The following is a 57,250-nucleotide window of genomic DNA, read 5'->3' as shown; positions in this document are numbered from 1 at the left end:
TGCTGGGGCTGTCGGACCGGGACCCGGCGCGGCACGGCGTCGACCGGCGCCCCGGTCGTGGGCTCGACCTCGACGGCGGGCTCGGCGGGCGGCTCCGGCGCGGCGGCCGGCACCACCCGCCGCTGCGGCGCGACGGCGCCGCGCGCGGCCCCGGGAGCGCCGCCGCCCGTCGGGCCAGGGCCGCGGTCGTCGTGGTCGCGGGCCGCTCGTCTGCCAGTCACGACGTCCATTGCACCCCGACGCCGGTACGCAGGACGGCAGCTCACGCCGCGTGTCGGCGACAAATCGGACCAACGGTCGACCCGATCCGGCCGGACCGCCGACCCGGGGACCCTATTGGTTCGCGGTCACCTGAGCCGGGTCACTAGGCTTGCTGGTCATGAGTCACGTTCTCGCGGCGGTTGCCTGGCCGTACGCCAACGGCCCGCGCCACATCGGCCACGTCTCCGGTTTCGGCGTTCCCTCCGACGTCTTCAGCCGGTACATGCGGATGGCCGGCCACGACGTGCTCATGGTGTCGGGCACCGACGAGCACGGCACCCCGATCCAGGTGCAGGCCGACGCCGAGGGGGTCACCCCGCGCGAGCTGGCCGACCGGTACAACCGGGTGATCGCCGAGGACCTGCGGGCGCTCGGGCTCTCCTACGACCTGTTCACCCGCACCACCACCCGCAACCACTACGCGGTGGTGCAGGAGCTGTTCCAGGGGTTGCACCGCAACGGCTACATCGTCCCGAAGACCACCACCGGCGCGATCTCCCCGTCCACCGGCCGGACCCTGCCGGACCGCTACATCGAGGGCACCTGCCCCATCTGCGGCTACGACAGCGCCCGCGGCGACCAGTGCGACAACTGCGGCAACCAGCTCGACCCGGTCGACCTGATCGACCCCAAGTCGAAGATCAACGGCGAGACGCCGAAGTTCGTCGAGACCGAGCACTTCTTCCTGGACCTGCCCGCCCTGGCCGACGTGCTGCGGCAGTGGCTGGACAACCGCGAGGGCTGGCGCCCCAACGTGCTGCGCTTCTCCCGCAACCTGCTCGACGACCTCCAGCCCCGGGCCATCACCCGCGACCTGGAGTGGGGGGTGCCGATCCCGCTCGACGGCTGGCGCGACCGCGGCGACAAGCGGATCTACGTCTGGTTCGACGCGGTCATCGGCTACCTGTCGGCCTCCATCGAGTGGGCCCGCCGCTCCGGCGACCCCGAGGCGTGGCGGAAGTACTGGAATCCGAAGGGCCGCGAGGGCAGTGTCGCGTCAGCCAGCGGAGCCGGCGGTGACGCCCGCGGCTACTACTTCATGGGCAAGGACAACATCGTCTTCCACTCGGTGATCTGGCCGGCGCTGCTCTCCGGCTACTCCGGCGCGGGCGCCCACGACGGCGAGCCGGGCGAGCTGGGCCGGCTCAACCTCCCCACCGAGGTCGTCTCCAGCGAATACCTGACCATCGAGGGCCGCAAGTTCTCCTCGTCCCGCAAGGTGGTCATCTACGTCCGGGACTTCCTGGAGCGCTACGACGCCGACGCGCTGCGCTACTTCATCGCCGCCGCCGGCCCGGAGAGCAACGACACCGACTTCACCTGGGCGGAGTTCCTCCGCCGCAACAACGACGAACTGGTCGCCGGCTGGGGCAACCTGGTCAACCGGTCCGTCTCCATGGCGGCGAAGAACTTCGGCGCGATCCCGCCGGTCGACCCGGCCGGGCTCACCGAGGCCGACGAGGCGCTGCTCGCCACCGCCCGGGCCGGCTTCGCCACCGTCGGCGACCTGATCGCCCGGCACCGGCAGAAGCAGGCCATCGGCGAGGCGATGAGGGTGGTCGCCGAGGCCAACAAATACCTCTCCGAGCAGGCCCCGTGGAAGCTCAAGGACGAGGCGGACAAGCCCCGGATGGGCACCATCCTGCACGTCGCCCTCCAGGTGGTCAGCGACGCCAACACGCTGCTCACCCCGTTCCTGCCGCACTCCGCGCAGAAGGTGCACGAGCTGCTCGGCGGCACCGGGGTGCACGCGCCGATGCCGGTCATCGAGGAGGTCGAGGACCTCGACGGCGGGCCCGCGTACCCGGTGCTGACCGGCGACTACACGGTCGGCGCGCGCTGGGAGTCCGTACCGCTGGAGGTGGGCCGCGCGCTGGCCGCGCCGAAGCCGGTCTTCCGCAAGCTCGACCCGTCGATCGTCGACGAGGAGCTGGCCCGCCTGGCCGGCTGAGGCCGACGGCACCGACGGGCGCGCCCCCTGCCCGGGGGCGCGCCCGTCGTCGTACGGGCGGCGACGACCCGCCCCGGTCGGCCGTCAGGCCCGGGCCATCGCCGGCGCCCCGATGAAGTCCAGGATGGCGCGGTTCACCTCGGCCGCGTGCGTCCACGGGATGCCGTGCGGCGCGCCCCTGAGGGTGACCAGCTGGCTGCCGGGCAGCATCGGTTGCAGCCGCTGCCCGGTCTTCGCGTACGGCAGCACCGCGTCGGAGTCGCCCTGCACGATCAGCACCGGCACGTCGATGCGCGACACGTCGCCCCGGAAGTCGGTCTGCCAGGCCTCCACGCTGTCGTGGGTGCCCTTCGCCGACGCCCGCGCGCCGATCTCCCAGTGCGCCCGGAACGCCTCCTCGCTGACCAGCCTGCCCCGGTTCTCCTGGTAGTTGAAGAACGCCTCGCAGAAGGTGGTGAGATAGGCGAAGCGGTCGTCGAGGATGGCCTGCTGGAAGCCCTGGAAGAGGCTCTTCTCGACCCCCTCCGGGTTGTCCGAGGTCTTCAGCAGGAACGGCGCGAGCGGGGCCAGCAGCACCGCCCGCTCCACCCGCTGCGAGCCGTAGACGCCCAGGTAGCGGGTCACCTCGCCGGTGCCCATCGAGTGGCCGACCAGGATCGCGTCGCGCAGGCCCAGCTCGGCCATCAACACGTCCAGGTCGCCGGCGAACGTGTCGTAGTCGTACCCGAACGCCGGCTGGGCCGAGTTGCCGAAACCCCGCCGGTCGTAGGTGATCGTCCGGTAGCCGGCCGCCAGCAGCGGCCCGACCTGCTTCTCCCACGTCGCCCCGTTGAACGGGAAGCCGTGGATCAGCACGATCGGCTGACCGGAGCCGTGATCCTCGTAGTACAGGTCGACGGGGGCGGAGTTCTCCGTCCCCACGGTGATGAAGGGCATGCGCGTCTCCTGGTCAGTGACGGTCGGACGCGTGCGCGTTCCCGTCCCGCCCCCGGTTATGCCGGCGCGGGCCGGTGAACGGCCGGTGGCGTCCCCGCGACGGCGGGCGGCGGCGGTGTGTGATGCTGGCCTGCGATGAGCGAGCCCACCGAAACCCGCAAGCAGCGCGCCGCCCGCCGGGCCGGCGAGTTCCCGCCCGCGCCCGCGCCGCTGCCCCGGCCCGTGCTGGACAGCCACACCCACCTCGACATCACGGTCAGCGAGGCCGGCGTGCCCGGCGGCGGCCCCGCCGAGGACCCGGTCGCCGTCGCCGTCGCCGTCGCCGCCTCCGTCGGCGTCGACCGGCTGGTGCAGGTCGGCGTGGACGTGGCGTCGTCCCGGTGGGGCGCGGACGTCGCCGACGCCCAGCCGGCGGTGCTGGCCACCGTGGCGCTGCACCCGAACGAGGCGCCCCGCCTGGCCGACCTCGACGAGGCGCTGCGCGAGATCGAGGCGCTCGCCGCCCGCGACCGGGTACGCGGCGTCGGCGAGACCGGCATGGACTTCTTCCGCACCGGCGAGGAGGGGCGCGCCGTCCAGGAGGAGAGCTTCCGCGCCCACGTCGCCATCGCCAAGCGGTACGGCAAGGCGCTGGTCATCCACGACCGGGACGCCCACGCCGACGTGCTGCGGATCCTCGACGACGAGGGCGCCCCCGACACCGTGGTGCTGCACTGCTTCTCCGGCGACGCCGACTTCGCCCGCGAGTGCGTCCGCCGGGGATTCCTGCTCAGCTTCGCCGGCACGGTCACCTTCGGCAGCGCCACCGCCCTGCGCGAGGCCGCCGCCGTCACCCCGGTCGACCAGATGCTGGTGGAGACCGACGCGCCCTACCTGACCCCGATGCCGCACCGGGGCCGGCCCAACGCGTCGTACCTGATCCCGCTGACCGTCCGGTCGCTGGCCGCGACGACGGGCACGGACCTCGACGAGCTCTGCGCCGCCATCTCCGCCACCGGCGACCGCGTCTTCGGCCCGTGGTGACCGGGAGGACCCCTGGCACGCGCGCCCCGGCGGCGGCCCGCATAGGCTACGGGGCGTGACCGGTCTCCTCGGCCCGGCGGAGATCCGGGAACTGGCCGCCCGGCTGGGCGTCGCCCCCACCAAGAGGCTCGGCCAGAACTTCGTACACGACCCGAACACGGTGCGGCGCATCGTCACCGCCGCCGGGCTGACCCCCGACGACGTGGCGCTGGAGGTCGGGCCCGGCCTCGGCTCGCTCACCCTGGCCCTGCTCCCCGTCGCCGCGCACGTGCACGCCGTGGAGATCGATTCGACGCTGGCCGGCGCGCTGCCGGAGACCGCCGCCCGGCACGCCGGCCCCGACGCCGCCCGGCTCACCGTGCACCACGCCGACGCGCTGCGGGTGCGGGCCGCCGACCTGGCCGACCCCGCGCCGACCGCGCTGGTGGCGAACCTGCCCTACAACGTGGCCGTGCCGGTGGTGCTGCACCTGCTCGCCGAGCTGCCCAGCCTGCGCCACGGCCTGGTGATGGTGCAGAAGGAGGTCGCCGACCGGCTCGTCGCCGGTCCCGGCTCCAAGGTGTACGGCGTCCCCTCGGTCAAGCTCGCCTGGTACGCCCGCGCCCGCGCCGCCGGGAAGGTCCCGCCGAACGTGTTCTGGCCGGTGCCGAACGTCGACTCGGGGCTGGTCGCCTTCGCCCGCCGCGAGCCGCCCCGCCACGACGTACCCCGGGAGCGGGTCTTCGCCGTGGTGGACGCGGCGTTCGCGCAGCGCCGCAAGACCCTGCGCGCCGCGCTGGCCGGCTGGGCCGGCGGCGCGGACCGGGCGGCCGCCGCGCTCGCCGCCGCCGGCGTCGACCCCGGCGCGCGCGGCGAGGCGCTCACCGTCGAGCAGTTCGCCGCCATCGCCGCGTCGGCCCCGGCCGCTCCGTCCGCCGCACAGTAGGCTGACGCCGGGCCCGCCGAGGGCCACCGCACGTGCACGCGTACGACCTGGTCGACGGCCGGCACGGGCCCGCCGCCGACGCCGCCGAGGAGCTGATCGTGACCAAGCCGTTCGACATCCGCCTCCGCTCGCGGGACATCGCCCGGTGACCGAGGCCTGGGGACCGGACGACGAGGACGAGCAGCGGCGGCGCGGCGCCAGCGGGCCGGTGCGGGTCCGGGTGCCCGCCAAGATCAACCTGCATCTCGGGGTGGGGCCGCTGCGCCACGACGGCTACCACGAGCTGAACACCGTCTACCACGCCATCTCCGTCCACGACGAGCTGACGGCCCGCCGCGGCGACACCCTGACCCTCACCATGGAGGGCGAGGGCGCCGGCGAGCTGGCCCTGGACGACTCCAACCTGGCCATCCGGGCGGCCCGCGCCCTCGCCGCGTACGCCGGGGTGGCGCCGCACGCCCGGCTGCACCTGCGCAAGCAGATCCCGCTCGCGGGCGGGCTGGCCGGCGGCAGCGCCGACGCCGCCGCCGCGCTGGTCGCCTGCGACGTGCTCTGGGGCACCGGGCTGTCCCGCGACGAGCTGGCCGGGATCGCCGCCGACCTGGGCAGCGACGTGCCGTTCCTGATCCACGGCGGCACCGCGCTCGGCACCGGCCGCGGCGAGGCGGTCAGCCCCGTGCTGGCCCGACCCACCTCCTGGCACTGGGTGGTGGCCGTCGCCGACGGCGGCCTCTCCACCCCGGCCGCCTACCGGGAGCTGGACCGGCTCCGCGACGCAGGCACCGCCGGCGAGCCGCTGGGCAGCACCGACGCGCTGCTCGCCGCGCTGCGCCAGCGGGACCCCCGGGTGCTCGCCGCGACCCTCGGCAACGACCTCCAGGACGCCGCCCTGGCCATGCGCCCGTCGCTGGCGGAGACCCTGAAGGCAGGCGAGGCAGCCGGCGCGCTCGCCGGCATCGTCTCCGGCTCGGGGCCGACCTGCGTGTTCCTCGCGACGGACGCCGCCGACGCCGGGCGGATCGCCGCCGAGCTGGAGTCCGCCGGGGTGTGCCGCGAGGCGCGCACCGCCCACGGCCCGGTCGCCGGCGCCCGGGTCGTCTGACCCGGGCCGGCTCCGGCCGGAAGGAGCCGGGGCGTCCGCGTACCCTGGAAGGCTCAGGCGTCCCAGGTGCCGACCGGCACCGGGACGCCTTGATCATGGGAGGTGGGTGAGGTCGTGGCCAACATCGTCAACCTGGACCGGGTGTCCAAGGGGTACGGCGCCGCCGGCGCGCTGCTCACCGACGTCTCGCTCGGCCTCGACGACGCCGACCGGATCGGCGTCGTCGGCCTCAACGGCGCCGGCAAGTCCACCCTGCTGCAGCTGCTCACCAAGCAGGAGGAGCCGGACGACGGGCGGGTCACCCACCGCCGCGACCTGCGGGTCGCCTGGCTGCCGCAGAGTTTGACGCTCGCCCCCGAGGCCACCGTCCGCGACGTCGTGCTCGGCACCGCCTGGCTCGGCGAGAGCATGGGCGCCGAGCACGAGTGGGCGGGCGACGCCGGCGTGCGCGCCATCCTCGACGGCCTCGGCATGCCCCATCTCGGCCTCGACCAGCCCGTCGGCCCGATGTCCGGCGGCGAGCGGCGGCGGGTGGCCCTGGCGGCGCTGCTGGTCCGCGAGTCCGACCTGCTGATCCTCGACGAGCCCACCAACCACCTCGACGTCGGCGGCGTCGACTGGCTCGCGAAGCACCTCGTCGGCCGCCGGGGCGCGCTCGTCGTGGTCACCCACGACCGGTGGTTCCTCGACGCCGTCTGCACCACCACCTGGGAGGTCGCCGACCAGACCGTCCGGGCGTACGAGGGCGGGTTCGCCGCGTGGACCCTCGCCCGCGTCGAGCGCGAGCGGGTCGCCGCGGCCACCGAGGCCCGCCGGCAGAACCTGCTCCGTAAGGAGATCGCGTGGCTGCGTCGCGGCCCGCCCGCCCGCACCTCCAAGCCGCGGTTCCGCATCGACGCGGCCAACGCGCTCATCGCCGACGTCCCGCCGCCGCGCGACACCATGTCGCTGCAACGGCTCGCCACCGCCCGGCTCGGCAAGCAGGTGTACGACCTCGAGCACGTCACCCTGCACGCCGGCCCGAAGGAGATCCTGCACGACGTCACCTGGCAGGTAGGCCCCGGCGACCGGATCGCCATCCTGGGCCGCAACGGGGCCGGCAAGACCACCCTGCTGCGGATGCTCGCCGGCGTGACCCGCCCCGACGGCGGGCGCCTCGCCACCGGCTCGACCGTCCGGCCGGCGTTCCTCTCCCAGGAGCTGGCCGAGCTCCCCGGCCACCTGCGCGTGCTCGAAGCGGTCGAGGAGGTCGCCCGCCGGGTGCAGCTCGGCGACCGCGAGGTCTCCGCCGCGCAGCTCGCCGAGGTCTTCGGCTTCGACGACCGGCGCCTCTGGACGCCGGTCAGCGACCTCTCCGGTGGCGAGCGCCGGCGGCTGCAGATGCTCCGGCTGCTCGCCGGCGAGCCGAACGTGCTGCTGTTCGACGAGCCCACCAACGACCTCGACACCGACACCCTCGCCGCCCTGGAGGACCTGCTCGACTCCTGGCCCGGCACCGTCATCGTGGCCAGCCACGACCGCTACCTCATCGAGCGGGTCACCGACGTCGCGTACGGGATGTTCGGCGACGGGCGCCTCGTGCACCTGCCCGGCGGCGTCGACGAGTACCTCGCCCGCGCCGCCGGGCGGCCCGAGCCGGCCCCGGCCGTGGCGGCCCCGACCGCCGCCGGCACGCCCGCCCCCGCCGGCATGTCGGCCGCCGAGGCGCGGCAGGCGCGCAAGGAGCTCGCCCGGCTGGAACGGCAGGTCGCCAAGCTGGAGCAGAAGGAGGCGAGCCTGCTCGACCAGCTCGCCACCCACGCCACGGACTACGCCAAGGTCGCCGAACTCGACGCGCAGCTCAAGGAGCTGCGGGCCGAGCGGGAGCGCACCGAGGAGTCGTGGCTGGCACTGGCGGACGAGATCCCGGCGATCTGAGGCGTCCCTCTGTCATGACGCCGCGCGCGGGAGGCACCCCGTGTGCGGCGTCACACCGCGACGTGCGGGACAATCGTCCGCGACCCCTCACCCGAACGGCGTTGGAGACACAGACATGGCCCACACCCCCGTCAACCACCCCGCGCGGCCGGTATACCGGGCGATCGGCGGGCTGACCGGTCTGTACCTGGTGGCCTTCGGCGTGCTCGGCATCATCGCGAGCGCCGGGAACGAGATCCTCGCCCAGGACGACACCAAGGTCCTGGCGCAGGGCACCAACCTCGGGTTCTCGCTGCTCAGCGTCCTGCTGGGGGCCGCGGTGCTGGCCGGCACCGCGATCGGTCGCAACATCGACGTCATGATCAACCAGTGGCTGGCGTACGCCATCATGGCGATCAGCCTCGCCGGCCTCGCCTTCATCCAGACCGAGGCCAACATCTTCAACTTCAGCATCATCACCGTCATCGTGCTGATGGTGGTCGGCCTGGTGCTGCTGATGGTCGGCATGTACGGCAAGGTCGGCACGGACGAGGAGAAGGAGGCCTGGCAGAAGGCCCGGCTCGTGCTCTGAGTTCTTCCGGTTGCTCTCGGTTCTCGCCGGAGCCCGACCCGCTGCGGGCGGTCAGGCTTGATCCCTGCGCGGTCGGGCTCCGGCGAAAACCTGTCGTGGTCCCGCTCCACCCCGGCCCCTGCGGCCCGGTGGGGTGGGACCTTTCTGGTTCTGCCTCCCCCTCGGCGCTGCCTTCAGGCGTTTCGCCGGACATCGGCTCCTGTCCGGGTGACAATCGGGTGATCGTCACCAATCGGGTGGAGGGGTCATGCCGCACTTTCCGGTGAACCATCCGGCCCGGCCGATCTACCGGCTCCTCGCCGGGCTGGTCGGCCTCTACATCCTGGTCTTCGGGGTCTGGGGCGTCGCCCTGACGTGGGGCGATCCGCTCTTCGACCGCGGCGACGCCTGGGTCCTCGGGCTCCGCACCAACCTGGCGTTCTCGCTGGCCTCGGTGATCTTCGGGGTCGTGCTGATCGTCGGCGCCTCACGGCGCGGCAACCTCGGTCACCACATGAACCTGACCGCCGGGGTCGTCTTCCTGGTGACCAGCATCCTCATGATGGCCGTGCTCCAGACCGAGGCCAACTTCCTCAACTTCTCGATGTCCACGGTCATCGTGTCGATGCTCTTCGGGCTGCTCCTGCTCGGCACCGGCCTGTACGACAAGGTCGGCACCGACGAGCACGCCGAGGAGGAGCGGCGGCGCCGCCACCACCCCGTCTCCGAGGCGCACCGCTGACGGGCCGCCCCGTCCGGCGACCCCGCCCCGCTCAGCGACCTCGCGCCGTGATCAGCCCCGGCTTGGCCTCCAGGTGCGACAGCCCGTTCCACGCCAGGTTGACCAGGTGCGCCCCGACGGTCTCCTTGCGCGGCTTGCGCACCTCCAGCCACCACCGGCCCGTCAGCGCCACCATGCCCACCAGCGCCTGCGAATAGAGCTCGGCCAGCTTCGGGTCGTAGCCCCGGCTGGAGAACTCGGCGCCCAGGATGTGCTCCACCTGGTGCGCCACGTCGTTCATGACGCTGCTGAAGTTGCCCGTCGCCGACAGCACCGGGGACTCGCGCACCAGCACCCGGAAGCCGTCGGTCTCCTCCTCGATGTAGGTCAGCAGGGCCATCGCCGCCTGCTCCAGCAGCTCGCGCGGATGGCCAGCGGTCAACGCCGTGGTGATCCGGTCCAGCAGGGCCCGGACCTCCCGGTCCACCACCACCGCGTAGAGCCCCTCCTTGCCGCCGAAGTGCTCGTAGACCACCGGCTTGGAGACCTTCGCGCGGGCCGCCACCTCCTCTATCGAGGTGGCGTCGAAACCCCGCTCGGCGAAGATCTGCCGGGCGATCGAGATCAGCTGCTCGCGCCGCTGGGCCGCGGACATGCGTACCCGTGAGGAGGTCTTGCCGGCGGCGACCGCCCGCCGCCGGCCGGTGCCGCCGTTGCTGCCAGGGACATCCGCCATGTCGTCACTCCGCCGGCGCTCGGTGACGCCCTGTCGTGGGATGGTGCCGTCGGTGTGCCGGCTCACGTCGTCGCCTCACCGGCGACCGGCCGGATGGCGTCGCCGCGCCGCCCGACCGTTTCGTCGCCGGCACCGGCGGCGCGGGGCAACCCGCCGTCGCCCCCGCTCTGCTCGGTCACCCGGCCATACTGCCAGGTGGCCCCGACAGGCACCGCCCGGTTTACGACCCGGTGGCCGGCTTGACGAGCTTCGCCGCGATGCGCTCGGGCTTCGGCCAGCGCACGTCCCAGGCCGCGCCGGCCTTCTCGAACAGCCAGATCACCCGGGCCGAGATGTCCACCTGGCCCCGCAACACCCCGTGCCGCGCGCAGGTCGGATCGGCGTGGTGCAGGTTGTGCCAGCTCTCGCCGAACGACAGGATCGCCAGCGGCCAGAAGTTCGACGCCCGGTCGCCCTGGCGCATCGCGAACGGCCGCTCGCCGTAGACGTGGCACACGGAGTTGATCGACCAGGTCACGTGGTGCAGCAGCGCGATGCGGACCAGCCCGCCCCAGAAGAGCGCGGTCAGCGCGCCCTGCCACGACCAGGTCAGCAGGCCGCCCATCAGCGCGGGCCCCAGCACCGAGACGGTCACCAGCAGCGGGAAGAGCCGGTCCACCCGGTTGATGTCGCGGTCGGCGAGCAGGTCCGGGGCGAACCGCTCCCGGTTGGACAGCTCCCGGCCGAAGAGCCAGCCGACGTGCGCGTGGAACAGGCCCTTGGTCAGGCCGCGCACGCTCTCCCCGAACCGCCACGGCGAGTGCGGGTCGCCCTCCAGGTCGGAGAAGGCGTGGTGCCGTCGGTGGTCGGCCACCCACTGGATGATGTCGCCCTGCACCGCCAGCGATCCCGAGACCGCCAGCGCCACCCGCAGCCAGCGCTTCGCCTTGAACGAGCCGTGGGTGAAGTAGCGGTGGTAGCCGACGGTGATCCCCAGCCCCGAGATGACGTACCAGAAGGCGGCGACGGCCACGTCGGTCCAGCCCAGCCAGCCGCCCCAGGCGACCGGTACGGCGGCGAGGAGGGCGAGGAAGGGGATCACCACGAACGCCCAGAGGGCGACGAGGATGCCTCGGGACTGGCTTCCCTGGGTAAGCGGCTTGGGGCCCGGCGCGGGCTCGAGAAGGGTGGTGGACATGGCACCTCGCAGAGGGACGATCGATCACGAAGTTACGCCTACGTCACCGTAACTTAGCTTCGTTCGGCGCGCACGGGACAGCGTCGCGAATGAATGCCTGAACTGTCGTACGCCCGTACTAACGTGCTGCTCATGACTGATCCACCAACCGCCGGATCGTCACCGGCGCAGCCTGCCCCCAGCTACCGCGGGCCACTCCCGGAGCTCTACGAGCAGGCGCTGCGTCTGCGTCGCGGCGGGTGCACCGTGCCGGAGATCGCGAAGCGGGTGGGGGTGGCTCGGTCCACCGCCTACCAGTGGGTGCGTCACCTTCCGATCGACCACGACTCGGACGAGGCGAGGGCGCGCCGAAGGGCGCACTCCAAGGTCATGACCGATGCGCAGTGGGATCGACACCGTGCCGTCCGGGACGCGGCCCGAGCCGAGACGGTGACGAAGGTCGCGGCCTGGGTCAAGCAGCTCCGTCACCGCGAACTCGTCCTGGTCGGCGCGGCGATCTACTGGTGCGAGGGCGGCAAGGCCAAGCCGTGGCGGCCCAATGACTGCCGGGTCAAGTTCATCAACAGCGACCCGGTCCTGGTGCTGCTGTTCCTCCGGTTCGTCGAGGCGTTGGGGGTCGCCCCGGCTGCGCTGCGGTTCCGGGTCAACATTCACGAGAGTGCCGACGAGGCGGCGGCGGTGCGGTGGTGGGCAGACCTGGTCGGGGTGCCGGCGGAGAAGTTCCAGCGCTCCTCGCTCAAACGACACCGGCCGGAGACGAAGCGGCAGAACGTCGGAGATGACTATCGGGGCTGCCTCACCGTCTACGTCCTGCGATCGAGCCGCCTCTACTGGAAGATCGAGGGGATCATGAAGGGAATGAGCGATGGCGTCGCCGGCCCGGGGCGCTAAGGTGTAGGGGCCGGCGGGTTGCTTTTTTGCCCGTTTTAGACCGTCCCGGGTCGTCTAATGGCAGGACGTCAGGTTTTGGTCCTGATTGTAGGGGTTCGAGTCCTCTCCCGGGAGCTTCCGCTCGTCGCGGACGCCGTCTGGTTAGCATGGCCGCGAGACTGTCCGCCGTCCCGACGGGAGCCCGCGTCGTGTCCCAGCCCCACCTCCGCACCGTTGTCGTGCTCGCCGCCGGGGAGGGCAAGCGGATGAAGTCGGCGCTGCCCAAGGTGCTGCACCCGCTGCTCGGCCGTACCCTCGTCGGCCACGTGCTCACCGCGGCCGCGCCGCTGGCCGCGGACCGCACGGTGGTCGTGGTCGGCCACGGCGCCGACCAGGTCCGCGCGCATCTGGCGGAGATCGCCCCCCAGGCCACGCCGGTGCTCCAGGCCGAGCAGCTCGGCACCGGGCACGCCGTCCGGATCGCGCTCGACGCGGTGCCCGACGCCACCGGCACCGTGGTCGTGATCAACGGCGACGTGCCGCTGCTGCGCCCGGAGACGGTGGCCGCGCTCGTCGAGGCGCACGAGGGCGAGAGCGCGGCGGCGACCGTGCTCGCCGCCGAGGTGCCCGACCCGACCGGCCTGGGCCGGATCGTGCGGGACGCCGACGGGCGGCTGGAGCAGATCGTCGAGGAGCGCGACGCGACCGCGGCGCAGCGCGCGATCCGCGAGATCAACGCCGGCATCTACGCGTTCGACGTGGCCCGGCTGCGCGACGCGCTCGGCAAGCTGTCGACCGACAACGACCAGGGCGAGGAATACCTGACCGACGTCTTCGGCCTGCTGGTCTCGGCCGGGGAGCCGGTGGCGGTGCACGTGGCGGCGGACCACGTGGAGACGCTGGGCTGCAACGACCGGGTCGAGCTGGCCGCGCTGCGCCGCCTGCTGCGTGACCGGGTCAACGAGGCGTGGATGCGCACCGGGGTCAGCCTCCTCGACCCGGACACCACCTGGATCGACGTGACGGTTGCCCTGGACCGGGACGCGGTGGTCGACCAGAACACCCAGCTGCGCGGCGGCACGGTGGTCGGCGCCGGCGCGGTCGTCGGGCCGGACGTGACGCTGATCGACACCGTGGTCGGCCCGGGCGCCACCGTGCTGCGCAGCCACGCCGTGGGCGCCGAGGTCGGCCCGGGCGCCAGCGTCGGGCCGTACGCGTACCTGCGGCCGGACGCCCGGCTGGCGGAGAAGGCCAAGGTCGGCACGTTCGTCGAGGTGAAGAACTCCGAGGTGGGCGCGGGCGCGAAGGTGCCGCACCTGTCGTACGTGGGGGACGCCACGATCGGGGCGAAGGCCAACATCGGCGCGGCGACGATCTTCGTGAACTACGACGGGGTGAACAAGCACCGCACCACGGTCGGCGAGGCGGCCTTCATCGGCTGCGACACCAGCCTGATCGCGCCGGTGGAGGTGGGCGCGGGGGCGTACGTGGCGGCGGGCAGCGCGATCACCCAGGACGTGCCGCCGGGCGCGCTCGGGGTGACCCGGGCGCCGCAGCGCAACATCGACGGGTGGGTGGCCCGCAAGCGGGCCGGCACCGCCTCCGCCGAGGCCGCCGAGCGGGCCCGCGACGGCGGCGAGGGTGTGTCGGCGCGGGCCGCCGGGGCAAGTGAAGGTGAGGCAATCCACGGGGATGCCGAGGCGGTCAGGCCGGCGTCCGGCGCGGGGGATACTGCAACCGAATAGTCCCCGGTCCACCACCACCGTGCCGGGTACCACCGACCAACGGGAGCAGACGGGCCCATGGGCAGCATCGTCGCCGAAAACCGCAAGAGCCTGATGCTTTTTTCCGGACGTGGCTTTCCGGAGTTGGCCAAGGAGATCGGCGAGGTGCTCGGCGTCGCGCCGACGCCGGCCGACGCCTACGAGTTCGCCAACGGCGAGATCTTCGTACGGTACAAGGACTCGGTGCGCGGTTCGGACGCCTTCGTGGTGCAGTCCGTGACGCACGGGGTCAACACCTGGGTCATGGAGACCCTGATCATGATCGACGCGCTGAAGCGCGGCTCGGCCAAGCGGATCACCGTGGTCCTGCCGTTCTACCCGTACGCCCGGCAGGACAAGAAGCACCGCGGCCGGGAGCCGATCTCGGCGCGCCTGGTGGCGGACCTGCTGAAGACGGCCGGGGCGAACCGCATCCTCACCGTCGACCTGCACACCGCGCAGATCCAGGGCTTCTTCGACGGCCCGGTCGACCACCTCTTCGCGATGGACATCCTCGCCGAGTACGTCGAGCACAAGTACGCGGGCCGGCCGATGACGGTGGTGGCGCCGGACTCGGGTCGGGTGCGGGTGGCGGAGCGGTGGACCGACCGGCTGGGTGGCTGCCCGCTGGCCTTCATCCACAAGACCCGGGACCCGCTGAAGCCGAACCAGGTGGTGGCGAACCGGGTGGTCGGCGAGGTCGAGGGGCGGGTCTGCCTGATCGTCGACGACATGATCGACACGGGCGGCACGATCTGCAAGGCGGCGGACATCCTGCGGGAGTCCGGTGCGGCCGACGTGATCGTGGCCTCCACCCACGCGCTGCTCTCCGACCCGGCGACGGAGCGGCTGAAGAACAGCCCGATCAGCGAGGTCGTGGTGACCAACACGCTGCCGCTGCCGCCGGAGAAGCAGCTCGACAAGATCACCGTGCTGTCGATCGCGCCGCTGCTGGCGCGGGCGATCCGCGAGGTGTTCGACGACGGCTCGGTGACCACCCTCTTCGGTGGCCTGAGCTGACGGCGACGCGCCTGAGCTGACGACGACGGGCCTGAGCTGACGGCGACGGCTCGTCGGTGACCTCTCGCCGACGGGCCGAGCCGACGGCCTGACGCGTCCCGGGCCGGGCGGGCGACCGCCCCTTCGGCCCGGGGTCGGCGCCCGGCGCGGCCGGCTTCGGGTGGGGCGCGGTCGGCGCGGCGCGGCGGATCGGGGGCGGCCAGAATCGGCCTGCGGGCCGGCGGGAACGGTGATAAGGGGACTGCCGGAAAGCTCGGAATCATCTCGGGTAGACTGGTGCGGTTGCCACGGCGAGGGTGCCCGGCGGGCCGCTGACAAGCGCCGCACGGAGGCACCGTCATCGACGCGGTGCTCCGGGCAGTCGTTCTCGACGCATGAGCCCCAGCGAGCCCCTCGCCCCAGCACCGCCAGTCGACAAGCCGCCGCGCGAAGCATCAGGAGTTTCCCCGTGTCCGAGGTAAAGATCAGCGCCGAGCCCCGTACCGAGTTCGGCAAGGGTGGTGCCCGTCGTACCCGCCGGGCCGGCAAGGTGCCCGCCGTGCTGTACGGCCACGGCGAGAAGCCCAAGCACATCGCGCTGCCGTCCCGCGAGTTCGCCGCCGCGATCCGCAAGGGCGGCGCCAACCAGCTCTTCGCGATCGAGGTCAGCGACGGCACCCAGGTGCTGGCGCTGCCGAAGGCGATCCAGCGTGACCCGATCAAGGACACCTTCGAGCACGTGGACCTGCTGCTGGTCCGCCGGGGCGAGAAGGTCACCGTCGAGGTCCCGGTCCAGCTGACCGGCGAGGCCGCGAAGGACACCCTGATCGTGCACGACCACGACACCCTCTCGGTGACCGCCGACGCCACCAAGGTGCCGGACCACCTGGAGGCGTCGATCGAGGGCCTGGAGGCGGGCACCCAGGTCACCGCCGGTGACGTGGAGCTGCCGGCCGGCGTCGAGCTGGCCGCCGACGCGGAGCAGACGGTCGCCTCGGTGACCGCCGCGCCGACCGCCGAGCAGCTCGAGGCCACCCTCCCCGAGGTCGAGGAGGCCGCCGAGGAGGCCGAGGCCGAGGTCGGCGAGGAGACCGCCGAGGGCGCCGAGGCTCCGGCCGCCGAGGGCGAGGAGAACGCCGAGGCGAAGACCGAGGCCTGATCGGTTCGCATCGTTGTGACAGGCGTCCCCGCGCGGTCGGGGGCGCCTGTCGGCGTATCGGTGGGTGGGTGACGGCGAGCAGCGGGAGGGGCGGGGCGTGACGGACGAGACGGGGCCGTGGCTGGTGGTCGGCCTGGGCAACCCCGGTCGGGAGTACGCCGGCAACCGGCACAACGTCGGCTTCATGGTGGCCGACCTGCTGGCGGGCCGGCTCGGCGCGAGGTTCGGCCGGCACAAGCGGGCGGTGGCGGAGGTCGCCGAGGGGCGGCTCGGCTTCGGCGGGCCGAAGCTGGTGCTGGTCAAGCCGCTGACCTACATGAACCTCTCCGGCGGGCCGGTGGCCGGCCTGGCCCAGTTCCACAAGGTGCCGCCGGGCCGGGTGATCGCCGTGCACGACGAGCTGGACATCGGCTACGGCCAGCTCCGGGTGAAGTGTGGCGGCGGCGAGGGCGGGCACAACGGCCTGCGGTCGATGTCGAAGTCGTTGGGCACGAAGGAGTACGTCCGGGTGCGGTTCGGCATCGGCCGGCCGCCGGGCCGGCAGGACCCGGCGGACTACGTACTGTCGGATTTCGGCGCGGTCGAGCGCAAGGAGCTGGAGTTCCTGGTGGATCGCGCGGCGGACGTGGTGGAATCCGTGGTCACCAGGGGCGTGGAGCCCACGCAGAACCTCTACCACGGGGTGTGAGCCCCCGGTCGCCCGCGGTGAGCCGGTAGTCTGCGCCTTTCGGCGTGGCGCGACCGGTGGCGGGGCCCGGCGTGCCGGCGCGGAGCGTGCGAGGCGACGGGAGCAGGGGTTATGGGCAGTCCTCCGATGATCGACGGCGCGTTCGCCCGGTGGCTGGCGGCCAGGGCCGGTCAGGCGCTGCTCGGTCTGCGGGCCGAGATGGGTTTCGCCGATCCGGGCGCGCTGAGGTCGGCCGGGGACAAGGTCTCGCACGACCTGATCCGCACCGAGCTGGCGAGGTGGCGGCCGGGTGACGCGGTGCTCTCCGAGGAGGACGAGGGCTCGCGGCTGGCCTGGGCGGCGGAGGTGAACGCCGGGGCGGTGTCGCGGCTGACCGCGGACCGGGTGTGGATCGTCGACCCGCTGGACGGCACCCGTGAGTTCGCCGAGGAGGGCCGTTCCGACTGGGCGGTGCACGTGGCGCTCTGGGCACGTACGGCGCCGGCACCGCACGGCCTGGTCGCGGGGGCGGTGGCGTTGCCGGCGCAGCACCGGGTGCTGGGCACGGACTATCCGCCGGCGTACCCGCCGATGACTGTGGAGGCGGCGACGGCGCCCGGCGGGCGGACGATCCGGCTGGCGGCGAGCCGGAGCCGGCCGCCGGTGTTCCTGACGGACCTGGCGGAGGACGTCGGGGCGCACCTGGTGCCGATGGGTTCGGCCGGGGCGAAGATCGCCGCGGTGGTGACCGGCGAGGTGGACGCCTACATCCACGCGGGCGGGCAGTACGAGTGGGACTCGGCGGCGCCGGTGGCTGTGGCGACGGCCACCGGACTGCACGCTTCCCGGATCGACGGTTCTGCGCTGAAATACAACGAGGCGGATCCGCGTCTACCCGATCTGCTGGTCTGTCGCAAGGATCTCGCCAGTCGGTTGCTTGCAGCGCTGCAGCGTCATTCCGGGTAGCCTGATCGGCAATTCTTGGCATGCCCGACCGGAAAGGTCTGGAATCAGATGAGCGGATTCGACCGAAGCGAGCCCGTGTCATGACCGCCCCCGCCGCCTACCAGGTGTCGCACCTCGACGCGCTGGAGGCCGAGAGCATCTTCGTGATGCGCGAGGTGGTCGCCGAGATGGAGCGGCCGGTGCTGCTCTTCTCGGGCGGCAAGGACTCGATCGTGATGCTCCGGCTGGCCCAGAAGGCGTTCGCCCCGGCCAACATCCCGTTCCCGGTCATGCACGTGGACACCGGCCACAACTTCCCCGAGGTGCTCGAATACCGGGACCAGCGGGTCGCCGAGCTGGGGTTGCAGCTGGTGGTGGCGAGCGTCCCGGAGGCCCTGGCCAGCGGGCTGGTCCGCGAGTCGGCCGACGGGATGCGCAACCGGATCCAGACCCCGGTGCTGCTGGAGGCGGTGGAGAAGCACCGCTTCGACGCGCTCTTCGGCGGTGCCCGCCGCGACGAGGAGAAGGCCCGCGCCAAGGAGCGGGTGTTCAGCTTCCGCGACGAGTTCGGGCAGTGGGACCCGAAGAACCAGCGTCCGGAGCTGTGGGCGCTCTACAACGGCCGGCACCACCCGGGCGAGTCGATCCGGGTCTTCCCGCTGTCCAACTGGACCGAGCTGGACGTCTGGCACTACATCGCCCGCGAGCGGATCGCCCTGCCGTCGATCTACTACGCGCACGAGCGCGAGGTGGTCGAGCGGGACGGGATGCTCTACGCGGTCAACGAGTTCTTCCGCCCCCGGGCGGGCGAGGAGCGGTTCAAGGCGCGGGTGCGCTACCGGACGGTGGGCGACGCGTCCTGCACTGCGGCCGTCCGCTCCGACGCCGACACGGTGGAGAAGGTCATCGAGGAGGTGGCGGCCACCCGGATCACCGAGCGCGGCGCGACCCGCGGCGACGACCGGGTCAGCGAGGCCGCCATGGAGGACCGCAAGCGGGAGGGCTACTTCTGATGACCACCGAGACCGCCCCGCCGGCCGGCGCGGACCCGACGGACGCCCGGGCCGTGCCGGATGCCCGGCCGATGGACCTGCTGCGGTTCGCCACCGCCGGCAGCGTGGACGATGGCAAGTCGACCCTGATCGGTCGGCTGCTCTACGACACGAAGTCGCTCTTCACCGACCAGCTCGCCGCCGTCGAGGCGGTCAGCGCGGCGCGCGGCGACGAGTACACGAACCTGGCGCTGCTCACCGACGGCCTGCGGGCCGAGCGGGAGCAGGGCATCACCATCGACGTGGCCTACCGCTACTTCGCCACGCCCCGGCGGAAGTTCATCATCGCGGACACGCCGGGGCACATCCAGTACACCCGGAACATGGTCACCGGGGCGTCGACGGCCGACCTGGCGCTGATCCTGGTGGACGCCCGCAAGGGGCTGGTCGAGCAGTCCCGGCGGCACGCGTTCCTCTGCTCGCTGCTGCGGGTGCCGCACCTGGTCCTCTGCGTCAACAAGATGGACCTGGTCGACTACTCGCAGGACGTCTTCGAGCGGATCGCGGACGAGTTCACGGCGTTCGCCGCGAAGCTCGACGCGCCCGACCTGACGGTGGTGCCGATCTCCGCGCTGCGCGGCGACAACATCGTCAGCCGGTCGGAGAACATGCCCTGGTACGAGGGGCCGTCGCTGCTGCACCACCTGGAGCGGGTGCACATCGCCAGCGACCGCAACCTGGTCGACGTCCGGTTCCCCGTGCAGTACGTGATCCGGCCGCAGTCCACCACCGTCACCGACTACCGTGGCTACGCCGGTCAGGTGGCCTCGGGGGTGCTCAAGCCGGGCGACGAGGTGATGGTGCTGCCGTCCGGCTTCACCAGCCGGATCTCCGCCGTGGAGACCGCCGACGGGCCGGTCGCGGAGGCGTTCCCGCCGATGTCGGTGACCGTACGCCTGGAAGACGAGATCGACATCTCCCGGGGCGACATGATCTGCCGGCCCAACAACGCCCCGGCGGTGGCGCAGGACATCGAGGCGATGGTCTGCTGGCTGGACGAGACCCGCCCGCTCCAGGTCGGCGGCAAGTACGCCGTCAAGCACACCACCCGTTCGGCGCGGGCCATCGTGCGCGGCCTGCACTACCGGCTGGACATCAACTCGCTGCACCGGGACGAGTCGGCCGGCGAGCTGAGGCTCAACGAGATCGGCCGGGTGCGGCTGCGGACCACCGTGCCGCTGCTCGCGGACGAGTACCGCCGCAACCGCACCACCGGCGGATTCGTGATCATCGACGAGACCACCAACCGTACGGTCGGCGCGGGGATGATCGTCGAGGCGCAGTGAGCGGCGCCGACGGGCGGGCCCCGGTGCCCGCCCGTCGCCCGCCGGGTTGACCGCGCCGGCACCTAGACGCGTGGCGGTGCGCCGGTGGCGGCCGGGGCCGGCGCGTTCGCGCGGGCCACGAGGCGGGTCCAGATCCGGTAGCCGACCCAGCGGACCACCGGGACGGCCCGGCGCTTGAGCTGCCGCCAGGCGCGGAAGGCGAGGACCGCGCCGGCCGGGAGCAGCAGCAGCGCGGCCGCCCCGCCGGCGGGGGTGTCCCTGCCGGGGGCGAGGCCGCTGAGGACCAGCCCGCCGAGCGCCGCCGTGGTCAGCGCCAGGCACAGCACGACGGACGCCGAACCGAGCTGGCGGCGGAGCTGGAGCCGGACCGCGGGCGGCTGCCGGCGCCAGACCGGCAGGATCGCGCCGGCGACGACCGCCAGGAGGGCCGCGGCGACGGCGAGCCGTCCGGGCCGCCCTGCGTCGACCAGCGCGAACAACGCCCAGTGACCGACGCCGGCCAGCGCCGCCGCGTCGAACAGCCGCCAGCACAGGGCCGCGGTGACCGCCTCGTGCGCCACGGCGGAACCGCGGGCCTGGGGGTCGGCGGTCAGGGCGTCGGTGTACCCCCGGGCGGCGCGGCCGACCCGGTCCCGCGCCGCCTCCATGCGCGCGAGCAGGGCCAGGGCCGGCTCGTAGGCCGGGTCCAGGGCGAGGGCCTGCCGGCAGGCCTCCCGGGCCGCCCGGAGCCGGCCCATCCGCAGGTGGATCCGGGCGTCCAGCAGGTGTACGTCGGGGATGTCCCGGCGGATCTGCCGCGCGGTGTCGGCGTGCCGGCGGGCGACCACGACGCGGGTGGGGTTGCCCATGGTCAGCAGCGCCTCCGCGAAGAGCGCGTGGGCCTCCCACGACTGCGGCGCGAGTTCCAGGGCCCGCTGGGCGGCGGCCGCCGCGTAGCCTGCCTGCCCGGCCGCCAGCAGGATCCGGGCCTTCTCGGCGAGCAGGTGCTCCTGGGCGCGGGCGACGCCGAGGGCCTGGTCCACCAGGCGCATGGCCTCGGCCAACTGGCCCACGGACCGGTGACAGCGGGCCAGCGCCACCATCAACCCGACGTGGTGGGGCTGCTCGGCCAGCGCGCCGCGCAGCACCTGCGCCGCCTCGGCATGTCGCCCGACGCCACTGAGGGCCTGCGCCCGCTCCTGCGCGACGATTCCGGCATCGCTCACGTCGTCTCCCTCCCCGTCGGGATCCTCGGCGGGCACACACCCTACCGACCGTCGTGACGGGACGGTGCACCCCCGGGGCCGGGCGGCGGCCGCCGTGCCGGGGGCCCGGCGACGCGCGCCGGGCCGGCCGCGACGCGCTCCGCCCGGCCAGGTCGCGCGCTCAGTCCGGCCGCGACGCGCGCTCCGCCCGGTCCGAGCCGGCCGCGACGTGGGCTCCGCTCGGCCGCGCGCGCCGAGCCGGCCCGGCGACGCGCGGTCAGTCCAGCCGGGTCGCTCCGGGCCCGGGCAGGACGGTGACGTGGCCGGGTGCGGCGAAGCCGCGTTCGGCGTACGCGGCCGTGACGGCGGCGGCGACCGGATCGGCCTGGCCGGCGTCGACCAGGGCGAGGACGCAGCCGCCGAAGCCGCCGCCGGTCATCCGCGCGCCGAGGGCGCCGGCCGACAGGGCCGCCTCGACGGCCGTGTCGACCTCCGGCACCGTGATCTCGAAGTCGTCGCGCATCGAGGCGTGCGAGGCGGTGAGCAGCGGGCCGATCTCCCGTACGCTGCCGGCGCGCAGCAGGGCGACGGTGTCGAGCACGCGCTGGTTCTCGGTGACCACGTGCCGCACCCGGCGGCGGGTCTCCGCGTCGTCGAGCCGGGCCAGCGCGTCGGCCAGCCCGTCGACGGGGACGTCGCGCAGGGCGGGCACGCCGAGCAGCCGGGCGGCCGCCTCGCAGGAGGTGCGGCGGTCGGCGTACTCGCCGTCGGCGTGCCGGTGCGGGGCCCGGCTGTCGACCACGAGCACGGCCAGGCCGGCGGCGTCCAGGTCGAACGGGACCTGCTCGACCGACTCGTCGCGGCAGTCGAGGAAGAGCGCGTGCCCGGCGCCGCAGCGGATCACCGCCGACTGGTCCATGATCCCGGTCGGCGCCCCGACGTAGGCGTTCTCGGCCCGCTGGGCCAACCGGGGCTGCCGCTCGGCGGGCAGGTCCAGCCCGCCGAGGTCGACCAGGGCGGCCAGCACGGCGGCCTCCAGCGCCGCCGAGGAGGACAGGCCGGAGCCGAGCGGCACGTCGGAGGCGATCGCCAGCCGGGCGCCGGGCACCGCGTGCCCCGCCTCCCGCAGCGCCCAGACCACCCCGGCCACGTACGCGCCCCAGCCGGTGACCCGGCCCGGCCCGGCGACCTCGTCGGCGCCGAAGTCGATCGTCTCGCCGGACAGCTCGGACCAGACCGTCCAGTGCTGCCCGGGCCGGCCGGCGGCGGCGGCCACGGTGCGCAGCGGCAGGGCGAAGGGGAGGACGAAGCCGTCGTTGTAGTCGGTGTGCTCGCCGATCAGGTTGGCCCGGCCGGGAGCCGCCCAGCGGCCGGCGGGCTCCCCGCCGTACGTCGAGCGGAAGCCGGCGGCGGCGCGGGCCGCGACGTCGGTCACCGGCGTTCCAGGACGTGCGTGCGGTAGAAGGCCCAGGCGTCGCCGACCATGTCGTGCAGGGTCGGCTTGCGCGGCTCCCAGCCCAGCTCCGCGCGGGCCAGGGCCGACGAGGCGACCAGCTCGGCGGGGTCGCCCTCGCGGCGCGGGGCCACCTCGACCGGCACCGGGTGCCCGGTGACCTCGCGGACGACGTCGACCACTTGGCGGTTGGTGAAGCCGTTGCCGTTGCCCAGGTTGTAGATCCGGTGCTGGCCGGCGGTCGCCGCGTCGAGCGCGAGCAGGTGGGCGCGGGCCAGGTCGGCGACGTGGATGTAGTCGCGCACGCAGGTGCCGTCGACGGTGGGGTAGTCGTCGCCGAAGAGCTGGAGCTTCTCGCGTCGGCCGGCGGCCACCTCCAGCGCGATCGGGATCAGGTGGGTCTCCGGGTCGTGCCGCTCGCCGAGCGCGACGTCGCCGTCGAGGTGGGCCCCGGCGACGTTGAAGTAGCGCAGCGAGACGGCGGCCAGGCCGTGGGCGATCGCCTCGGAGGTGAGCGCCATGTCGACGGCGAGCTTGGTGGCCCCGTACGTGTTGGTGGGGGCCTTCACGGCGGTCTCCGGGATCGGCAGCTCGGTGGGGTTGCCGTAGACCGCGGCGGTGGAGGAGAAGACCAGCCGGGGCACGCCCGCGGCGCGGACGGCGTCGATCAGGGCGATGGTGCCGACGGTGTTGGTGTGCCAGTAGAGCTCGGGCCGGACCATCGACTCGCCGGCGGCGATGAGGGCGGCGAAGTGCAGCACCCCGTCGAAGCCGGCCTGCGGGGTGAGCACCCGGGCGGCGTCGTGGACGGCGGCGTCGACGTGCGTGGCGTCGGGCGCGAGCGCCTCCCGGTGACCGGTGCGCAGGTCGTCGAGGACCACCACCTCGTGGCCGGCGTCGAGCAGCATCCGGGTCACCACGCTGCCGATGAAGCCGGCGCCGCCGGTGACGAGCAGTTTCACGTCGGTCTCCTCCCGCCCGGCCGCCCGGTCGCGACCCGTGTCGTGATCACCCTAAGGCCGGTCGTCGTGCTCCCGCCCGCCGTCGCCGCGCACCCGGCCGCGCCCCGGTCATTCCATCATAATCTTTCATGCTCGAACAGAGGCAAACATGTCGCGCCGGGCGGCCCCGCGCTGTCTACCATCACTGTCATGCGGGAGGCGGGTGGTCCCGGGCTGCGTCGACGCGCCCGGAATCGGCCGCGCCGCGACCCCGGCCCGCTGGCCCGCGCCGTCGCCCGGATCGTGGTCCGCGCCGCCGACGGCGCCACCCGCGCGGTGACGGCCCTGCTCGGGGCCAGCCCCGCCGCCGGCCGCGAACGGATCAGCGAGGCGGAGCTGCGCGACCTGGTCGCCGCCAACACCCTGCTCGACCCGTTCGAGCGCCGGATCATCGACGAGGTGTTGGTCGCGGGCGCGAGCCTGGTCCGCGAGGTGATGATGCCCCGCACCGAGGTCGTCTTCCTCTCCGCCCGGCTGACCATCGCCGAGGCGGAGCGGCTGGTCCGGGCCGAGACGCACACCCGCTACCCGGTCGTCGACGGCACCCACGACGACGTGGTCGGCTTCGTGCACCTGCGCGACGTGCTGCTCCGCCCCGACCTCGACCCCTGCACCACGGTCGGCGAGCTGACCCGCGAGGTGAAGCGGCTACCCGGCAGCAAGCGGGTGCTCGCCGCGCTCAGCGAGATGCGCCGGGAACGCCACCACCTCGCCGTGGTGGTCGACGAGTACGGCGGCACCGCCGGCATCGTCACCCTGGAGGACCTGATCGAGGAGCTGATCGGGGAGATCCACGACGAGTACGACACCGCCCCCGACCCGGTGCACGCCGGCCTGCCCGCCGTGGTGGACGGCCGGCTCAACCTCGCCGACTTCGCCGAGCGCACCGGCGTGACGCTGCCGACCGGCCCGTACGAGACAGTGGGCGGCTTCGTGATGGCGGCGCTGGGGCGGCTCCCCGTCCCCGGCGACGAGGTGCCCGTGACCGCCGGCCCGGCCGACGGTGGCGGCCCCGAATCCGACGCCCCGCCCGGCGGCTGGCTGCTGCGGGTGCACACGCTGGAGGGGCGCCGGGTGGCCCGGCTCACCGTCTCCGCCGTGCGCGTGCCCGAGCCCCGGCGCGAGGCCACCACCCGCGCGCCGGTGGGTCGCAGCCGACCCGCCGGCCCGTCATGACGTACGCCCGGCGTTGCTGACAGAATTGCCGTCATGTCCGACGTTCCCGCCCGCCCCCGCGTCTTCTCCGGCATCCAGCCGACGGCCGACTCGTTCCACCTCGGCAACTATCTCGGCGCGGTGCGGCACTGGGTGGCCCTGCAGGACACCCACGACGCCTACTACTGCGTCGTCGACCTGCACGCGATCACCGCCGGGCACGACCCGAAGGTGCTCACCCAGCGGTCCCGGCTGGCCGCCGCGCAGTTGTTCGCCGTGGGCCTCGACCCGGAACGCAGCACGCTCTTCGTCCAGTCGCAGGTGCCGGAGCACCCGATGCTCGCCTGGGTGCTGGGCTGCCTCACCGGCTTCGGCGAGGCCAGCCGGATGACCCAGTTCAAGGACAAGTCGCAGAAGCAGGGCGGCGAGCGGGCGAGCGTCGGCCTGTTCACCTACCCGATCCTCCAGGCGGCCGACATCCTGCTCTACCAGGCGAACGCCGTGCCGGTGGGCGAGGACCAGCGCCAGCACCTGGAGCTCTCCCGCGACCTGGCCCAGCGGTTCAACTCGCTGTTCGGGCAGACCTTCACGGTGCCCGCGCCGCACATCGTCAAGGACACCGCGAAGATCACCGACCTGCAGGACCCGACGGCGAAGATGTCGAAGTCGTCGTCCTCGCCCGCCGGCATCATCGACCTGCTGGAGGATCCGGCCCGCTCGGCCAAGAAGATCCGCTCGGCGGTCACCGACACCGGGCGGGAGATCGTCTTCGACAGCGAGACCAAGGCCGGCATCTCCAACCTGCTCACGATCTACTCCGCGCTGAGCGGGCGGAGCATCGACGACCTGGTGGCCGCGTACGCCGGCAAGGGCTACGGCGACCTGAAGAAGGACCTCGCCGAGGTGGTGCGGGAGTTCGTCACGCCGATCCAGGAGCGCACCCGGACCTACCTCGACGACCCGGCGCAGCTGGACAAGCTGCTCGCCGCCGGCGCCGAGAAGGCCCGCGTGGTCGCCTCGGCGACGCTGCGCGCCGTCTACGAGCGGGTGGGCTTCTTCCCGCCGGTGCGCGGCGAGTAGCGCCGCGACGCGACGGGTGAGGGTGGACAGGTCGGTGGCCGGAGGGGTGGCGCGGAGCGTGGATCGCAGGGACGGGGCGCCGGAGGCCGGCGACACCATCCAGATCGGCATCGCGGTGGACATCCCGGAGCCGTGGGGCGGCATGCTCACCCGCCGCCGGGTCGAGGCCGGCGACCCGCAGGTCGTGCCCGCGCACGTGACCCTGCTCGGGCCGACCGAGATCCCGGTGGCGGCGCTGCCGGCGGTGGAGCGGCACCTCACCGCGGTCGCCGCCGCCCACCTGCCGTTCACCCTGCACCTGCGCGGCACCGGTACCTTCCGGCCGGTGACCCAGGTGGTCTTCGTGGCGGTGGCCGCCGGGATCAGCGAGTGCGAGCTGCTCGCCGCCGCGATCAGCGCCGCCCCGGAGCTACGCCGCGAGGCACGCTTTCCCTACCACCCGCACGTCACCGTCGCGCAGGACGTCGCGCCGGAGGCACTCGACCGGGCGTACGAGGACCTGGCCGACTTCTCCGCGATGTTCGAGGTGGCGTCGTTCACCCTCTTCTCGCACAGCGGGGAGACCCGGTGGCAGCCGCGCCGGGACTTCCGGCTGGGCGGCTGACCTCCCGGCGCCACCGGTGGCGCCGCAGCGGCCCGTGCCGGCGGGGCCACCGGAGCCGTCGGTGCCGGCGGGGCGACCGATGTCGGCGGGGCGATCGATGTCGGCGGGGCGATCGGTGCCGGCGGGGCGATCGATGTCGGCGGGGCGATCGATGTCGGCGACGCGCCGGGCCGGCGAGGGCCGGCGGCCGGTTGCCCACCCGGGCGCGGGAGATCGGCGAGGATGACGGCGTGAACGTGTGGGGCCGCGTCGAGGCGGGCATCGACCGACGGATCAGCGCCGCGCGCCGCCGGTCCGCCGCCGCCGACCACCTGTGGCGGGCCGGCGTGCTCTACAACGACGTGCTCGGCGGGCGGCTGGCCGCCGCGATCGCCTACTACGGCTTCTTCGCGGTGTTCGCGCTGGCGCTGGTCGCGTACTCGATCTTCGGGGCCATCCTGGAGGACAACGACGAGGTCAGCGCCGCCGCCGCCGACTTCCTGCGGGAGAACCTGCCGTTCCTCGACCCCGTGCAGATCGCCGAGAGCAGCGGCACGGTCGGGGTGGTCGGCCTGATCATCCTGGGCTTCACCGGCATCGGCTGGGTGGAGGCCATCCGCTCCTCGCAGCGGTTGATGTACGGGCTCAACCAGCAGCCCGGCAACCTGGTGGTCCGCCGCCTGGTCGACCTCGGCGTGCTGCTCGTCGTCTTCGTGCTGCTCGGCGTCTCGGTGGCGGCGGTGGACGCGCTGGAGTCGCTGCTGCGGTTCCTGCTGCGCAGCACCGGCTCGATCGGCCTGACCACGATCAGCGCGGTGCTCAGCGTGCTGGTCAACGCGGTGCTCGCCACCCTGCTGCTGGTGGCGGTGCCGCGGCTGCGGATGAGCCGGTCCCGGCTGCGCCCGGTGGTGCTGCTCGTCGCCGTCGGCATCACGTTGCTGAACACCGTCGGGCGCTACTACGTGGTGCGCACCGAGCGGAACCCGGCGTACACCGTGGTGGCCGGCGCGGTGGGGCTCCTGCTCTACCTCTACCTGCTCAACCAGCTGGTGCTCTTCGGCGCGGCGCTCGCCGCCACCAGCCGGCGCGGCCGCGTGGTGGACCTGGCGGAGGGCCCGGCGCCGGCCGACCTCGACGCGGACACGGATCCCGGCGCCCCGGGCGGGGCCGGATGAACGGGGGAGCGGGCGTGCGGATCTCGATCGACCAGGGTTCGGCGGTGCCGCCGTACGAGCAGCTGCGCGGGCAGCTCGCCGAGCTGATCGGGACGGGCCGGCTGGCCGTCGGCACCCGACTGCCGACGGTGCGGCAGTTCGCGGCGGACCTGGGGCTGGCGGCCAACACCGTGGCGCGGGCCTACCGGGAGCTGGAGGCGGCCGGCCTGCTGGAGACCCGGGGCCGGCACGGCACTTTCGTCGCACCCGGCCGCGATGATGCGCTGGACCGGTTGCAGCGGGTGGCGGCCGACTACGCCGCCGAGGCCGCCCGGTTGGGGGTGCCGCCGTCGGCGGCGCTCGCCCTGGTCCGCGCGGCGCTGGACGCGGCGCGACCGGGCTGACGGCGCGGCGGAGGACCCGGCCGCCGCCCACGACGGCAGGAGGAGACCGATGGCCGAAGCGCAGACGACCGTAGTCGAGACGACAGTGGCCGTGCCCGCCGAGCGGGTCTGGGCGGCGCTGACCGAGCCGGGCCAGATCCCGCAGTGGTTCGGCTGGGAGCACGAGGGCCTGGCCGACGAGATCCGGTTCATCTTCGTCGACCATGCCCGTCCCGCCCCGCCGGACCGCATCGGGATGGCCGCCGGCCAGGAGATCCGGCTGGCGGGCGAGGGCGACCGCACGCGGCTGAGCGTGGTCCTGCCCCCGCCCGGCGGCGGAGAGCCGTGGGACGCGATCACGGAGGGCTGGCGCACCTTCTTCGAGCAGCTCCGCTTCCTGCTGGAGCGACGACCGTCGGGGCGACGGCGCACGATCCACCTGACGGGGGTCGCGACCGGGGCGCAGGCCCTCGCCGCACTCGACGCGGCCGGCCCGGCCGAGCGGTGGCACGACAGCCCGCGCCAGCGCATCGTCGTCGACGCCGAGGGCACGCTGATCGGGGTGGCCGCCGGCGCGCCGCTGGGCGGCGCCGACGTGTCACCGGTCAGCCTGACGGTCAGCGCCTACGGTGTGGACGAGGCCGGGCTCGACCGGCTGCGCCGGGACTGGTCCGCCCGCTGGCAGGCCGAGGTCGGCGTCGCCGCCGGCTGACCGTCTCCGCTCCGGCGGGGCCCCGGCCGGTCGGGCTCGGCCCGTCGGCGGCCGGGTCGGTGCGGCGACGCCAAGTCGGTCCGGCGCGGCGACCGCCGGGGTCGGTCCGTGCGGGGGGCAGCGGACCGCCGGGCCGTGCCGGGGGCGGCGAACCCGCGGGGCGTGCGAGGGCGGCGGGCCATCGGGGCGTGCGAGGGCGGCGGGTCGCCGGTCCGGTGATTGGGCCGAATGCCACCCACGTTCGCGGCGGGACGGACGATGATGGGCGCGTGGGCGCACTCGTGACACTGGACCTGCCGGACGACTCGCCGATGCTCGGCCTGCCCTGGATCATCACCTTCGGTCCGCTCGGCGACGCCGACGAGTGGGAACCGGTGGTCTGCGGCCCCTACGAGCGGCCGCACGCCCTGGCGCTCGCCGAGGCCGTGGTCGCCGAGGAGCAGCTGATGGCGGTGGTCGAGCCCCTGCTGCCGGCGGTGTCGGCGGAGCAGATCCGCAACGAGATCGCCGCCGCGCAGGTCGCCGCCGAGGACGAGACGGCACGGATCGAGGAGGCCGACCTCTACGGCGACTTCGAGGACACCATCGACGACGAGCTGGAGGCGGCGGCCGCGGAGGACCACCGCACCGAGCCGCTCACCCCGCCCAGCGAGGCCGAGCTGCGGGCCGGCTTCAGCCGCATCGCCGCGAAGCTGCCCGGCGGCTCCGCCTGAGGGTGTCCTGCGTGACGCGGACCACCATGGGCCCGTCGTACCCGCGCGGGCCGGGCGCGACACCCGCCCCCGACGGACGCCGGCGCCCCGGGGAGCGGACTCCCCGAGGCGCCGACGCCACCTCACCCCCCACCACAAGGGGTCGGTAGCCCAGTCGCCCGTCGGCGCGGGGCACAACGGACGACCAGGTCGGTGACGGGTTACCCGTTCAGCGCCGTTCGAACCAGGCGGCCGCGTCGACCGCGAGCAGGTGGCCGGAGCCCTGCCCGGTGAGCGGCTCGCTGGCGGCGATCGGCTCGCCGTACCCGTCGATCAGGGCCGGGGCACCGCTGATGTTGACCACGCAGGTCAGCACGGTGTCGCCGGCGGTGCGGCTGAAGGCGAGCACGCCCGGCTCGGTCTCCAGCCAGGTGACCCCGCCCGCGTCGGCGGCCAGGGCCGGGTGCTCGTGGCGGATCCGCAGGGCGGTGCGGTAGAGCTCCAGCGTCGAGCCGGCCACGCCGGTCTGGGCGGCGACGGAGAGGTCGCGCCAGGTCGCGGGCGCCGGCAGCCAGCTCAGTTCGCTGCCGGCCGGGCCGAAGCCGTACGGGGCCAGCTCGCCGCTCCACGGGATCGGCACCCGGCAGCCGTCGCGGCTCTCGCCGGTACGCAGGAACGCCGGGTCCTGGCGCAGCTCGTCCGGCAGGTCGAGCACTTCGGGCAGGCCCAGCTCCTCGCCCTGGTAGACGTAGGCGCAGCCGGGCAGGGCGAGCATCAGCAGGGTGGCCGCCCGGGCCCGGCGCAGCCCCTCCGCGCCGTCGCCGTAGCGGGTGACGTGCCGCTGCTTGTCGTGGTTGGAGAGCACCCAGGTGGTCGGCGCGCCGACGATTGTCGACTCGGCGAGCGCGGTGTCGATGACCTTGCGGAACGAGTCGGCCGACCAGGTCGCGTCGAGGAAGTCGAAGCTGAACGCCTGGTGCAGCTCGTCCGGGCCGATGTAGCGGGCGAGGCGCTGCGGGGTCTCGGCCCACGCCTCGGCGACCGCCATCCGGCCGCCCGGGTAGCTGTCCAGGATCGGCCGCCAGGCGCGGTAGATGTCGTGCACCTCGTCCTGGTCGAAGTAGGGGAGCCGGCCCTTGCCGAGCAGCTCCACCTGGCGCTGGCCGGTGGTCATCGTGCTGAAGCCGACGTCCGGCAGCCCCTCGGCCTTGATCATGCCGTGCGCCACGTCGATCCGGAAGCCGTCCACGCCCCGGTCCAGCCAGAAGCGCAGGACGTCCTCGAACTCGGCCCGGACCTCGGGGTGGCGCCAGTTCAGGTCCGGCTGGGCCGGGTCGAACAGGTGCAGGTACCACTGGCCGTCGTCGACCCGCGTCCAGGCGGGGCCGCCGAAGATGCTCTCCCAGTCGTTGGGGGGCTGCTCGCCGTCGGCGCCCCGGCCGTCGGCGAAGAGGTAGCGCTCGCGCTCGGCGGAGCCCGGCCCGGCGGCGAGCGCGGCCTGGAACCACGGGTGCCGGTCGGAGGTGTGGTTGGGCACCAGGTCGACGATGATCCGCAGGCCGAGCGCGTGGGCGTCGGTGATCATCGCGTCGAAGTCGGCGAGGGTGCCGAACATCGGGTCGACGTCGCGGTAGTCGGCGACGTCGTATCCGCCGTCGACCATCGGCGAGGTGTAGAAGGGGGTCAGCCAGAGGGCGTCCACGCCGAGGTCACGCAGGTAGGGCAGTCGCTCGCGGATGCCCTGCAGGTCGCCGATCCCGTCGCCGTTCGAGTCGGCGAAGCTGCGGACGTAGACCTGGTAGACGACCGCGGAGCGCCACCAGTCGTCGTCGGCGGTCGGCGTGGGGTTGCTGACGGTCATCGGAGGCGGTTCCCCGTTTCTGTGTGCGCGTGGGACGGCGGCACCCGGTGCCTGCGGGTGTGCGGCGCGGTTTGTCTGAGCAGGATGCCGCCCGAATGCTGCAAGAGTCAAGCATTTCTTGCGCAAGGAATGACGTCGGTCACCCCCTGCGCGCGCTCGAATCTGCCGACCCGCCGGGCGCGGGCCCCGCCGGCGGGAGGGATCAGGCCGGCGAGGGCGATCAGGCCGGGACGGCGAGCGCGGGCGGCGCCGGGCGCTGGTGGTGCGGGCCGCCGCCCCGGGCCGGCCGGGTTCCGCCCGCCGGGGCGACCGCGGTGGAGCCGCGCACGACCAGCTCCGGCCGGAAGACGTACTCCGAGTGCGGGGCCGCGTGCCCGTTGATCTCGTCGACCAGGGCGCGGACGGCGGCGACCGCCATCGCGGCCACCGGCTGGCGCATGGTGGTCAGCGGCGGGTCGGTGAAGGCCATCAGCGGGGAGTCGTCGTAGCCGACCACCGAGAGGTCCGCCGGCACGGACAGGCCGCGCTGCCGGGCGGCCCGGATCGCGCCGAGCGCCATCAGGTCCGAGCCGCAGACGATGCCGGTGACGCCGCGCTCCAGCAGCCGCGCGGCGGCCGCCTCGCCGCCCTCCACGCCGAAGAGGGAGAGCTCGGCCAGCTCGCCGAGGCCGGCCTCGGTCGCGCCGGCCAGTCGGGTCATCGCGGCCCGGAAGCCCGCCACCCGGCGCTGCACCGGCACGAACCGGTCCGGGCCGGTGATCAGGCCGATGCGGCGGTGCCCGAGCGCCACCAGGTGGGCCACGGCCAGTTCGGTGGCCTCGCCGTCGTCGCAGGAGACGAAGGGCGCGGGGATGCCCGGCGCGTACCCGTTGATCAACACGACGGGCAGCGGGCGGGCGAGCAGGGCCCGGTACCGGTCGTGGTTGGCGGCGGTGTCGGCGTGCAGGCCGGAGACGAAGACGATCCCGGAGACCTGCCGGTCCAGCAGCATCTCCACGTACTCGTCCTCGGTGACGCCGCCGGGGGTCTGGGTGCACAGCACGGGGGTGAACCCGCTCTGCGCCAGGGTCGACTCGATCACCTGCGCGAACGCGGGAAAGATGGGGTTGTCCAGTTCGGGGACCACCAGGCCCACCAGGCCGGCGCTGCGCTTGCGCAGCCGGGCCGGACGCTCGTAGCCGAGCACGTCGAGGGCGGTCAGGACGGCCTGTCGGGTCTCGGGGGCCACTCCCGGGCGGTCGTTGAGCACCCGCGACACCGTGGCCTCGCTGACTTCGGCCTGTTGGGCGATGTCGGACAGTCGAGCGCGCATGGCCCGCACTTTAGCTCACCGGCAAGTTCTTGCGTACACTTCTGCAAGCCCTTCCATTCTCTGAAACCCCTTGCTAACGTCCCCGCAACACGCGAGAGCAGCGGCGCAGCACGCCGGGCGCCGGTTGGCAAGAAATTTTCAGAGGTTTCCACTGGCGGGTCGCCCTTCCCCCGGCGGGCCGCCATGACGACAGGAGTACCGATGCGCATCCGTACCGCGGGTGTGGTCGCCGTCCTCGGCTTGGCGCTCGCCGCCTCCGGCTGCGGCGGCGACAGCAACGACGAGCCGGCCGCGAAGGAGTCCAGCAAGGCCGCCACCGGCGGCAAGCTGGTGATCTGGGCCGACGACAAGCGGGCCGCCGCCCTCAAGCCGTTCGCCGAGAAGTTCGGCCAGGAGAACGGCGTCACGGTCGACGTCCAGGCCGTCTCCAAGGACCTCCAGACCAACTTCGTCACCGCCTCGCAGCAGGGCAGCGGCCCCGACGTCGTGGTCGGCGCGCACGACTGGATCGGCAACCTCGTCCAGAACGGCGCCATCGACCCGGTCCAGCTCGCCGCCGAGCAGAAGAGCGCCTTCAACGAGACCGCCGTCAAGGCCGTGACCTTCAACGGCCAGCTCTACGGCGTGCCCTACGCCATGGAGAACCTGGCGCTGATCCGCAACACCGAGCTGGCCCCCGAGGCGCCGAAGACCATCGAGGAGCTGGTCGCCACCGGCAAGAAGCTCAAGGCCGAGAAGAAGGCCAGCGAGATCCTCTGCCTCCAGTCCGGCCAGAACGGCGACGCCTACCACATCTACCCGCTCTACACCTCGGCCGGCGGCTACCTCTTCGGCACCGCCGCCAACGGCGACTACGACCCGAAGGACCTGGGCGTGGGCAAGCCGGAGTCGATCGCGGCGTTCCAGAAGATCGCCAAGCTGGGTGAGAAGGGCGAGGGTGCGCTGAAGCGCTCCATCACCCCGGAGAACTCCATCGCCACCTTCACCGGCAAGAAGTGCGCCTTCCTGGTCTCCGGCCCGTGGGCCATCGCCGACGCCAAGAAGGCCAACATCAAGTACGACATCTCCCCGGTCCCCGGCTTCGCCGGTGGCAAGGAGGCCCAGCCGTTCGTGGGCGTCCAGTCCTTCTACGTCGCGTCCAAGGGTCAGAACAAGGCCCTGGCGCAGGAGTTCGTCGCGAACCACGTGACCACCGCGGACCTCGCCGTGGCGCTCTACAACGCCGAGCCGCGTCCCCCGGCGCTGACCGCCGCGCTGGACCAGGTCAAGGGCAGCGACCCGGACCTGGCCAAGTTCCAGGAGGCCGGCAAGAACGGCCAGGTGCTCCCGGCGATCCCGGCCATGGCCGCGATCTGGGACCCGTTCGGCAAGGCGGAGGCCGCCATCATCGGCGGCGCCGACCCGGCCAAGACGATCACCGCAGCCGGTAAGACGATCGCCGGCCAGATCAAGTAATGAGCACGTCGTCATCCGGCCCGGGGACTGCCACGCAGGCCCCGGGCCGGGGGCCCGTACGGTCCGGGTCCCCGCGCACGTCCCGTACCGCGCGGAACCACGCGCCGATCACCCTGACCGGCCTGCTCGTCAAGGTGGTCCTGCTCGGCCTCGTGGCCGGGATCGCGGTCTGGGCGGCCTTCCCGCTCATCGAGGCCGAGCTCTGGGTCGGGTTGGCGATCCTGCTGGCGACCACCGCCGGACTCTTCTACCTCTACCTGACCCCCCGGCACATTCCCGTCAAGTACCTGATCCCGGGCACGCTCTTCCTGGTGGCGTTCCAGATCATCCCGGTGCTCTACACCGCCAGCACCGCCTTCACGAACTTCGGCGACGGCCACCGGGGCAGCAAGGACGACGCCATCGTCGCCATCCAGAGCGGCTCGGTGACGCAGGTCCCCGGCTCGACCCAGTACCCGCTGACCGTCGCCACCAAGGGCGACCCGGCCACCGGAGCGCTGGTCTTCCTGGTCACCGACCCGCAGACCAACGCGGTCTCCGTCGGCGACACCGAGGGCCTGCGCCCGCTCGACGCCGGCAGCGTCACCGTCGCGCCGGGCGGCAAGGTCACCGCCGCCGACGGCTACCAGATCCTCAACTTCGGCGAGGCCAGCAAGCGGAGCAAGGACATCACCGACATGGTGGTGCCGACCTCCGGGGGCGCGCTGCGCTCGTCCGGCCTGTCGCGCGCCTACGAGGGCAAGGCCATCCGGGCGTACGACGCGGGCTGCGACTGCATCCGCGACAGCGAGACCGGCAAGACGTGGACCGCCGACGGGAAGGTCGGCTCCTTCGTCGCCGCGGATGGCGAGAGGCTGGCCCAGGGCTGGCAGGTCAACGTGGGGCTGCGCAACTTCGCCAGCGTGCTCACCGACCCGGCCATCTCCGGCCCGTTCTTCGGCACGCTGATCTGGAACTTCGCCTTCGCGCTCGGCTCCACCGGCTTCACGTTCCTGCTCGGCATGGGCATCGCGCTGGCGCTGCACTCGCCCCGGATGCGGGGCACCAACTTCTACCGGGTGCTGCTGATCCTGCCCTACGCCATGCCGTCCTTCGCGATGCTGCTGGTCTGGCGGGACATGTTCAACACCGACTTCGGCCTGATCAACAACCTGTTCGGGCTGGGGGTGGACTGGTTCGGTGAGACCTGGTCGGCCCGGCTCGCGGTGCTGCTGGTGCAGCTCTGGCTCGGCTACCCGTACATGTTCCTGGTGACCACCGGCGCGTTGCAGGCCATCCCACGCGAGCTGACCGAGGCCACCTCGGTCGACGGGGCGTCGCCGTTCCAGTCGTTCCGCGCGGTGACCATGCCGCTGCTGCTGGTGGCGATCTCGCCGCTGCTGATCGCGTCCTTCGCGTACAACTTCAACAACTTCAACGCGATCCAGTTCGTCTCCGAGGGCGGACCGTTCCCGGCGGACAACCCGACGGCCGGCGCCACCGACCTGCTGATCACCTACACCTACCGGCTGGCCTTCGGCGCCCAGGGCGCCGAGTACGGCCTGGCCGCCGCTGTTTCGATCTTCATCTTCGCGATCGTGGCGACGGTGTCGGCGATCAGCTTCGCCCGGACCCGCAAGCAGGAGGAGGTGTACTCGTGAGCACCCGCATGGACGCGCCCGTCGCCAACCGCAACGCGACCGGACGGCGGAACCGCTGGTTCGCCCAGGTGGGATGGCGGCACCTCGTCGGCATCCTGGCGGTGGCGTTCAGCCTCTTCCCGATCCTGTTCGTCGTCTCGGCGGCGCTCAACCCGCTCGGCACGCTCTCCTCCACGGAGCTGGTGCCGACCGGCGCCTCGCTGGAGAACTTCACCAACCTCTTCGAGCGGACCGCCTTCGCCCGCTGGTTCCTCAACTCGCTGCTCCTGGCGGGGGTGGCCAGCTTCGCGTCGATCTTCCTGTCGGCGCTGGCGGCGTACGCCTTCTCCCGGATGCGCTTCGCCGGCCGCCGCGTCGGGCTGCTCTCCCTGCTGCTGATCCAGATGTTCCCGCAGTTCCTGGCGATCGTGGCGATCTTCCTGATCTTCACGAAGGTCACCGAACTGTGGCCGGTGATCGGCTTCAACACGCCGTGGGGCCTCTTCCTGCTCTACATGGGTGCCGCCCTCGGCGCGAACACCTGGCTGATGAAGGGCTTCTTCGACACGCTGCCGAAGGAGCTGGACGAGTCCGCCACCATGGACGGCGCCTCGCACGCCCAGGTCTTCTTCCGGATCATGCTGCCGCTGGTGGCGCCGATCCTGGCGGTGACCGGCCTGCTCGCCTTCATCGGTTCGATCAACGAGTTCGTGATCGCCAACGTGTTCCTCACGGACACCAACTCGAAGACCCTCGCGGTCGGCATGTTCGGCCTGGTGGCCGGCGAGCGCAACAACAACTTCGGGATCTTCGCGGCGGGCACCCTGCTCACCGCCATCCCGACGGTGCTGGTGTTCCAACTCCTCCAGCGCTACATCGTCAACGGCCTCACGGCCGGGGCGGTCAAGGGATGAACCGGTCGGGTGGCCGCCCTCCGGCGGGAGGCCCCGCCAGCGCGCCGGCGGCGTCGGCCACCTGACCCTCACCCCGATCCACTGTTCGCTGCGGCAAGGGCGTCGGCGTCCGACGTACACCGGAGCAGTCACGGATCGACCGCCGCGGCCGGGCAACCGGCCGCGGCGGGAGACCCATTTCTCTCCCCGTCCGACCGACGCGAAAGGCGCCACCATGTCCCTGTTGCCGCACCACGACGGATCCGCCCTGTACGTGCCCGAGCAGGAACCCGCCCTCGGCGACGTCGTCGACGTCTTCGTGCGGGTGCCGGCCGGCGCCGACGTCCGGCAGGTGCACGTGCGCACCACCGGCGACGGCGAGCCCCGCTTCACCGAGGCGGTCGTCGACCGCACCGCCGGCGGCGACGTCTGGTGGCGGGTCCCCGTCGAGGCCCGCAACCCGGTCAGCAACTACCGGTTCCTGCTGACCGGCGGTCGCGGCCACCGCTGGCTCAACGCCGCCGGCATCGTGCCCCACGACGTGCCGGACAACGGCGACTTCAAGCTGGTCACGTACGCGCCGCCGCCCGCCTGGGCGCGCGACGCGGTGATCTACCAGATCTTCCCGGACCGGTTCGCCCGCTCCGCCGCCGCCGACGGGCGGGACCTGCCGGACTGGGCGATCCCGTGCGACTGGGACACGCCGGTGATCGGGCGCGGACCGGAGACCCCGTACCAGTTCTACGGCGGCGACCTGGACGGCATCACCGGGCGGCTGGACCACCTGGACCGGCTCGGCGTCAACACCGTCTACCTGACGCCGGTCTTCCCGGCCCGCTCCAACCACCGCTACGACGCGTCCAGCTTCGACACCGTCGACCCGCTGCTCGGCGGGAACGCCGCGCTGGCCCGCCTCGCCGACGCCGTACGCGCCCGCGGCTGGCGGCTGCTCGGCGACATCACCAGCAACCACACCGGCGACGCGCACGAGTGGTTCACCAGGGCCGTCTCCGACGTCTCCGCGCCGGAGCGGGAGCTGTACTACTTCGACGAGGCGACCGGGGACTACGAGTCCTGGAACGGGGTCAAGTCGCTGCCGAAGCTGAACTGGGGCAGCGCCGAGCTGCGCCGGCGCTTCGCCACCGCCGAGGACTCGCTGCTGCGCCGCTGGCTGCGTCCGCCGTACGGGTTGGACGGCTGGCGGGTCGACGTGGCGAACATGACGGGGCGGCGGGGCGCCGACGCGTACACCCACGAGGTGGCGGCGCTGCTGCGGCGGGTGGTCGCCGAGACCCGCGCCGACGGCCTGCTGCTGGCCGAGCACGGCCACGACCACACCGGCGACCTGGACCGCGACGGCTGGCACGGGACGATGAACTACGTCGGCTTCACCGACCCCGTCTGGTCCTGGCTGCGGCACGGCGACGATCCGGTGCCGAACTTCCTCGGCACCCCGGGCGGGGTCCCGCGGCGGGACGCCGACGCCGTGCTGGCCACCATGAACGCCTACCGGTCGCTGGTCTCGTGGCGGTCGTACACGCACTCGTGGCAGCTGCTCGGCTCGCACGACTCCGCCCGGATCCGTACCGTCGTCGGCGACGCCGCCCGGCAGGAGGTCGCCGCCGGCCTGCTCGCCACCATGCCGGGCACCCCGGTGATCTTCGCCGGCGACGAGCTGGGCCTCACCGGCACCAACGGCGAAGGCTCGCGTACCCCGATGCCGTGGCACCGGCCCGAGACCTGGGACGCCGCCACGTTCGCCAGCTACCGGGCGCTCGTCGCGCTGCGCCGCGCGGAGCCCGCCCTGCGCCACGGCGGCCTGCGTTGGCTGCACCACGACGCGGACACCTTGGTCTTCCTGCGGGAGTCGCCGACCGGCAGCGTGCTGGTACTGGCCCGCCGCGCCGCCGGCGCCCCGGTACGGCTGGTCGGCCTGCCCGCCGGGGAGAACGTCTACGGCGGCGCCCCCGCCCTCCGCCCCGACACCGACGGAACGATCACCCTCCCCGCCGACGGCCCCACCTTCCAAGCCTGGCACCTCCCCTAACCCACCCCCCGTCCCCGCCCCTCGCCCCTCGCCCCCCGCGATCTTGCACTTGTTGCCCCGATGTAAGGGACCAACCGCCCATATCGAGGGCAGAAAGTGCAAGATCGCGGGCTAGGAGGGGTGGGGGGCGAGGGGCGAGGGTGGGGGTTAGGGGGTTAGGAGGGTGCGGACTCCGGTGAGGTAGGTGGCGCGGTCTGGTCGGCCGGTGAGGAGCCGCTGGAGGAGCCAGCCGAGAACCAGGGCGAACAGGGCCGAGGCCACGGCCTCCGGGTCGGCGTCGGCGGCCACCTCGCCGGTGTCCTGGGCGCGCCGGACCAGCGCCGCGAAGTGGCGGCGGATTTCGTCGTACTTGCCGGCGACGAAGGTGGCCAGCGCCGGGTCGCGCTGCGCCTCGCCCCAGACCTGGATCGCGATCGGCAGCACGCCGTCGGCGCCGAGATGCGATTCGACGTACGCCAGTGCGCGGTCGATCGCGTCGGCCAGGGGGAGCGGCGGCTCGCGGTGGAGCGCGTCGTCGAGGACCAACCCGGCGCCGCCGACCGCCTCCTCGGCGATGGCGCTGATCAGCTCCGCCTTGCTGGGGAAGTAGCGGTAGACGGCGCCGACCGAGAGCCCGGCCTCGGCGATCACGTCCTGCATGGTGGTGCGGTGGAAGCCCTCCCGGAGGAAGCACCGTCGCGCCGCGTCGACGATCTGGCGGCGGCGGGCGGCGAGGTGTTCCGGGGAGACGCGCGGCACGAGACACATCCTAAAGCGAACGTTCGTTCTTGACAGGCGGGCACGGCGGGGAGCAGCCTGGAGTCCTAAAAGAATGAGCGTTCGTTTTAGGAGTGGACCATGTCGACCCGTCCCCGGCCGCCCCTGCCCGCCGCCCTCGGCGTCGCCGCCCTGGCGGCGGTCCTGCTGGCGCTGCTCGTACCCCTCTTCGCGGCCCCGGCGACCCACCTGGCGCCGCGCGACCTGCCCGTCGCCGTCGCGGGGCCGGCGCCCGTCGCCGGCGACCTCGCCGCCCGGCTCGCCGCCGCGCGGCCGGGAGCCTTCGACGTGACCACGCTGCCCGACGCCGCGGCCGCCGACCGGGCGCTTCGCGACCGACAGGTGTACGCGGCCTTCGTCGCCGGTCCGGAGGGCGTCGCCCTGCACACCGCGCCGGCCGCCAGTCCGACGGTCGCCGCGCTGCTCACCGAGGCCGCGGCCCAGTTCTCCGCGGGCCGCCCGGTGCCGGTGGTCGTGGTGGTCCCCGGCGCGCCGGACGATCCGCGGGGCGCCGGGTTCGCGGCCGGCTTCCTGCCCTTCGCGATGGCGAGCGTGCTCACCGGCGCGCTGCTGACCCTGCTGGTCACCGGCCGGATCGCCCGGTTGCTCGGCCTGCTGACCTTCGGTCTCCTCGCCGGGGGTGTCGGCGCGGCCGTGCTGCACGGCTGGCTCGGCGTGCTCGACGGCGACCCGCTCGCCGAGGCGGCGGCGGCCGGGCTCTTCGCGCTGGCCGGCGCCGCCACCGTGGCGGGCCTCGGGGCGCTGCTCGGCCGGCCGGGCATCGGCCTGGGGGCGCTGCTGGTCTTCCTGGTCGGCAACCCGCTCTCGGCGGTCAGCGCGGCACCCGAGCTGCTGCCGCAGCCGTGGGGGACGGTCGGTCAGTTCCTGCCGGTGGGCGCGGGTGGCACCCTGCTCCGCTCGGTGACCTTCTTCGACGGCGCCGGATCCGGTCGGCCGCTCGCCGTGCTGGCCGGCTACGCGCTCGTCGGCCTGGCCCTGGTGCTGCTGGCCCGCCGCCCCGCCGGGGCGCCCCGCCCGGCGGATCCGGCTGCCGGCTCGTCGCGCCCGGCCGACTCCGCCGGTGGCTCGCCGCGTCCGGCCGCCTCCGCCGATGGCTCGCCGCGCCCGGCCAAGGCTGCCGGCGCGTCGCGCTCGGCCAAGGCTGCCGGCTCGCCGCATCCGGCCGACTCCGCCGGCGGGTCGCCGCGTCCGGTCGAATCGGCCGGTGGGTCGTCGCGTCGGGCCGATCCCGGTGCCGGGCCCTTCCGGCCGGCCGGATCCGGGGCGGCGGTGGACACGCCCTGACGCGCCCCGCTACTACGATCCGTCGTTGATGGGGGAGGATGTCGGCGTGGAAGCTCTCAGACTGATACTGCGCTACATCCATCTGATCGGTTTCGCCCTGCTGCTCGGCGGCGCGATCGTCCAGTACGTCAGCGGCAAGCTGCGGATCAACCCGGCCATGCTCTGGGGTGCCGTGATCATGCTGCTGACCGGGATCGGCCTCTCCGCGCCCCTGCGCGACGGCGACGAGCCGGAGCCGGCGAAACTTGTTACCAAGTTGGTGCTCGCCCTGCTGATCTTCGTAATGGTCTTCTTCGCCCGCAAGCGCGACGTGGTCAATCGTGGCCACTTCCTGGCGATCGTCGGGTTGACCCTGGTCAACGCGGCGGTGGCGGTCTTCTGGCGGTAACGTTTCCGGCAGGGGGCACGCGCAGAAACGGACGTTTTCGTGACGCCTCGGCGCTCATCCACCGGCACTCAGAGTGATCTGCCCCACCTAAGGGTTACGTAGGGGTAACAGGCGCTCAACAGTCGTGCACGATTGTCGGCCGGTGGGTGGGCGCGGGCGTACGCTCCCGTCCGTAACGTGGGACGCCGGCAGCGCAACGCGGCCGGCGCAAAGGGCTGCCACCGTGCAGGACGCGGTGTGCAATGGGAAGGAGACGTCTTGCGCTCGGTGCGTGGGATGCGGATTGCCTCGGTCTTCGCGGTGGGTGGGCTCGTGCTGAGCGCCGCCGCGTGTGGTGAGGCTCCCGAGGACGACAACAACGCCGGCAGCGGCGACAAGAAGTACAGCGCCTGCATGGTGACCGACGTCGGCGGCATCGACGACAAGTCGTTCAACACCTCGGCGTGGCAGGGCCTCGAGGCCGCCAAGAAGGCCAACGACAACATCGACATCAAGTACGTCGCGTCGAAGGCCGAGGCGGACTACGAGGTCAACCTGACCCAGTACGTCAACCAGAAGTGCGACTTCATCCTGGCCGTCGGTGGCCTGATGGGGACGGCCACCTCGAAGATCGCCAAGGCGAACCCGAACCAGCAGTTCGGCATCGTCGACGCGAAGCTGCCGGAGACCAACGTCTACCCGATGCAGTTCGACACCGCCCAGGCCGGCTTCCTCGCCGGTTACCTGGCCGCCGGCATGACGAAGAGCGGCACGGTGGGCACCTACGGCGGCATGAAGATCCCGCCGGTCACCATCTTCATGGACGGCTACGCGGACGGCGTCGCCCACTTCAACAAGACGAAGAACAAGACCGTCAAGGTCGTCGGCTGGGACAAGGGGAGCCAGAACGGCTCCTTCACCAACGACTTCGTCAAGCAGGACGAGGGCAAGAAGGTCAGCGACGCGCTGGTCGCCCAGGGCGCCGACATCATCATGCCGGTCGCCGGCGGCGCCGGCCTCGGCACCACCGGCGCGGCCAAGGCGTCGAACGGCAAGTACAACACCATCTGGGTGGACGTCGACGGCTGCGAGAGCACCCCGGACTGCTCGGCCATCATCACCACGGTCGAGAAGAACATCCCGGACGCCGTCAAGGAGGCCGTCGTCAAGGCCGCCAACGGCGAGAAGCTCTCGCACGACCCGGGCTACCTGGGCAACCTCGCCAACAACGGGGTCGGGCTCGCCCCGTACCACGAGTTCGACGGCAAGGTCCCGGCCGAGCTGAAGGCGGAGATCGACAAGCTGAAGGCGGACATCGCCGCCGGCACCGTCAAGGTCACCTCCGCGGCCCAGCCGAAGTGAGGCACCGCCGGCCCACCCCGGTGAGACGATCACCGGGGCGGGCCGGCGAGCGGTGACAGCACGACCTTCCGGCCGCCCCGGCGTCGCGGGGACATCCCACGGCGCGCCGGGGCGGCCGATCCGCACCACCCGACGACGGCCCCGCGCCGCGAGCGGTCCGCCGGCAGCTACGCTGCACCATCGCTTCGCACTCCAGGAGGTTGCGCTGAGACTCGAACTGCGCGGCATCACCAAGCGGTTCGGTGATCTGGTCGCCAACGATCACATCGACCTGACGGTGGAGCCTGGAGAGATCCACGCCCTGCTCGGCGAGAACGGCGCGGGCAAGTCGACCCTGATGAACGTGCTCTACGGGCTCTACCAGCCCGACGAGGGCGAGATCCTCGTCGACGGCCAGCCGCTGAAGCTGAAGGGCCCGTCGGACGCGATCGCGGCCGGGATCGGCATGGTGCACCAGCACTTCATGCTGGTGCCGGTCTTCACCGTCGCCGAGAACATCATGCTCGGCGCCGAGCAGGTCCGGGGCGGCATCGTCGGCCTGCTGGACCGGCGGCGGGCCCGGCGCGAGGTCGCCGAGGTCTCCGAGCGCTACAACCTGCGCGTCGACCCGGACGCGGTGATCGAGGACCTGCCGGTCGGCATCCAGCAGCGGGTGGAGATCGTCAAGGCGCTCACCCGGGACGTCGACCTGCTCATCCTCGACGAGCCGACGGCGGTGCTCACCCCGCAGGAGACCGAGGAACTGCTCGCCGTCATGCGGTCGCTCAAGGCGGCCGGCAAGTCGATCGTCTTCATCACCCACAAGCTGGGCGAGGTCAAGGCGATCGCCGACCGGATCACCGTGATCCGGCGCGGCCGGACCGTCGGCACCGCCTCCCCCGAGGCTAGCCGCGACGAGCTGGCCGCGCTGATGGTCGGCCGCAGCGTGCGGCTCACCGTGGAGAAGGAGCCGGCCACCCCCGGCAAGCCGATCCTGGAGGTCGCCGGCCTGGTCGTCGACGACGACCGGCACATCCGGGCGGTCGACGGGGTCGACCTGACCGTACGCGCGGGCGAGGTGCTCGGCGTGGCCGGCGTGCAGGGCAACGGCCAGACCGAGCTGATCGAGGCGATCATGGGCCTGCGCCCGGCGCTCGCCGGCACGATCACGCTCGACGGGCAGCCGGTGCACGGCTGGTCGACCAAGAAGGTGCTCCGCGCCGGGGTCGGCTACGTGCCGGAGGACCGCAGCGTCGACGGCCTGGTCAAGGAGTTCTCCGTCGCGGAGAACCTGGTGCTCGACATCTACGACCGGCCGCCCTTCGGCAAGGGCCTGGCGCTCAAGCCGGACGCGATCGCCTCGTCGGCGAAGGAGCGGATCGAGCAGTTCGACGTCCGTACCTCCTCGGCCGACGCGCCGGTCGGCACCCTCTCCGGCGGCAACCAGCAGAAGGTGATCGTGGCCCGGGAGCTGTCCCGGCCGCTGAAGCTCTTCATCGCCGCCCAGCCGACCCGCGGCGTCGACGTCGGGTCGATCGAGTTCATCCACAGCCGGGTCATCCGCGAGCGGGACGTCGGCACCGCCGTCATGGTGGTCTCCAGCGAGCTCGACGAGGTGATCGGCCTGGCCGACCGGATCGCCGTCATGTACCGAGGCCGGATCATCGGCATCGTCGGCCCGGACACCCCGCGCGAGGAGATCGGCCTGCTGATGGCCGGCATCACCCCCGACGCGGCGCCCGCCGCCGCGACCGGTACGACCCCGGCCGCGTCGACGGCCGACGGCGCCTCGGCGGCCCCCACCGCCGAGGGCCCTGGTAACGAGGACGAGGCATGAGCAAGCGAAGCGGAGTGCCGGCATGAGCAACCCGAACCCCGGGTCGGGCTCCCCGGACAACCCGAACCCCCAGGCGGGCTCCCCCGACAAGGAGCCGGCGACCGAGGCGCAGGCCGCGCAGACCGCGCTCGGCAACACCGAGCGCGCCGAGACGGCCACCTCGCCGAAGCGGCCGGCGCCGGAGGCGAAGCCCTCGCTGGGGCGGCTGTTCCTGGACAACCTCTGGGCCGCGAACACCTTCACGGTGACCCTGCTGTCGCTGGTCCTGGCGATGGTCGTCGGCGCGGTGCTGATGATCGTCTCCGACCCCGACGTGCTGGCCACCTACAGCTACATCACCGCCCGGCCGTCCGACGCGCTCACCGCGAGCTGGACGCTGGTCAGCGAGGCGTACGGGAACCTGTTCAAGGGCGCCGTCTTCGACCCCGAGGCGGTCGGCTTCCAGGCCGTGATGAGCCCGATCTCCGAGACGCTCACCTACACGGCGCCGCTGGTCTTCACCGGCCTGTCGGTGGCGCTGGCGTTCCGGGGCGGCCTGTTCAACATCGGCGCCCAGGGCCAGGCCACGATGGGCGTGATCCTGGCCGCGCTGGCCGGCTTCCTGCTGCCCCTGCCGCCCGGCCTGCACCTGCTCGTCGCGGTGCTCGCCGGCGCGCTCGGCGGGGCGATCTGGGGCTTCATCCCGGGCATCCTCAAGGCGCGCGCCGGCGCCCACGAGGTGATCAACACGATCATGCTCAACTACATCGCCACGTACTTCCTGACCTGGATCATCGTGCAGAACGGCATCCAGGACCCGAACCGTACGGACGCGATCAGCAAGTCCGTCGACCCGTCGGCCCAGTTCCCCCGGCTGCTCGGCGACGGGCTGCGGGTGCACGCCGGCATCATCCTGGCCGTGCTGGCCACCTGGGCCGTCTGGTGGCTGCTGAACCGCTCCACGCTCGGCTTCGAGCTGCGCGCCGTCGGCGCCAACCCGGACGCCGCGCGGACCGCCGGCATCAGCGTCACCCGGACGTACGTCCTGATCATGGTCTTCGCCGGGATCCTGGCCGGCCTCGGCGGCTCGAACATGGTGCTCGGCTCCACCGCGAGCGCGCTGACCCCGCTGGTCGTCGCGCAGATCGGCTTCGACGGCATCCTGGTGGCGCTGCTCGGCCGGGTGAAGCCGTGGGGCGTGGCGCTGGCCGCGCTGCTCTTCGGCGCGCTCCAGGCCGGCGGCAACCGGATGCAGTCCTACTCGGGGATCTCGCTGGAGCTGGTGACCGTGCTCCAGGCGTTGATCGTCATCTTCATCGCCGCGCCGGCCCTGGTGAAGGCGATCTTCCAGCTCCGGGCCGCCCGCGCCGCCCGGCTGCAGACGAGCCTGGCGAAGGGCTGGTAACTCGTGTCCACCATGGCTGTCGAAGACGTCGCCGTCGCCCCCGTCGACCAGGGCTTCTGGACCCGTACCCGCAAGGTCGGGGTCGTGCTGCTCGCGCTCGGCCTGCTGGCGACGGTGCTGTTCGGGGCGCTCGCCACCGGCGAGCTGGCCCGCTTCACCCTCAGCGAGGACGCCGCCGGCGCCGCGCTCAAGATCGACGGAACGGTCGGCGCGATCCTCTTCGGTCTCGTCGCGGTCGCCGCCGGCGTCGCGATGCTCGCCGGGCTGCCGAAGCGCTGGTTCACCCTCGTGCTCGGCGTCGGCCTGGTCGGCTTCGTGCTGTCGTTCCTCTGCTGGCAGGTCTCCGCCGCGCCGGCCGGGCAGAACTTCATGCCGCTGGTCAACATCGTCCGGGGCACGTTCATCCTGGCCCTGCCGCTGATCTTCGGCGCGCTGGCCGGTGTGCTCTGCGAGCGTTCCGGCGTGGTCAACGTGGCCATCGAGGGGCAGCTGCTGATGGGCGCCTTCAGCGGCGCGCTCTTCGGCAGCCTCTCCGGCAACGTCTGGGTGGGCCTGGTCGCGGCGGCGATCGGCGGCGCGTTCATCTCGCTGCTGCTGGCCGTCTTCTCGATCCGCTACCTGGTCGACCAGGTCGTCATGGGCATCGTGCTCAACCTGCTGGCGGTCGGCGTCACCGGCTTCCTCTACGAGCGGCTGATGCAGACCGAGGCGCAGAAGTACAACAGCGCCCCCCGGTTCAGCAACTGGGAGATCCCGCTGCTGTCGGACATCCCGCTGCTCGGGCCGGCGCTGTTCCGGGGCAACATCTTCCTCTACCTCGGCCTGCTGCTGGTGCTGGTCATCCACATCGCGCTGTTCCGCACCCGGTGGGGCCTGCGTACCCGCTCGGTCGGCGAGCACCCGACCGCCGCCGACACCCTGGGCGTCAAGGTGCTCGGGCTGCGCTACCGCAACGTGCTGCTCGCCGGCGTGGTGGCCGGCATCGGCGGCGCCTCCTACACGCTGGCGCTCTACTCGTTCACCAAGAACATGATCGGCGGCAAGGGCTTCATCGCCCTCGCCGCGCTGATCTTCGGCCGGTGGAGCCCGACGGGGGCGCTGCTCGCGGCGCTCTTCTTCGGCTTCGCCGACCAGCTCGCCACCTACCTCGGCGCCATCAACAGCGTGATCCCGAGCCAGTTCCTGGCCATGCTGCCCTACCTGGCGACGATCCTGGCGGTGGCCGGGCTGGTCGGCCGGGTCCGGGCGCCGGCCGCCGACGGCAAGCCGTACATCAAGGGCTGACGGGAGCGCGACATGGAGATCGACTGGGAGCGGCTGCGGGCCGCCGCCACCGAGGTGATGCGGCACGCGTACGTGCCGTACTCCAAGTTCCCGGTGGGCGCCGCCGCGCTGGTCGACGACGGCCGGGTGGTGGTCGGCTGCAACGTGGAGAACGCCGCGTACGGCGTGGTGCTCTGCGCCGAGTGCGGCGTGGTCTCCTCGCTGCACGCCACGGGCGGCGGCCGGATCGTGGCCCTGTCCTGCGTCGACGCCACGGGCGAGCCGCTGATGCCGTGCGGCCGGTGCCGCCAGCTGCTGTGGGAGCAGGGCGGCCCGGAGTGCCTGATCGAGGCCAGGGGCGGCCCGCTGCGGATGGCCGAGCTGCTGCCGCACGCCTTCGACGTGACCGACATCGAGGCGGTCACCGGCGAGGCGCCGGTGCCGGTGGTGCCGGAGCGGCTGGCCGCCTGGCGCGGCCGGGGCACGGTCTTCGTGCACCCCGACCTCTCCGCCGGCCAGCAGGTCTGGACGGCCTACTGGGAGCGGTCCGCGGGCGACAGCGAGGGCGCCGAGACCGGCGTGCTGGAGGAGGGCCCGAGCTGGGACGACCCGGCCGAGGCGATCACCTGGGGGCTGGCCCGCACGCCCCGGGTCGTGGTCGTGGACGCCGCGGGCACGATCTTCTGGGCCGGCGAGGGCGAGCCGCCGATGGAGATCCCTGCCCGCTGGGTTGGTTGAGCTTGGGGGCTCGGGCCGACCGTGCCCGGCTCCGGGCGGTCAGGCTTGATCCCTCCGCCGGGCACGGTCGGCCCGAGCCCTCGGTGGTCGCGGTCCGCGTGCCGGTATCTGCATACGACTAGGAAGATCTTTGTGATGAGTGCTTTCGCGGCGGTTGACGTCATCCGGGCCAAGCGGGACGGGGGTGTGCTCTCCGACGCGCAGATCGACTGGGTGGTGGACGCGTACACCCGGGGGCTGGTGGCCGACGAGCAGATGTCGGCGCTGGCCATGGCGATCCTGCTGCGCGGCATGACGCCGACGGAGATCGCCCGCTGGACCGCCGCGATGATCGCCAGCGGGGAGCGGCTCGACCTCTCCGCCGTCGCCCGGCCGACCGTCGACAAGCACTCCACCGGCGGCGTCGGCGACAAGATCACCCTTCCGCTCACCCCGCTGGTGGCGGCGTGCGGCGCGGCCGTGCCGCAGCTCAGCGGGCGCGGCCTCGGGCACACCGGCGGCACGCTGGACAAGCTGGAGTCCGTCCCCGGCTGGCGGGCGGCGCTGAGCAACGACGAGTTCATCGCCCAGCTCCGGGACGTGGGCGCGGTGATCTGCGCGGCCGGCGACGGGCTCGCCCCGGCCGACCGCAAGCTGTACGCGCTGCGCGACGTGACCGGCACCGTCGAGGCCATTCCGCTGATCGCCAGCTCGATCATGAGCAAGAAGATCGCCGAGGGCACCGGCGCGCTGGTGCTCGACGTGAAGGTCGGCTCCGGCGCGTTCATGAAGTCCGTCGAGCAGGCTCGCGAGCTGGCCCGCACGATGGTCGAGCTGGGCGGCGCGCACGGCGTGCGGACCGTCGCGCTGCTCACCGACATGTCCACCCCGCTGGGCCTGGCGATCGGCAACGCGGTCGAGGTCACCGAGTCGGTCGAGGTGCTGGCCGGCGGCGGCCCCGCCGACGTGGTCGAGCTGACCCTGGCGCTGGCCCGCGAGATGCTCGACGCGGCGGGGCTGCCCGACGCCGACCCGGCGGCCGCGCTGCGCGACGGCCGGGCGATGGACTCGTGGCGCGCGATGATCCGCGCCCAGGGCGGTGACCCGGACGCCCCGATGCCCACCGCGAACGAGGTCGAGGTGGTCCGCGCCGATACGGACGGCTTCGTCGCCTCGATCGACGCGTACGACATGGGGGTCGCCGCGTGGCGGCTCGGCGCCGGGCGGGCCCGCAAGGAGGACCCGGTCAGCGTTCCGGCGGGGGTGGTGCTGCACAAGCGCCCGGGTGACCCGGTACGCGCCGGCGACCCCCTGTACGAGCTGCGCGCCGAGCACGCCGCCCGGATCCCCGCCGCGCGGGACGACGCCGCGCGCGCGGTACGGATCTCGGCGTCGGCGCCCGCCGCGACGCCGCTGGTCATCGAGCGGATCGGCTGAGCGCGGCGGTCGTCGGGGCGGCGCGGCGCGGCCCGGTCTCCGGGCGGGTCGGCTGAGCGCGGCGGTGGTCGGGGCGGCGTGGTGCCGCCCGGCCCGGACCGCTATCCTCCCTGGCCAGGGGGGACAACCGGCGCCGAGTCGTCGCGAGCAGACAGGATCTTTCGCCGTGACCGTACCTGCCCCCGATCCACGGGAGGTGCGTGAGGCGAGCCTGGACGAGCTGTCCCGGCTGCGTCTCCCGCTGCCGCCACCCCAGTTCCCGCTCGTGTGGGAGCCCGGCGACCAGATCGAGCTCCGCCCCACGGTGGAGATCGAGGCCCGCATCGCGGTGCTGCACCTGATCCTGGCCCGCTGCTTCGGCATGCCGCCGCAGGCCGCGATGAGCTGGCTGCTCACCTCGCACCTCGTCGACATGGTCACGCCGCCGGAGTTCCAGTTCGTCACCGGCGGCAAGGGCGACCACCGCTCGTTCGTGCTGCACCACGACGCGCTGTTCGCGCTGGCCTGGGTGCTCGGCCTGACCAAGCAGCTCGACCCGACGCTGCCGGTGGACGAGCGGCTGGTGGAGCGGATGCCGCACATCGCGGGCGGGGAGACCTTCGGCCAGTGGCGGGCCCGCATCCTCGCCGCGCCGCAGCATCCCGCCGACGCGGCGGCCCTGCTCGACCTGCACTACTGCCTGGACTGGGCATACCTGGAGACGGAGCGGGCCGGCCGGACCCCGCCCGGCCTGGTGGACGCCAACGCGATCGGCCAGCGCCGGTGGGCGCTGGAGTGGGCGGTGATCCTGCGGGGGCCCTACCACGACGAGCCGCCCGGCTGGGAAGAGGTCGACCTCTCCACCTGAGGCGGCGAGGCCTCAGCGGGGGCGCCAGACGGCCAGCCGCACCGCGACGGTCACCCGGACCGGTTCGGGCAGCGCGGCGATCCGGGCGGCGAGCCCGGCCGGGTCGGTGTGCCAGGCGCTGGGGCCCATCCCGACCAGCGTGGCGACCTCCGGCCCGGTCAGCGCCAGCTCCCGCCGGTGCTCGGCCGCCGCCGCCTCGGTGAAGTGCCCGCCGAGGCTGTCGGCGACCCGGTCGGCCTTGTCCGGGTCGACGCGGAGCAGGCCGAGCGCGCCGACCAGCTCGGCGAGGTGGTCGGCGGCCGGCGTCACCACCAGCAGGGCCCCCTGCGGCGCGAGGACCCGATGGAACTCCGCGCCGTTGCGCGGGGCGAAGACGTTGAGCAGCACGGCGGCGTCGGCGTCGGCCAGCGGCAGCCGCTGCCAGGTGTCGGCCAGCGCCGCCGCCGCGTGGGGGTGCGCCCGCGCGGCCCGGCGCAGCGCCGGCTTCGACACGTCCAGGGCCAGGCCCACGGCGTCGGGCAGCGCCGCCAGCACCGCCGCGAGGTGCCGGCCCGTCCCCGCCCCGGCGTCCACCACCAGGGGGTACGCCTCCGGCCGCGCCGCGCGGACCCGTCGCGCGGCCTCCGTCGCGGCGGCGGCGAGGGCCGACGAGATCAGGTCGTAGTGGCCGGCGGCCAGGAAGTCGGCGCGGGCGGCCACCATCTCGGCGGTGTCCCCGGCGTGCGGGGCGCGGCCGGCGAGCAGGTTGACGTAGCCCTGCCGGGCGACGTCGAAGCTGTGCCGGCGGGGGCAGCGCAGCGCGCGGGCGGTGCCGGCGGCGGCCTCGGCCAGCGGCTCGGCGCAGACCGGGCAGCGGAGCCGGTCGACGATGCGGGCGTCCACGTCAGGCGTCCAGGTAGGTCAGCACGGCGCGGACCCGGCGGTGGTCGTCGTCGCAGTCGCGCAGGTCGAGCTTCGCGAAGATCGAGTTGATGTGCTTGCTGACCGCCTTCTCGGTGACCACCAGGCGCTGCGCGATCGCGCCGTTCGAGCGCCCCTCGGCCATCAGCGCCAGCACCTCGTGCTCGCGCGGGGTCAGCCGGCGCAGCGGCGCGGCCCGGGCCGGCCGGGCGAGGAGCTGCGAGACCACCTCCGGGTCCATCGCCATCCCGCCCCCGGCCACCCCGTGCACGGCGGCGACGAACTGCGCGACGTCGGCCACCCGGTCCTTGAGCAGGTAGCCCACCGCGCCCGCGCCGTCGGAGAGCAGCTCCCGGGCGTAGAGCTGCTCGACGTACTGGGAGAGGACCAGCACGGGCAGGCCGGGGATCCGCTCCCGGGCGGCCAGCGCCGCCCGCAGCCCCTCGTCGGTGTGGGTGGGCGGGAGCCGGACGTCCACCACCGCCACGTCGGGGCGGTGCTCCAGCAGGGCGGCGAGCAGCTCGTCGCCCGTCTCCACGGCGGCCACCACCTCGTCGCCGTACGCGGTGAGCAGGCGGATCAGCCCGTCGCGCAGCAGCGCCAGGTCCTCGGCGATCACGACTCGCACGGCAGCTCCACGTCGACCACCGTAGGCCCACCGGCCGGCGAGCTGATCCGGACCCGGCCGTCGAAGGCGGCGAGCCGCCGCCGGATGCCGGCCAGCCCGGTGCCGCGCTCCGGGTCGGCGCCGCCCCGACCGTCGTCGGTGACGGTCAGCCGGACGGTGTCGTCCAGCCGGCGCAGCCGCACCGCCACCCGGGCCGCCCCGCTGTGCCGGGCGGCGTTGGTGAGCAGCTCGGCGACGGTGAAGTAGAGGGCCGACTCCAGCGGCGGCGCCAGCCGGGCGGGCAGGTCGACGTCCAGGTCGACCGGGAGGGCGGCGCCGAGGGCGAGGGCGGCGACGCCACCGGCGAGCCCCCGGTCGGCCAGCACCGGCGGGTGGATGCCGCGCACCACGTCGCGCAGCTCGGACAGGGCGGTGCCGGCGCTCGTACGGGCCTCGGCGACCAGCCCGCGGGCCGCCTCGGGGTCGCGGGCCAGCAGCTCCTCGGCGAGACCGAGGTTCATCGCCATCGCCACCAGCCGGGCCTGCGCGCCGTCGTGCAGGTCCCGTTCGATCCGGCGCAGCTCGGCCGCCTGCGCGTCGACGGCCTGCGCGCGGGTGTCGGTCAGCTCCTCCACCCGTTCGGCGAGGGCCGCGCGGGCGGTCGGCGCGAGCAGCGCCCGGGCCAGCCGGTCGTCCAGGTGCAGCAGCCCCCGGGGCAGCCAGTACGCCCCGACGCCGACGAGCAGCGCGGGCACCACGGCGAGCGCGGCGTTGCCCAGCGAGTCGACCGGCAGACCGAGGTAGTTGTCGACCGCGCCGGGCACCACCGTGTGGATCAGCGGCAGGGCGAGGCCCTGCGCGGCGCCGAGCCAGAGCCCCACCGCCAGCACCAGGGCGACCGGGGCGAGGCAGAAGTGCGCGAACAGGAACGCCAGGTCCCGGTAGGTGGCGGGATCGCCGGCCGCCGTCCGCAGCCGGGCCGCCAGCGGCCCGGCCACCGGCCGGTACGGGGACCGGACCGGTGGGCCGGGCAGCCGGCGGCGCTGCCGGTCCAGCAGCTCGCGGGTGCCGGCGAGGGTGCGGTCGAGCAGTGGCAGGCCGACGCCGATCAGGCTGAGCCCGGCGGTCAGGAGGGTGGCCAGGAAGCACACGATGCCCAGGCAGGCCAGCCCCGCCGCGACGGCCAGCCGCTCCAGCTCCCGCCACGCCCGCCGCACCCCGCTCACCGGGCCATTGTCCCAGCCGGCGCGACGTCCGCCGAGCGGGTGGGCTCCGGTGCGACGTCCGCCGGCCGGGGCTCGGGGCGGGTCCGCGCCGGCCAGAAGGCCACCCGGCCGGTGAGGGCGGTCGCCGCCGGCACCAGCAGCCAGGACAGGCCGAACGTGGCGATCAGCACGCCGACGGCGACGGCGAACCCGATCTGGGCCATCATCGGCGACGCCACGAGCACCCCGAAGCTGCCCGCCAGGATCACCCCGGCCGCGGCGACCGCCGGGCCGGCCCGGCGTACGGCCTCCTCGGCGGCCTGGCGGGGCGGGCGGCCCGCGCGCAGTTCCTCCCGGAGCCGGGCGATCATCAGGATGTTGTAGTCGGTGCCGATCGCGGTGACGAAGAGGAACACGACCAGCGGCAGCTGGAAGTTGAGGCCGGGCTGGCCGCCGACGACCTGGAACGCCAGCACGCTGGTGCCGAGGGTGGCGGCGAAGCCGAGCGCGACGGCGACGAGCAGGCCCAGCGAGGCGATCAGCCCGCGCAGCATCAGCAGCAGGAGCAGGCCGATCAGCCCGGCGGCCACCGGGAAGACCCGCCGCAGGTCCTCGTCGAGCACGGCGCGGACGTCGACGAAGGTCGAGGTCTCCCCGCCGACGTACGCGCGGGTGCCGGGCGGCGCCGCCGCGTGCGCCGCCGGCCGCAACTGGGACTCCACCGCGTCGATCGCCCGCTGCGAGTACGGCGGCTCGGCCAGCAGCAGCCGCACCCGGGCCACGCCGTCGACGATCTCGACGCCGGCCGGGGCCGCCACGATCGGCACCTCGCCGAGCCGTTCGGCGAACCGTTCGGCGCCGGCCGCGTCGACCCCGGCGCCGGTGAGGTAGACGTCGGTGGGGGAGAGGGTCCCGGCGGGCAGCCCCGAGCGGAGCCAGTCCAGGGCCTCGGCCGACTCGGAGCCGGACGGCAGCGCGTCGAGTTCGTAGCTCGGCCGGTGCTGCAGCGCGCCGAGGCCGAGCAGCGCGAGCGCGGCGACCGTGGCCAGTACGACCCGGGCGGGCCGGCGGGCGACCAGCTGGCCCGCGCGGGCCGCCGGCCCGGTCGACGCGGCGTCGTCGTGGCCCGGCGCGTCGATCTTCGCCGGCCAGTACGCCCGCCGCCCGAGCAGCGAGTAGACCGCGGGGAACAGGGTCAGCGCGGCGGCCACCATGAGCAGGACGGCGACGGCCAGGGCCGGCCCGAGCACCTGGAAGGAGGCGAGCCGGGAGAGCACCAGCGCGCCGAACGCCACGGCCACGACGAGGGCGGACACGGTGACCGCGCCGCCGATCCGGCCGACCGCGTGGACCATGGCGGTGCGTCGGTCCTCGCCGGCCCGGAGCCGTTCCCGGTAGCGGAAGAGCAGGAAGACCGCGTAGTCGGTGCCGATGCCGAGCAGGACGACGGGGAGCAGGCCCGTGGTGGAGGCGTCCAGGGCGTACCCGAAGACCTTCCCGCCGAGGGCGAGCAGGCCGGTGGCGGCCTGCGCGACCAGCAGCACCAGGAACAGGTTGAGCAGCGCGATCGTCGGGCTGCGGAAGACGACCAGCAGCAGGACCAGGATCACCAGCATCATGGCGCCGTTGACGATCATGTCGAGCAGGAAGCTGTCGGCGGCGCCGGCGGCCTCGCCGGTCCAGCCGGCGACCAGGCCGCTGCCGGCCAGCGCGTCGTCGGTGGCGTCCCGCAGCCGCCCGACCGCCTGGATGGTGGCCTCGTCGTGCGCGTCGCCGGTCAGGCGTGCCTCGGCCAGGCGCAGCCGCCCGTCCGGGGCGGTCGCGCCGGGGGTCACGCCGGTGACGCCGGCGACCCGCAGCTCCTGCGGCAGCCCGTCGATCCGGGCGCTGTCGTCGGGGGTCAACGGCGCCCCGTCGGCCCGGCGGACGACCAGCACCGCGCTGGTGCCGGGCTGGTCGGGGAAGATCCGTGCGGCGATGCCGGCGGCCCGCGCGGACTCGTAGCGGGCCGGCAGGAAGTCGGCCTGGCTGTCGGCGGGCCGTGGGCCCTCCGGCCCGTAGACGGCGAAGGTGGCGGCGGTCAGCGCGGCGATGGCGAGCAGCCAGCCGGCGATCACCCGCCCCGGACGGCGGACCACCGCTGTGGCCAATGTCGTGAACACGTGCGAATCTCCCGGCGTCGGCATTTTCCTGTGCCGCTGACGCTAGGCAGCCGGACGGGTCACCTCGATGGCGCGCGCACGCCAACCCGGTGGTGGTGCCTGCACCACCACCGTCAGCCTCGCGCGCCGTCCCGGCCGGTGAGGTGGTCGACCACGCGGTGGCTCAGCGCGTCCAGCGCGGCGACCTCGTCGGGGGTCAGCAGGTCGATCAGGTGGCGGCGGACGGCCGCCACGTGGCCGGGGGCGGCGGCCTCGATCGCCCGTCGGCCCTCGGCGGTGAGCACGACCACCGCGCCCCGGCCGTCGGTGGCGCACTCCTCGCGGGTGACCAGGCCACGCTGCTGCATCCGGGTCAGGTGGTGGGAGAGCCGGCTGCGGGACCAGAGCATCCGGTCGGCCAGCTCGCTGAGCCGCAGCCGCTGGTCGGGTGTCTCGGAGAGGTCGGAGAGGACGTCGTAGTCGGGCTCGGAGAGCCCGGCGTCGTGCATCAGCTCGCGGGCCAGCTCCAGGTCGAGGAGGCGGCGCATCCGCCGGTAGCCCCGCCAGGCGCGCTGCTCCCGCTCGTCGAGCCAGCGTGGTTGCTCCATGCCGGCCATCGTAACCCATCTTGTTGACATGTCATCAACCCGCGCCCTAAGGTGAGTGACATGTCAACCAACCTGTCGGGCCGGGTGGCCCGTCTGCTGAGCGGCCTCGCGCTGTTCGGTGTCAGCGTGGCCCTGATGGTTCGCGCCGACCTGGGCCTCGCGTCCTGGGACGTGCTGCACCAGGGTCTCGCCGAGCGGGCCGGGCTGCCCCTCGGCCAGGTGGTCAACCTGGTCGCCGTGGCCGTGCTGCTGCTCTGGATCCCGCTGCGACAGCGCCCCGGGTTCGGCACCGTCGCGAACGTGGTGGTGGTCGGGTTCGTCGCCGACGCCGCACTCGCCCTCGTGCCGCCGGTCTCCCCGGTCGCCGGCCGGATCGGCCTGCTGGTCGCCGGCATTCTGCTCAACGGGCTCGCCACGGCCCTCTACCTCGGCGCGCGACTCGGGCCGGGGCCGCGCGACGGGCTGATGACCGGACTGGCCGCCCGGGGCGTGCCGATCGGGCCGGCACGCACGGCCATCGAGCTCGGCGTGCTCGCGCTGGGCTGGGCGCTCGGCGGCACCGTCGGTCCCGGCACCCTCCTCTTCGCCGTCGGCATCGGTCCGCTGGTGCAGCACCTCATCCCGAGGTTCACCGTGCCGGCCCGGCACCGGCCCGCCACCCCCACGGGAGCGACACCGCCGTGCCTCGCCTGACCGCCGTCGTCGCCGGCCCCCGCATGGGCCGGGGCTCGTACGGCGGGCCGGCGGTCCCCGCCGGTCCCGTCGGCCGGTCCCGGCGCGGCCGACTAGGGTCTGAGCATGGTCGCGACAATCCGTTACGAGGACATCGTCAAGGTCCCGAAGGCGCTGCTGCACGATCACCTCGACGGCGGCCTGCGGCCGGCGACGATCGTCGAGCTGGCCGCCGAGGTGGGCCACGAGCTGCCCACCGGCGATGCCGAGGCGCTGGGCCGGTGGTTCGTCGAGGCGGCCGACTCGGGCTCCCTGGAGCGCTACCTGGAGACGTTCGCGCACACCGTCGCCGTCATGCAGACCGCGCCGGCGCTGCGTCGGGTGGCCCGGGAGTGCGCCCAGGACCTGGCCGCCGACGGGGTCGTCTACGCCGAGGTGCGGTTCGCCCCCGAGCAGCACCTGGAGCGGGACCTGACCCTGGACGAGGTGGTCGAGGCGGTGCTGGCCGGCTTCGCCGAGGGCAGCGCGCTGGCCGCCGAGGCGGGCGCGCCGATCCGGGTCGGCACCCTGCTGACCGCGATGCGGCACGCCGCCCGGTCGCAGGAGATCGCCGAGCTGGCCGTGCGGCACCGGGACGCCGGGGTGGTCGGCTTCGACATCGCCGGCGCCGAGGCGGGCTTCCCGCCCACCCGGCACCTGGACGCCTTCGAATACCTCCAGCGGGAGAACTTCCACTTCACCATCCACGCCGGCGAGGCGTTCGGCCTGCCGTCGATCTGGCAGGCCATCCAGTGGTGCGGGGCGGACCGGCTCGGCCACGGCGTGCGGATCGTGGACGACATCACGCCCGGCCCGGAGCCGGTGCTCGGCCGGCTGGCCGCGTACGTGCGGGACAAGCGCATCCCGCTGGAGCTCTGCCCGTCGTCGAACGTGCAGACCGGCGCCGCCGCCTCGATCGCCGACCACCCCATCGGGCTGCTGCGTGACCTGCGCTTCCGGGTGACGGTGAACACCGACAACCGGCTGATGAGCGGCACCTCGATGTCGCGGGAGATGGCCCTGCTGGTGGACGCCTTCGGCTACGGCTGGAAGGAGCTCCAGTGGTTCACGATCAACGCCATGAAGAGCGCCTTCATCCCGTTCGACGAGCGGCTGAAGATCATCGACGAGGTGATCAAGCCGGCGTACGCCAAGCTGTTGGGCTGATCACCGGCGGGCCGCCGCGGTCGCGGCGGCGGG

At 73.5% G+C, this 57,250-nt stretch carries 52 protein-coding genes and 1 tRNA gene (1 of these 53 cut by a window edge); 38 read left to right on the top strand and 15 right to left on the bottom strand.

The annotated features are described in order from the left end of the window. Positions 1–230, bottom strand: the beginning of a protein-coding gene (locus ACWENR_RS03255; RefSeq protein WP_452275432.1) for a hypothetical protein. 697 nt of this gene lie to the left of the window's left edge; 230 of the gene's 927 nt are visible here — the first part of the coding sequence; it begins with the start codon at positions 228–230; its stop codon lies beyond the left edge, outside the window. Between the two features lie 149 nt (positions 231–379). Here ACWENR_RS03255 and metG point away from each other — a divergent pair, with 149 nt between their 5' ends. Beyond that, positions 380–2,212: a methionine--tRNA ligase gene (gene metG / locus ACWENR_RS03250; protein WP_452275431.1), complete on the top strand. Its 1,833-nt coding sequence runs from the start codon at positions 380–382 to the stop codon at positions 2,210–2,212. 84 nt (positions 2,213–2,296) lie between these two features. On the opposite strand, the gene ACWENR_RS03245 is transcribed toward metG, so the two are convergent. Further along, on the bottom strand, positions 2,297–3,148 hold the full coding sequence (locus ACWENR_RS03245) for an alpha/beta fold hydrolase (protein WP_452275430.1): 852 nt from the start codon (positions 3,146–3,148) through the stop codon (positions 2,297–2,299). A gap of 135 nt (positions 3,149–3,283) precedes the next feature. Here ACWENR_RS03245 and ACWENR_RS03240 point away from each other — a divergent pair, with 135 nt between their 5' ends. The 6 genes from ACWENR_RS03240 to ACWENR_RS03215 all read left to right on the top strand — a co-directional run bounded on the left by ACWENR_RS03240 (position 3,284) and on the right by ACWENR_RS03215 (position 9,407). Continuing rightward, a complete protein-coding gene (locus tag ACWENR_RS03240; protein WP_452275429.1) occupies positions 3,284–4,171 on the top strand; it encodes a TatD family hydrolase in 888 nt (295 codons plus the stop codon). 55 nt (positions 4,172–4,226) lie between these two features. Beyond that, positions 4,227–5,096 (top strand): 16S rRNA (adenine(1518)-N(6)/adenine(1519)-N(6))-dimethyltransferase RsmA, encoded by an 870-nt coding sequence (gene rsmA / locus ACWENR_RS03235; protein WP_452275428.1) that lies wholly within the window; start codon positions 4,227–4,229, stop codon positions 5,094–5,096. A gap of 145 nt (positions 5,097–5,241) precedes the next feature. After that, positions 5,242–6,198, top strand: coding sequence for a 4-(cytidine 5'-diphospho)-2-C-methyl-D-erythritol kinase (locus tag ACWENR_RS03230; RefSeq protein WP_452275427.1), 957 nt, complete (start codon positions 5,242–5,244; stop codon positions 6,196–6,198). 114 nt (positions 6,199–6,312) lie between these two features. Then, complete coding sequence (locus ACWENR_RS03225) at positions 6,313–8,115, top strand: ABC-F family ATP-binding cassette domain-containing protein (RefSeq protein ID WP_452275458.1); 1,803 nt, start codon at positions 6,313–6,315, stop codon at positions 8,113–8,115. A gap of 115 nt (positions 8,116–8,230) precedes the next feature. Continuing rightward, positions 8,231–8,686 (top strand): DUF4383 domain-containing protein, encoded by a 456-nt coding sequence (locus ACWENR_RS03220; protein WP_452275426.1) that lies wholly within the window; start codon positions 8,231–8,233, stop codon positions 8,684–8,686. Between the two features lie 247 nt (positions 8,687–8,933). Next, positions 8,934–9,407 carry a DUF4383 domain-containing protein gene (locus ACWENR_RS03215; protein WP_452275425.1) on the top strand — a complete coding sequence of 158 codons (474 nt, stop codon included), beginning with the start codon at positions 8,934–8,936 and terminating at the stop codon, positions 9,405–9,407. Between the two features lie 31 nt (positions 9,408–9,438). On the opposite strand, the gene ACWENR_RS03210 is transcribed toward ACWENR_RS03215, so the two are convergent. Beyond that, the gene (locus ACWENR_RS03210) at positions 9,439–10,122 is read right to left on the bottom strand and encodes a TetR family transcriptional regulator (protein ID WP_452275424.1); all 684 of its coding nucleotides are present in this window, start codon (positions 10,120–10,122) and stop codon (positions 9,439–9,441) included. Between the two features lie 220 nt (positions 10,123–10,342). Continuing rightward, on the bottom strand, positions 10,343–11,299 hold the full coding sequence (locus ACWENR_RS03205) for an acyl-CoA desaturase (protein ID WP_452275423.1): 957 nt from the start codon (positions 11,297–11,299) through the stop codon (positions 10,343–10,345). A gap of 132 nt (positions 11,300–11,431) precedes the next feature. Here ACWENR_RS03205 and ACWENR_RS03200 point away from each other — a divergent pair, with 132 nt between their 5' ends. The 9 genes from ACWENR_RS03200 to ACWENR_RS03160 all read left to right on the top strand — a co-directional run bounded on the left by ACWENR_RS03200 (position 11,432) and on the right by ACWENR_RS03160 (position 20,040). Then, positions 11,432–12,190: a helix-turn-helix domain-containing protein gene (locus ACWENR_RS03200; RefSeq protein ID WP_452275422.1), complete on the top strand. Its 759-nt coding sequence runs from the start codon at positions 11,432–11,434 to the stop codon at positions 12,188–12,190. Positions 12,191–12,233: 43 nt separating this feature from the next. Further along, positions 12,234–12,304 (top strand) — tRNA-Gln (locus ACWENR_RS03195). A gap of 74 nt (positions 12,305–12,378) precedes the next feature. Beyond that, positions 12,379–13,914: a bifunctional UDP-N-acetylglucosamine diphosphorylase/glucosamine-1-phosphate N-acetyltransferase GlmU gene (gene glmU, locus ACWENR_RS03190; protein WP_452275421.1), complete on the top strand. Its 1,536-nt coding sequence runs from the start codon at positions 12,379–12,381 to the stop codon at positions 13,912–13,914. Positions 13,915–13,971: 57 nt separating this feature from the next. Next, positions 13,972–14,952: a ribose-phosphate diphosphokinase gene (locus ACWENR_RS03185; protein WP_452275420.1), complete on the top strand. Its 981-nt coding sequence runs from the start codon at positions 13,972–13,974 to the stop codon at positions 14,950–14,952. Positions 14,953–15,400: 448 nt separating this feature from the next. Then, the gene (locus ACWENR_RS03180; RefSeq protein ID WP_452275419.1) at positions 15,401–16,090 is read left to right on the top strand and encodes a 50S ribosomal protein L25/general stress protein Ctc; all 690 of its coding nucleotides are present in this window, start codon (positions 15,401–15,403) and stop codon (positions 16,088–16,090) included. Between the two features lie 97 nt (positions 16,091–16,187). After that, on the top strand, positions 16,188–16,778 hold the full coding sequence (gene pth, locus ACWENR_RS03175) for an aminoacyl-tRNA hydrolase (protein WP_452275418.1): 591 nt from the start codon (positions 16,188–16,190) through the stop codon (positions 16,776–16,778). A 111-nt stretch (positions 16,779–16,889) separates the two neighbouring features. Then, positions 16,890–17,723 carry an inositol monophosphatase family protein gene (locus ACWENR_RS03170; RefSeq protein ID WP_452275417.1) on the top strand — a complete coding sequence of 278 codons (834 nt, stop codon included), beginning with the start codon at positions 16,890–16,892 and terminating at the stop codon, positions 17,721–17,723. Between the two features lie 80 nt (positions 17,724–17,803). Continuing rightward, positions 17,804–18,715, top strand: a complete 912-nt coding sequence (cysD, locus tag ACWENR_RS03165; protein WP_452275416.1) for a sulfate adenylyltransferase subunit CysD — start codon at positions 17,804–17,806, stop codon at positions 18,713–18,715. Continuing rightward, entirely contained in the window at positions 18,715–20,040 is a 1,326-nt protein-coding gene (locus ACWENR_RS03160; RefSeq protein ID WP_452275415.1) for a sulfate adenylyltransferase subunit 1, read from the top strand. Before cysD ends, ACWENR_RS03160 begins: the two co-directional genes overlap by 1 nt. 62 nt (positions 20,041–20,102) lie before the next feature. Here ACWENR_RS03160 and ACWENR_RS03155 read toward each other — a convergent pair whose 3' ends face one another. The 3 genes from ACWENR_RS03155 to galE form a co-directional block, all read right to left on the bottom strand. After that, positions 20,103–21,245 carry a tetratricopeptide repeat protein gene (locus ACWENR_RS03155; protein ID WP_452275414.1) on the bottom strand — a complete coding sequence of 381 codons (1,143 nt, stop codon included), beginning with the start codon at positions 21,243–21,245 and terminating at the stop codon, positions 20,103–20,105. A 256-nt stretch (positions 21,246–21,501) separates the two neighbouring features. Beyond that, positions 21,502–22,659 carry a galactokinase gene (gene galK, locus ACWENR_RS03150; RefSeq protein WP_452275413.1) on the bottom strand — a complete coding sequence of 386 codons (1,158 nt, stop codon included), beginning with the start codon at positions 22,657–22,659 and terminating at the stop codon, positions 21,502–21,504. Next, positions 22,656–23,639: a UDP-glucose 4-epimerase GalE gene (gene galE, locus ACWENR_RS03145; protein WP_452275412.1), complete on the bottom strand. Its 984-nt coding sequence runs from the start codon at positions 23,637–23,639 to the stop codon at positions 22,656–22,658. Before galE ends, galK begins: the two co-directional genes overlap by 4 nt. 189 nt (positions 23,640–23,828) lie before the next feature. On the opposite strand from galE, the gene ACWENR_RS03140 reads away from it, so the two are divergent. The 7 genes from ACWENR_RS03140 (at position 23,829) to ACWENR_RS03110 (ending at position 29,458) form a co-directional block, all read left to right on the top strand. Further along, complete coding sequence (locus ACWENR_RS03140) at positions 23,829–24,854, top strand: hemolysin family protein (RefSeq protein ID WP_452275411.1); 1,026 nt, start codon at positions 23,829–23,831, stop codon at positions 24,852–24,854. Positions 24,855–24,887: 33 nt separating this feature from the next. Further along, the gene (trpS, locus tag ACWENR_RS03135) at positions 24,888–25,913 is read left to right on the top strand and encodes a tryptophan--tRNA ligase (protein WP_452275410.1); all 1,026 of its coding nucleotides are present in this window, start codon (positions 24,888–24,890) and stop codon (positions 25,911–25,913) included. Between the two features lie 22 nt (positions 25,914–25,935). Continuing rightward, positions 25,936–26,517: a 2'-5' RNA ligase family protein gene (locus ACWENR_RS03130; RefSeq protein WP_452275409.1), complete on the top strand. Its 582-nt coding sequence runs from the start codon at positions 25,936–25,938 to the stop codon at positions 26,515–26,517. Between the two features lie 230 nt (positions 26,518–26,747). Next, positions 26,748–27,671 carry a YihY/virulence factor BrkB family protein gene (locus ACWENR_RS03125; protein ID WP_452275408.1) on the top strand — a complete coding sequence of 308 codons (924 nt, stop codon included), beginning with the start codon at positions 26,748–26,750 and terminating at the stop codon, positions 27,669–27,671. A 14-nt stretch (positions 27,672–27,685) separates the two neighbouring features. Continuing rightward, on the top strand, positions 27,686–28,054 hold the full coding sequence (locus tag ACWENR_RS03120; protein ID WP_452275407.1) for a GntR family transcriptional regulator: 369 nt from the start codon (positions 27,686–27,688) through the stop codon (positions 28,052–28,054). A gap of 49 nt (positions 28,055–28,103) precedes the next feature. Continuing rightward, the gene (locus tag ACWENR_RS03115) at positions 28,104–28,745 is read left to right on the top strand and encodes an activator of HSP90 ATPase (protein WP_452275406.1); all 642 of its coding nucleotides are present in this window, start codon (positions 28,104–28,106) and stop codon (positions 28,743–28,745) included. Positions 28,746–29,014: 269 nt separating this feature from the next. Beyond that, positions 29,015–29,458, top strand: coding sequence for a hypothetical protein (locus ACWENR_RS03110; protein WP_452275405.1), 444 nt, complete (start codon positions 29,015–29,017; stop codon positions 29,456–29,458). A gap of 208 nt (positions 29,459–29,666) precedes the next feature. On the opposite strand, the gene ACWENR_RS03105 is transcribed toward ACWENR_RS03110, so the two are convergent. Then, the gene (locus tag ACWENR_RS03105; protein WP_452275404.1) at positions 29,667–31,298 is read right to left on the bottom strand and encodes a glycoside hydrolase family 13 protein; all 1,632 of its coding nucleotides are present in this window, start codon (positions 31,296–31,298) and stop codon (positions 29,667–29,669) included. Positions 31,299–31,518: 220 nt separating this feature from the next. Further along, positions 31,519–32,610, bottom strand: a complete 1,092-nt coding sequence (locus tag ACWENR_RS03100) for a LacI family DNA-binding transcriptional regulator (RefSeq protein WP_452275403.1) — start codon at positions 32,608–32,610, stop codon at positions 31,519–31,521. A 201-nt stretch (positions 32,611–32,811) separates the two neighbouring features. On the opposite strand from ACWENR_RS03100, the gene ACWENR_RS03095 reads away from it, so the two are divergent. The 4 genes from ACWENR_RS03095 (at position 32,812) to ACWENR_RS03080 (ending at position 38,624) form a co-directional block, all read left to right on the top strand. Then, a complete protein-coding gene (locus tag ACWENR_RS03095) occupies positions 32,812–34,065 on the top strand; it encodes a sugar ABC transporter substrate-binding protein (protein WP_452275402.1) in 1,254 nt (417 codons plus the stop codon). Further along, positions 34,065–35,705 carry an ABC transporter permease subunit gene (locus ACWENR_RS03090; protein WP_452275401.1) on the top strand — a complete coding sequence of 547 codons (1,641 nt, stop codon included), beginning with the start codon at positions 34,065–34,067 and terminating at the stop codon, positions 35,703–35,705. Before ACWENR_RS03095 ends, ACWENR_RS03090 begins: the two co-directional genes overlap by 1 nt. An 8-nt stretch (positions 35,706–35,713) precedes the next feature. Beyond that, positions 35,714–36,598 carry a sugar ABC transporter permease gene (locus ACWENR_RS03085; protein WP_452275457.1) on the top strand — a complete coding sequence of 295 codons (885 nt, stop codon included), beginning with the start codon at positions 35,714–35,716 and terminating at the stop codon, positions 36,596–36,598. Between the two features lie 214 nt (positions 36,599–36,812). Continuing rightward, a complete protein-coding gene (locus ACWENR_RS03080) occupies positions 36,813–38,624 on the top strand; it encodes a glycoside hydrolase family 13 protein (protein WP_452275400.1) in 1,812 nt (603 codons plus the stop codon). Positions 38,625–38,771: 147 nt separating this feature from the next. On the opposite strand, the gene ACWENR_RS03075 is transcribed toward ACWENR_RS03080, so the two are convergent. Continuing rightward, positions 38,772–39,362, bottom strand: a complete 591-nt coding sequence (locus ACWENR_RS03075) for a TetR/AcrR family transcriptional regulator (RefSeq protein ID WP_452275399.1) — start codon at positions 39,360–39,362, stop codon at positions 38,772–38,774. Between the two features lie 99 nt (positions 39,363–39,461). On the opposite strand from ACWENR_RS03075, the gene ACWENR_RS03070 reads away from it, so the two are divergent. From ACWENR_RS03070 to ACWENR_RS03030, 9 genes are all read left to right on the top strand, one after another. Then, positions 39,462–40,685, top strand: coding sequence for a hypothetical protein (locus tag ACWENR_RS03070; protein ID WP_452275398.1), 1,224 nt, complete (start codon positions 39,462–39,464; stop codon positions 40,683–40,685). Positions 40,686–40,731: 46 nt separating this feature from the next. Next, a complete protein-coding gene (locus tag ACWENR_RS03065; protein ID WP_452275397.1) occupies positions 40,732–41,073 on the top strand; it encodes a hypothetical protein in 342 nt (113 codons plus the stop codon). A gap of 276 nt (positions 41,074–41,349) precedes the next feature. After that, positions 41,350–42,414, top strand: coding sequence for a BMP family lipoprotein (locus ACWENR_RS03060; RefSeq protein ID WP_452275396.1), 1,065 nt, complete (start codon positions 41,350–41,352; stop codon positions 42,412–42,414). Between the two features lie 172 nt (positions 42,415–42,586). Beyond that, entirely contained in the window at positions 42,587–44,230 is a 1,644-nt protein-coding gene (locus ACWENR_RS03055; protein WP_452275456.1) for an ABC transporter ATP-binding protein, read from the top strand. A 22-nt stretch (positions 44,231–44,252) separates the two neighbouring features. After that, entirely contained in the window at positions 44,253–45,614 is a 1,362-nt protein-coding gene (locus ACWENR_RS03050; RefSeq protein WP_452275395.1) for an ABC transporter permease, read from the top strand. A gap of 3 nt (positions 45,615–45,617) precedes the next feature. Continuing rightward, complete coding sequence (locus tag ACWENR_RS03045) at positions 45,618–46,898, top strand: ABC transporter permease (RefSeq protein WP_452275394.1); 1,281 nt, start codon at positions 45,618–45,620, stop codon at positions 46,896–46,898. A 12-nt stretch (positions 46,899–46,910) separates the two neighbouring features. Continuing rightward, a complete protein-coding gene (locus ACWENR_RS03040; protein WP_452275393.1) occupies positions 46,911–47,615 on the top strand; it encodes a cytidine deaminase in 705 nt (234 codons plus the stop codon). 135 nt (positions 47,616–47,750) lie between these two features. Continuing rightward, on the top strand, positions 47,751–49,031 hold the full coding sequence (locus ACWENR_RS03035; protein ID WP_452275392.1) for a thymidine phosphorylase: 1,281 nt from the start codon (positions 47,751–47,753) through the stop codon (positions 49,029–49,031). Between the two features lie 166 nt (positions 49,032–49,197). Beyond that, on the top strand, positions 49,198–49,878 hold the full coding sequence (locus tag ACWENR_RS03030; RefSeq protein WP_452275391.1) for a DUF4272 domain-containing protein: 681 nt from the start codon (positions 49,198–49,200) through the stop codon (positions 49,876–49,878). A gap of 12 nt (positions 49,879–49,890) precedes the next feature. On the opposite strand, the gene ACWENR_RS03025 is transcribed toward ACWENR_RS03030, so the two are convergent. The 5 genes from ACWENR_RS03025 to ACWENR_RS03005 form a co-directional block, all read right to left on the bottom strand. Beyond that, on the bottom strand, positions 49,891–50,760 hold the full coding sequence (locus ACWENR_RS03025; RefSeq protein ID WP_452275390.1) for a putative RNA methyltransferase: 870 nt from the start codon (positions 50,758–50,760) through the stop codon (positions 49,891–49,893). Position 50,761: 1 nt separating this feature from the next. Beyond that, entirely contained in the window at positions 50,762–51,406 is a 645-nt protein-coding gene (locus tag ACWENR_RS03020; protein WP_363908485.1) for a response regulator transcription factor, read from the bottom strand. Then, positions 51,394–52,611 carry a sensor histidine kinase gene (locus ACWENR_RS03015; RefSeq protein ID WP_452275389.1) on the bottom strand — a complete coding sequence of 406 codons (1,218 nt, stop codon included), beginning with the start codon at positions 52,609–52,611 and terminating at the stop codon, positions 51,394–51,396. Before ACWENR_RS03015 ends, ACWENR_RS03020 begins: the two co-directional genes overlap by 13 nt. Beyond that, positions 52,608–54,752, bottom strand: a complete 2,145-nt coding sequence (locus ACWENR_RS03010; protein WP_452275388.1) for an MMPL family transporter — start codon at positions 54,750–54,752, stop codon at positions 52,608–52,610. Before ACWENR_RS03010 ends, ACWENR_RS03015 begins: the two co-directional genes overlap by 4 nt. Before the next feature lie 113 nt (positions 54,753–54,865). Continuing rightward, positions 54,866–55,339 (bottom strand): MarR family winged helix-turn-helix transcriptional regulator, encoded by a 474-nt coding sequence (locus ACWENR_RS03005; RefSeq protein ID WP_452275387.1) that lies wholly within the window; start codon positions 55,337–55,339, stop codon positions 54,866–54,868. Between the two features lie 60 nt (positions 55,340–55,399). Between ACWENR_RS03005 and yczE the strand changes: the two genes are divergently transcribed. Beyond that, on the top strand, positions 55,400–56,032 hold the full coding sequence (gene yczE, locus ACWENR_RS03000; RefSeq protein WP_452275386.1) for a membrane protein YczE: 633 nt from the start codon (positions 55,400–55,402) through the stop codon (positions 56,030–56,032). A gap of 105 nt (positions 56,033–56,137) precedes the next feature. Beyond that, positions 56,138–57,217 carry an adenosine deaminase gene (locus ACWENR_RS02995; protein WP_452275385.1) on the top strand — a complete coding sequence of 360 codons (1,080 nt, stop codon included), beginning with the start codon at positions 56,138–56,140 and terminating at the stop codon, positions 57,215–57,217. Positions 57,218–57,250 lie beyond the last annotated feature (33 nt).

The organism is Micromonospora sp. NPDC004336, from assembly GCF_053602615.1.
Note: the sequence above shows the minus strand (reverse complement) of the source record. Positions and strands in the feature narration are given on the sequence as shown.

Excerpts from the sequence above, each read along its gene's own strand:
- ACWENR_RS03160 (WP_452275415.1), top strand. The coding sequence starts at position 18,715 with ATGACCACCGAGACCGCCCCGCCGGCCGGCGCGGACCCGACGGACGCC.
- ACWENR_RS03050 (WP_452275395.1), top strand. The coding sequence starts at position 44,253 with ATGAGCAACCCGAACCCCGGGTCGGGCTCCCCGGACAACCCGAACCCC.
- ACWENR_RS03035 (WP_452275392.1), top strand. The coding sequence starts at position 47,751 with ATGAGTGCTTTCGCGGCGGTTGACGTCATCCGGGCCAAGCGGGACGGG.
- ACWENR_RS03095 (WP_452275402.1), top strand. The coding sequence starts at position 32,812 with ATGCGCATCCGTACCGCGGGTGTGGTCGCCGTCCTCGGCTTGGCGCTC.
- ACWENR_RS03070 (WP_452275398.1), top strand. The coding sequence starts at position 39,462 with ATGTCGACCCGTCCCCGGCCGCCCCTGCCCGCCGCCCTCGGCGTCGCC.
- ACWENR_RS03085 (WP_452275457.1), top strand. The coding sequence starts at position 35,714 with ATGGACGCGCCCGTCGCCAACCGCAACGCGACCGGACGGCGGAACCGC.
- ACWENR_RS03005 (WP_452275387.1), bottom strand. The coding sequence starts at position 55,339 with ATGGAGCAACCACGCTGGCTCGACGAGCGGGAGCAGCGCGCCTGGCGG.
- ACWENR_RS03210 (WP_452275424.1), bottom strand. The coding sequence starts at position 10,122 with ATGGCGGATGTCCCTGGCAGCAACGGCGGCACCGGCCGGCGGCGGGCG.
- ACWENR_RS03115 (WP_452275406.1), top strand. The coding sequence starts at position 28,104 with ATGGCCGAAGCGCAGACGACCGTAGTCGAGACGACAGTGGCCGTGCCC.
- ACWENR_RS03240 (WP_452275429.1), top strand. The coding sequence starts at position 3,284 with ATGAGCGAGCCCACCGAAACCCGCAAGCAGCGCGCCGCCCGCCGGGCC.
- cysD (WP_452275416.1), top strand. The coding sequence starts at position 17,804 with ATGACCGCCCCCGCCGCCTACCAGGTGTCGCACCTCGACGCGCTGGAG.
- ACWENR_RS03220 (WP_452275426.1), top strand. The coding sequence starts at position 8,231 with ATGGCCCACACCCCCGTCAACCACCCCGCGCGGCCGGTATACCGGGCG.
- ACWENR_RS03105 (WP_452275404.1), bottom strand. The coding sequence starts at position 31,298 with ATGACCGTCAGCAACCCCACGCCGACCGCCGACGACGACTGGTGGCGC.
- ACWENR_RS03245 (WP_452275430.1), bottom strand. The coding sequence starts at position 3,148 with ATGCCCTTCATCACCGTGGGGACGGAGAACTCCGCCCCCGTCGACCTG.
- yczE (WP_452275386.1), top strand. The coding sequence starts at position 55,400 with ATGTCAACCAACCTGTCGGGCCGGGTGGCCCGTCTGCTGAGCGGCCTC.
- ACWENR_RS03170 (WP_452275417.1), top strand. The coding sequence starts at position 16,890 with ATGGGCAGTCCTCCGATGATCGACGGCGCGTTCGCCCGGTGGCTGGCG.
- ACWENR_RS03140 (WP_452275411.1), top strand. The coding sequence starts at position 23,829 with ATGCGGGAGGCGGGTGGTCCCGGGCTGCGTCGACGCGCCCGGAATCGG.
- metG (WP_452275431.1), top strand. The coding sequence starts at position 380 with ATGAGTCACGTTCTCGCGGCGGTTGCCTGGCCGTACGCCAACGGCCCG.
- ACWENR_RS03060 (WP_452275396.1), top strand. The coding sequence starts at position 41,350 with ATGCGGATTGCCTCGGTCTTCGCGGTGGGTGGGCTCGTGCTGAGCGCC.
- ACWENR_RS03215 (WP_452275425.1), top strand. The coding sequence starts at position 8,934 with ATGCCGCACTTTCCGGTGAACCATCCGGCCCGGCCGATCTACCGGCTC.
- ACWENR_RS03200 (WP_452275422.1), top strand. The coding sequence starts at position 11,432 with ATGACTGATCCACCAACCGCCGGATCGTCACCGGCGCAGCCTGCCCCC.
- ACWENR_RS03185 (WP_452275420.1), top strand. The coding sequence starts at position 13,972 with ATGGGCAGCATCGTCGCCGAAAACCGCAAGAGCCTGATGCTTTTTTCC.
- trpS (WP_452275410.1), top strand. The coding sequence starts at position 24,888 with ATGTCCGACGTTCCCGCCCGCCCCCGCGTCTTCTCCGGCATCCAGCCG.
- ACWENR_RS03090 (WP_452275401.1), top strand. The coding sequence starts at position 34,065 with ATGAGCACGTCGTCATCCGGCCCGGGGACTGCCACGCAGGCCCCGGGC.
- ACWENR_RS03205 (WP_452275423.1), bottom strand. The coding sequence starts at position 11,299 with ATGTCCACCACCCTTCTCGAGCCCGCGCCGGGCCCCAAGCCGCTTACC.
- ACWENR_RS03080 (WP_452275400.1), top strand. The coding sequence starts at position 36,813 with ATGTCCCTGTTGCCGCACCACGACGGATCCGCCCTGTACGTGCCCGAG.
- ACWENR_RS03100 (WP_452275403.1), bottom strand. The coding sequence starts at position 32,610 with ATGCGCGCTCGACTGTCCGACATCGCCCAACAGGCCGAAGTCAGCGAG.
- ACWENR_RS02995 (WP_452275385.1), top strand. The coding sequence starts at position 56,138 with ATGGTCGCGACAATCCGTTACGAGGACATCGTCAAGGTCCCGAAGGCG.
- ACWENR_RS03040 (WP_452275393.1), top strand. The coding sequence starts at position 46,911 with ATGGAGATCGACTGGGAGCGGCTGCGGGCCGCCGCCACCGAGGTGATG.